We start from the raw sequence: 57,671 nt of genomic DNA on the forward strand, positions 1-57,671 counted from the left end.
CGGCAATCTGTCCGGCTCGCGCTGGGGCCTGAAGGGCGTCGAGGACCTGGGCGGCGGAATGAAGGCGATCTTCGACGTGGAGAACGGCTTCAACATCAACGACGGCACGACGGCCCAATCGACGCGCGGCCTCGGCGCCAACGCGACGACGACCACGCGTCTCTTCGGCCGTCAGGCATGGGTCGGCCTCTTGTACAAGGGTCAACAGCTCACGCTCGGCCGCCAGAATGCGCTGATCTACGAACAGTCGGTGACGTTCGACCCGATGGGCGTGTCGTCCCGCTACTCGGCGCTGTCGCTCGACTATGCGCTGGCTGCGCGCATCGACAATTCGGCGAAGTACACCGGCAAGTTCGGCCCGGTGACGGCTCAGGCGATGTACAGCACGCGCTACGACACCGGCTACGGTTCCGAAGTGCCGGGCGCGCTCATCACCGGCCGGTTCTTCAGCGGCGCGCTCACGTATGCCAGCGGCCCGATTGCGGCAACCGCCGTCTACGAACAGCGCAACAGCAACACGCTGACCACGAACACGAGCACCGAACGCCGCGCGCTCGCCGCCGCGACGTACAACTTCGGTCCGGTGACGGCTTATGCGGGCTACCGCTATCTGCGCGCATCGAATGCATTCTTGCCGACGAATCCCATCGCCGTGGCGAACGGGTCCGAAGCGAATGCAGCGAACCTGTACTGGCTCGGCGCGCAGTATCTGATCGCGCCGTCGCTCCAGCTGACTGCCGTCGGCTATTACCACGACGTTCATTCGACCGGTGCGGACCCGTGGCTTGCCGTCGTCAGCGCGGACTACTTCCTGTCGAAGCGGACCGACCTGTACGCGACCGTCGGTTACGCGCACAACAAGGACAACTCGGCGCTCGGCGTGAACGGCTACGGCACGGTGGCGGCCGGCCATAACCAGACGGGCGTGAACATCGGCTTGCGCCAGAAGTTCTGACGAGGAAACCGCCGTGCAGATCGTCCATGCGCCTCATTTGCCCGTCCGCGAAGAATGGCTCGCGCTGCGTCAGGAGCCGATTCTTGCGCCTGATCTGCCTATCGTCGATGCGCATCATCATCTGTGGGATCGGCAAAGCGGGCGCTATCTGACGGACGAGTTCGCGAAGGACGTCGGCAGCGGGCATCGCATCGTATCGAGCGTGTATGTGCAATGCCGCTCGATGCTGCGTCAGCACGGTCCGGCCGCGATGAAGCCGGTCGGCGAAGCGGAGTTCGCCAACGGCATCGCCGCGATGTTCGCAAGCGGGGCGTATGGGCCGACGAAAGCCTGCGATGCGATCGTCGGCGGCGCGGATCTCGCGCTGGGCGATTCGGTTGCGCCCGTGCTCGAAGCGATGCTTCAGGTCACGGGCGGGCGCTTGCGCGGCATCCGCAATCCGCTCGCGTGGCATTCGAGCGCGGACGTGAGTTCGAGCCCGGTGACGCCGCCGCGCGATCTCATGCCGAACGCGGGCTTCCGGCAAGGCGTGAAGACGCTGGCGCGCTACGGGCTGTCGCTGGACGCGTGGGTCTATCACACGCAACTGGCGGAGCTTTACGAACTGGCGAGCGCCGCGCCGGATGTCACCGTGGTCATCGATCACTTCGGCGGTCCGCTCGGCGTCGGACCGCACGCGAACAGCCGCGAGCAGGTCGCGGCCGAATGGCGGCGCGGTCTCGCGCGCCTGGCGAGCCTGCCCAACACGCGCATGAAGCTCGGCGGCGCGGGTTTGACCGTGTTCGGCTTCGGCTTCGCATCGCGCGAAACGCCGCCTTCCTCGGAGGAACTCGCCGCTGCATGGCGTCCTTACTTCGAGACGTGCATCGAACTTTTCGGCGTGAAGCGCTGCATGTTCGAGAGCAACTTCCCCGTGGACAAGGGGATGTTCAGCTACGGCGTCCTGTGGAACGCCTTCAAACGGCTGGCGCATTCACTGTCCTCGGATGAAAAAGCCGCGTTGTTCAGCAGCACCGCTGCGGCGACATATCGCTTGCGGCTACCAGGAGACGAGTCATGAAAACGAGCGCGAGCCTTGCATCGGGCGCAATCGAGAGAGAAGCCGAAGGGAAGCGTTACAAGGACATCACGCGTGCCGAGTGGCGCTCGCTGTCGCTGGCGGGACTGGGCTGGACTTTCGAAAGCTATGACTCGTTCCTGCTGTCCCTTCTGTTGCCGACGCTCGCGCTGCAATTCGGCTTGACGAAAGCGCAGCTCGGGCTTTTCACGAGCATCACGGCGGCAGGGCAGATTCTGGGCGGCATCGTGTTCGGCTACGTGTCGGACCGGCTGGGCCGCGTTCGCACCGCGATGCTCTGCATCGGCATCTATTCGCTGTTCTCGGGGCTGCTCGCGTTCGCGCCGAACGAGCACTGGTTCGCGACGATCCGCTTCTTCGGCGCGCTCGGCATGGGCGGCACGTGGACGGCGGGCGCGGCGCTCATCGCTGAAACGTGGCACGCGAGCCGCCGAGGGAAGGGCGGCGCGCTGATGCAGATGGGACTGCCTATCGGCGCGATCCTCGCCATCACGATCTCGGGCATCGTCAGCGGCGTCAACGACGGTCTCGCGGGTCACGGATGGCGCGTCCTCTTTCTGATCGGCGCGCTGCCGTTCTTCATTCTGTTCTTCGTCGCGCGCAAGACGCCGGAATCGCCCATCTGGCTCGAACGCAAGCAGGCAAAAGCGCAAGCAAGGACGGTTTCCGCCGATGCCAAGCTCAACGTTCGCGGTCTCCTCACCGCGTTCACGTTCATCTTCTTTCTGCAATACCTCTATTGGGGCGTGTTCACGTGGACGCCGACGTTCCTCGTCACGGTGAAGCACCTCGATTTCGTGCATAGCCTCAAGTTCGTGCTCGCATTGCAGTTCGGCGCCATCTCGGGCTTCCTGCTGTTCTCGGCGTTCGTCGATCGCCTCGGACGCCGGCCGATGTTCATGGCGTATCTGCTCGTGGGCGCGGCGGCGGTGTTCGGCTACATCCTCTCGTCGAATGCGTTCGTGCTGATGGTCGCCATCTTCTTCACGGGCTTCAGCGTGAACGGCATCTTCGCGGGCGCGGGACCGTTCCTCGCCGAAATCATCGGCAATACGGCGTCGCGCGGCTTTCTCATGGGCCTCGCCTACAACGGCGGACGGCTCGGCGGATTCATCGCGCCGCTCGTCATCGGGACACTGGCCTCGACGGCGGGCGGATTCGTGCTCGGCTTGTCGACCACCATCGTCGCGTTCATCGCCGCTGCGATTGTCGTGTTCTTCGCGCCCGAAACGCGCGGCAAGACGCTCGCATGACGACGGCCCCCAATCAGCCGGGATGGATCGGCAGGCTCTTTCCCGCCCTCAACGAAGCGTCGCTGCGGCGCTATCTGAGCGGACAGGTGGCGTCGGTGCTGGGAAGCTGGACGCAGAACGTGACGCTGAATCTGCTCGTGTATCACCTGTCGGGTTCAGCGGCAATACTCGCGCTGCTCAACTTTTTGTTGTACGGGCCGCAACTGGTCGTCGCGCCCGTCGCCGGATCGCGCATACGCGCCGAAAATGCTCGCCGCGTGACGCTCTGCGTGCTCACGGCGTCGCTCGTATTGACGGGCAGTCTCATCACGCTGTCCGCATTGAACCTGCTGAACGTGCCGCTGATTCTCGCGCACGCGCTGGCCATCGGCATTTCGAGCGCGATCGAAGTGCCCGCGCGTCAGGTGTTGCTGCTGACGAGCCTGCGCGATACGAGCCTGACATCGAACGCGGTCGCGATGAACACGATGGTCTATAACGTCGGCCGCATGGTCGGCCCGACGATTGCGGGATTCGTTTATCCGACGCTCGGTCCGCGCGCATCGTTCGCGATCTACGCGCTCGCGCTCTGCTTCATGGCGACATGCGTGCGTTCGATTCGACTGTCCGCGGACGCACGCGCCTCGCGCACGGAAAGCAGCTTGCGCGACGCCGTCGGCTACGTGATGTCGGACGCTTTTTCCGCGCGCTATCTGCCGATTCTCGCGTGCATCGGCCTGTTCGCGGCGAGCTACCAGACGCTCGTGCCGCTTCTCGCGGACCGCGCGTTCCACGACGCCGCGCGTTTCACCGGCGTGTTCTTCGCCTGCGCGGGCGCGGGTTCGCTGAGTTCGGCCGTGCTGCTGTCGTCGGCGCTCGGTCCGCGCGCGTCGGCGCGATTCATCGCGTGGGCGCCGTGGACCGCTATCGTCGCGCTCCTGGTGCTCGCCACGACGAGCGCGGTGGGCGCATCGATGCCCGCGTTCTACGTGCTCGGCTTCAGCCTCACGTTCGCGGCGACATCGACGAACGCAACCATCCAGCGCCGATGCCCGGAGCACGTTCGCGGCGGACTCGTCGGCATGTACGGCATGGCCTACAACGGGACGATGCCGTTCGGCTATCTGCTCGTCGGCACGATATCCGAGGCGCTCGGCGTGCGTCACACATTCGCGGCGATGGCGGCGGTGCTCGCAGTGGGCATCCTGTCCATCGTCGCGTGGCAAAGGTTCAAACTACAGCGCGAAGGCGCATAAAGTCGGAGACGAACATGTCAATTGGAAGCACCACCACGCTCGAGCGACAGACGATGCGAAAGGTCATCTGGCGGCTGCTGCCGTTCCTGATGATCTGCTATCTGATGGCGTTCATCGATCGGGGCAACGTCGGCATGGCGTCGCTCCAGATGAATCACGACATCGGCATGTCCGCGAAAGTGTTCGGGCTGGGCGCGAGTCTCTTTTTTGTGTCGTACTTCATCTGCGAAGTGCCGAGCAACATCGCGCTCGAAAAGTACGGCGCGCGCGTGTGGATCGCGCGGATCATGATCACGTGGGGCATCGTCTCGGCAGCGACCGCGCTCGTGCATAACGCCACGACGTTCTACATCCTGCGATTCCTGCTCGGCGCGGCCGAAGCCGGTTTCGCACCGGGCGTGCTGCTCTATCTGTCGTACTGGGTGCCGAAGGCGTATCGCGCACGCGTGGTCGCCACGTTCATGGTGTCGATTCCGGCGGCGAGCTTCATCGGGTCGCCCATTTCCGCGCTGCTGCTGCAGATGGACGGCCTCGCGGGCCTGCGCGGCTGGCACTGGCTCTTCATCCTCGAAGGCGTGCCGACGGTGCTGCTCGGCATCGCGTGTCTCTTCATGCTGACCGACACGCCTGCCAAGGCAACATGGCTGAATGAAGACGAGCGCACGTGGCTGCTCGGCGCGCTCGCCGCGGAAAGCGCTCAGCCGAAGAAGGTCGCCGCGATGCCGCTGACCAAGCTCTTTCGCAATCGCTACGTGCTGTGCCTCGCGCTCGTCGATACGTGTGCGTCCGCTGCGGGCAGCACGCTGTCGGTGTGGCAGCCGCAATTGTTGAAGTCGTATGGATTGACCGTGCTTCAGACGGGCATGCTGAACGCCGTGCCGTACGCGCTGGCGTCGGTCCTGATGATCTTCTGGGGCCGTCATTCGGACCGCACGAAGGAGCATCGCTGGCATACCGTGGTGCCGATGCTGCTGATCGGCGGCGGTCTCTTCGCCACGTCGCTCAGCGGTTCGCTGCTGCCCACGGTGTGCATGCTGTGCTGCGTGCTCGTCGGCGCCTACGCGTTCAAGGGACCGTTCTGGGCGCTGGCGTCCGACATGCTCTCGAACAGCACGATCGCGGCCGGGTTGGCCACCGTTAATGCCATTGCGAATCTGCTGGGCGGCGGCCTCATGGTGAACGTCTACGGCTGGGTCAAGGCGGCGACGGGCAGCTACTCGCTCGCGCTCATGCCGCTCGGCATCCTGACGCTGGTCAGCGTCGCGACGCTGCTGCTCCTGACGCGCAAGGGTCAGCCCGGGCACATGGTCGGCAAGACGGAGGCGGCGTGAGCATGAAGGGTCTCTCGCGACGCGGATTTCTCGAACTGGCTTGCGCTTCGGTGGCGACGGCCGCGCTGCCCAGAGCGGCGGCGGCCAGCGAAACATGGTCGAGCGGCTCGGAGCGGCCGTCGTTCGCGTTGCCGGAGCATGCCGTCGATTGCCACATGCATATCTATGACGATCGTTTTCCGGTGGCGCCCGGCACGAAGCTGCGGCCGCCCAATGCGACGGTCGAGCAGTATCGGCAATTGCAGACGCGGCTCGGGATACGGCGCAATGTCGTCGTGACGCCGTCGACATACGGCACCGACAACCGATGCACCGTGGAAGCGTTGAAGCGCTTCGGCAACGACGCCCGCGGCATTGCGGTCGTCGATACATCGGTGACGGATGAGGCGCTTCACGCGTTGAACGCCGCCGGCGTGCGCGGCATTCGATTCAACCTGAGCTATCCCGGCGCGACGACGCTCGAGATGCTCGCGCCGCTGGCGAAGCGCATCGCTCCTTTGGGATGGCACATCGAACTGGTCGTGCAGGGCGAGCGGCTTCCGCAACTGGAGCGGCACCTCGCGGCGCTGCCTTGCCCGCTCGTCATCGACCATATCGCGCATGTGCCGCAGCCCGGCGGGGCGGCGAGCGATGCGTTGCGCACGGCACGGCGTCTTGTCGAAAAGGGCAACACGTGGATCACGTTGTCGGGGCCGTACGTGGACAGCAAGACGGGCGCGCCGGGTTATGAGGACGTGGCGCCGGTCGCCAGGGCATTCATCGCCCTGGCGCCCGAGCGCATGCTGTGGGGCACGGACTGGCCGCATCCGACGCAGACGTCGGGCAAGCCGGACGACGCCAGCCTTGTCGATGCCGTCGCGAACTGGATCGGGAAGCCGGAGTGGCAGCAGATGATCTTCGTCACCAACCCCACGAAGCTCTATGGGTTCGAGGCTGCGTAGAACATCGCCAAACCCCGCCTTTCAAGCGATCCACGAAACAATTACACGCGCCTGTCAAACGCATTTCACATTCATTTCCTAGAGTAGCGCGTCAACCGGCACGTTCAGATTGCAACGGTCTGAAGAAAGACTCGCACAGCCGGTACATAACCCGCAATCAAGGACTTGAAACCACATGGCGCTGCCCCTCGACCTTTCCCGCCGCAAGGCCCTCAAGCTTCTTGCCGGCGCGCCGATGCTGCCGCTCGGCGGATCGGCCGCCGCTTCGCTGCTCGCCACCGCATGCGGCGGCAGCGACAGCAACGCGGCCCCCGCCGTATCCGCGCCTGCGTCGACGGCGGCCTTCACCACGGCCACGTTCAGCAGCATGGCCGCGCCCACGCTCGCCGAACCCGCCGCGATGGCCACGACCTCCGTCGCCTCGACGATGACGGTCAACTTCAGCGACGGCAGCAACCGCGCCTACAAGCTCGCGTATCAGCCGTTCTTCGTGACGGGCGATGTCGTGCCGAACACGGCTGGCGGCACCATCGTCGCGGGCGGGTATTTCGATATCGACAATCAGCCGATCATCGACCGCTCGGTGGCGGGCAAGGAGCGCCAGTTCTTCTCGGACTGCCCGGACGGCACCTCGCTCATCAAGCTCGACAAGCCGGCCGTCAAGGGCGTGAAGGGCAACGCCGTGTTCGCGGTCGTGCAGTTCGAATACACCACGCGCGATCAGAACGCCGCCAGCATGTATGGTCGCCTGCCATCGCCGATCGCCGTGCTGACGCTCGATCAGGACCCCGCCACCGGCAAGCTCTCGCTCGTGAGCTACGCGAACGTCGATACGTCGAAGGCAAACGGCCTGTGGATCACCTGCGGCGCGAGCCTTTCGCCGTGGAACACGCATCTGTCGAGCGAAGAGTACGAGCCGGATGCGGCGCTCGGCGCGAAGGACGCGCAGTTCCTCGCATACAGCAAGAACCTCTATGGCGACGAAACGAAGGCGCGTCCCTATCACTACGGCCACGTGCCCGAAGTCACCGTGAATCCGGACGGCACCGGCAGCATCAGGAAACATTACTGCCTCGGCCGCATCTCGCACGAACTCATTCAGGTCATGCCCGACAAGCGCACCGTGATGATGGGCGACGACGCCACGAACGGCGGCGTCTTCATGTTCGTCGCGGACAAGGAAGCGGATCTTTCGGCGGGCACGCTGTACGTCGCGAAGTGCGCGATGACATCATCGGCGGGCGCGGGCGCGGCCAACCTCACGTGGATGAACCTGGGCCACGCAACGAGCGATGAGATCGAGAGCCTCGCCAACACGCTGACGATTGCCGACATCATGGACGTCGTCAGCGATGCGACGGTCGGTGCCACGCTCGATGCCAGCTACACGCGCATCAACTACAACGGCGCGTTCAACTGGATTCGCATCAAGCCGGGCATGGAGAAAGCGGCGGCGTTCCTGGAGACGCATCGCTACGCGGCATTGCGCGGCGCGAGCATGTGCTTCACGAAGCTCGAAGGCACGACGGTCAACGCGAAGGACAAGATCGTGTATTCGGCGATGTCGCAGATCGTCAAGTCGATGGTCAAGGGCGACGCGCACACCGCCGAATTCGCGGTCGACAAGACTATCAATTCAGGCGCGGTGTACGCGTTCAATCTGAAGGGCGGTCAGCGCGATCTGACCGGCGCGGCGATCGACAGCGAATGGGTGCCGGTCGACATGGCCGCGCCCGCCGCGCTCGTGGGGGAGGACATTTCGGCGGACGCGCTCGGCAACATCGGCAATCCGGATCGCGTCGCGAATCCCGATAACCTCAAGTTCTCCGAGAAGCTGCGCACGCTGTTCATCGGCGAGGACAGCGGCCGGCACGTCAACAACTTCCTGTGGGCGTACAACGTCGATACGAAGACACTGTCACGCATTCTGTCGGCGCCGTCGGGCGCGGAATCGACGGGCCTGCACGCGGTCGACGAGATCAACGGCTGGACTTACATCATGAGCAATTTCCAGCACGCGGGCGACTGGGAAGCGCCGCTGCATGCGAAGGTTCAGGCGACGCTCGATCCGCTCATCCGCGCGAACTATAAGGATCGCTACGGTGCAGCGGTGGGTTATCTCACCGCCGATCCGGCTTCGATCAAACTGAGCTGACGATGTGATGCGACGAGAGCGAAGCATCGCGCTTCGCTTTCGTTAATGAGCTTTAAAGAGAGGCTGCGCGTCGAGTGCTTTGTTGGAAATGACCGAACTACATCGGTTCGGTTAAGTGATTTCCCGTCTTAGGCGTTCGCCAAAAACAGTAAGAAATAAACGAAGCGTTAAGTCTGCGCTCAAGCGTTTTAATGAAGCTTTATTCGTTCGTTTAAAAGGCGAGAAGCTTTCATCCGAAATGCGAGGCGTTTCGGTTCTTGCGCAAACTCTACGAGCGCGGCGCAGTTAGACAGCGCGTACAAAAGGCAATTGGCGTCAGTTGTCAGATACAGCTTGACTTAAGTATTCCTTATTGTAAGTTTACTTTGAAAGCCAACCGTCGATCCTCGCTCCGTCTTCATGGCGGAGCGAGTTCACTTCTACTTCTGAAATAGAAGAATACTTGCGATTCCGAACGGCTTCTTTTTCAAGCAAAAGCCGTCGTTTCCCCGTTGGGGATCTTGTTCGCCGGATTTCCTTTTCCCGGCGGCGGATTGATATCGCCCGCCCCGTGCCATATGCGGGGTCCTCAATCGTATATGTGCGTGCGAAACGCTGGCCATTCAGCGAGGCTTCCTGCACGCAAATCAGATCGGATTAAAGACAAGGCGTCGGCGCGCGAATCGATCGTTTCATCGTGTCCAAGGCAAAGCGGATTACCCAGGCGAGAGCCTAATGGTTTCAGGAAGCGTTGTCTTCCAGTCATTTCTCGTTAGACCTTATTCCGGAGGCAAACATGAAGAATCTAGCCTTAGCGACATTGCTTGCTGCGTTAGCTGCGTCCCCGGCTTTGGCCGAGACCACTGCGTCCAATGGGCCGAGCGGAGCGCATTACGCGAACGGCTCCGCAGAACCGGTATGCACCGTCGACCCAGCCACTCGGGACGTATCCTGTACCGGGACCACGATAGGCGGAGTCGGCCATACGAATGCGGTGGCGACGCTGTCAGCGACTTACTCGGCCACTGTCCAGTGCCGCAATCATGGCGGCCAGATCGTGAACGTGAAGACGCAGACCGTGGCATCTTCGTCATCGGGCCAGCTAACACCTTCCAGGAACGGGCAACTGATTGTGCCGTCGCTCAGTACGACTGCGCCAACCACGCAGGAATTAGTCGCTATGGCCACCTGCCCGAACGGCAATTGGACCAAGGAGTTGCTCGGTGGGGCGACACTGACGAGCTTTACCTACACGCTCGTCTTCAAGGGCTTTAGTCAGCCGTATATCAGTATCGTGGGCGCTTGATCGACCAGTGCATTCTTCCGAGGGAGGAACGTGCCAGCACGCGCTGGCACGTCTGCGCTGCGGCTGATGAGGTCATTCCGTGTATGCCAGATTGAATGATCGGATGCTTGATCGTGAAATCGAACGTTGATGTCAATTACCGCCGCTTTCTCGCGGTCGGTTATATCCTCTTCTCGGGCGTGCTGGTCTATGGATGCGGCGGCGGACAGTCCGCGCCTGCATCGGTGTCCGCATCGCAGCAGGATGCGTCCGAACAGGGCCGATCGAACTCGGAAGTTGCGTCGCAAGGATGGAAGCAATCCGCGCCGTCGATGGCGGCGGATGAGAACGTGCCGTCGGCGGCATCGCCCGGAATGAAGCAACTGAGCGCGTTACCGCAAATGTCATCGCTTTCCGAGCCTGAAAAAGCGGGGTTGCTGATGCTGCTTCCGTCCAAGTCGCCGTCGCAACGAATGGAATTGATCAACATGTATCCGGAACTGGCCAGATTGACCGAGCAGCAGAAAGAGATTCTGCTCGACAAGTTGGACAAGATCGTTCCGGTCGCGGTCACTCAGCGATAACGACGCAGACGGCACGCGCCGCCGCGCTGAAACAGGCGCAGCGGGCGGCCGATTCGCTTCACATCAAAGCGGCGTCTTCTTTCCCGGCGTCACAGTGCCGAGGTCGTCGGCGTCCGCCACGCCGCGCGTCCCCGCGACGCCGCCCACGCCTTCCGTGCCGGCGGTTCTCTCGATCTCTACTTCAGTGCCGCGCACGGTGTCATGGACGGTTTCCGTGCGGTTCGATGCTTCCTTGCCGACCACGACTTCCTCGACGACACGCGCCGTCTTCGCCACTACAGGCTGCTCGGCGGTCTCTCTGATTTCGACGAAGCCTTCCTTTAGATCTGCCGCCGTCGCGGGACGGTCCACCGGCCTGCGCTCGATGCTCGCATGCTCTTCACGCAGATTCACCGATTCGCTCACCGGCGTTTCCGTCACGCGCGAATAGACGCGCACGCCGCCCGTCTGCACTTCGCGCTTGCCGACATCGAGCGATTCCTGCACCACCGGGAACGCCTGCCGTTCAGCGGCGATTTCATCTGCCGTATAAGCGGGCGCGTTGCTGTCATAGCCGGTATAGCCGCTGTTGCGCCATTGCGCGACACGCGTATCGATGTCGATGGCGCCGGCCGCATAGAGCGCATCGCGGACGCGTTCGACCGACACGTCATCGGTCACATCCACCGACAGCAGCGCGCCGCCGCGACGTACCGCTTCCTGATAATGGCCGATTTCCTCAGGGCGATCGTGGTCGCCGAACAGGTTCTTGAAGAAATGCTCGATGCGCCCCATCGCGCCTTCATGCGGTTCGCCAACGGGGCGGTCCGCGACGGCGTCACGGGTGGTGAGATCGTCGGTCATCGACGTCGTTCCTGCATCGTTGGCGTGCACGTTCATGTCTGTGCGGGCGATGCCTTCTGCTTCCAGGCGAGTCCGGGCGACTTCTGCATCCTGAAGGGTATTGAATACACCGATGATGGTCTGAGTCATTGCAGCATCTCCGTAAGAAATTAGGCATACGCAAGCCGGGATTGAAACGCGTGCGGTCATAGTCGCAACGGTCGTTCCCGCGCTGCGCGCTTGAATGAATTCAACCGGCGTCAGCGTCCGGTTTCCACTCGCCGCTCGTGCCGTCGCGGCGCTCGACCACCAATTCTTCGGAGTTCAAAAGAACATGGTGGACGACGTCCTGCTGCTGCTCGCGCGTCGTCACATACACCTCTTCCTTCAACGTGAGCTGCATGCGAACGACAGGCACGTATTCGTACACAGGAATGACGAGCGTGTCGCCTTCGCGCCGCGGTTCGGCGCGCTCTTCCACTGGACGATTCACCGCCACGCGCCTGACGTCGACTTCCTGGCTGCGCAGTCGCATGGAAACGGGATGCATCTCTTCATGCACCACCTTGCGAACGCGCACGGCGCCTGTCTCGGTCGTCGTCACGCCGACGGACAGTTCTTCCTGCACGGCGGAAAGACGTACCTCGTCAGGCGTGCGCGGCGGGGTTGCGGGCTTGTCATCGGTGCTCATCGGTTTCTCCGTTGGTACAGACGATCATCGAAAGACGCCTCTAAAGTCGATTGCGGCGTTGATGCCCGCGCGATGAATGCGCAAACGCCGTGCCGAAGACGCGACGCGGCATGGATGTCCAAATGAGAATCAGTTTGAAACAGCGATGACAGCAGAGGGAGTCGCTGTCAGCCGCGACGCGTCAATATGCGAGACGCGGTGGAATGTATGCGCCGTAATAGGGGCCCACGCCGCCGCCTACCGATGCGACCTTATAGCCGGCGATGAAGTGCCCAACGATGTACTTGTCGCTGGCGCCGTTCGCGCTGTCGATATGAAAAGCTGCAAAGGCGACGATCGGATGCGCGTCACTGGTCGCTGCATCCACAACGGGCACGAGCACATCGACGTTCCACGGGACGGATGAATAGATCGTGTTCTTGATGCCGGATTGAATCCAGATCGAGTCGCCTATCCGCAAGCTCGTGTCGTTGCCGTTCGCAATCAGCCCGCGGACCGTGGGAACGTCGTTGTTATTGGTCTGAAAAGACGTCCACTGACCGGCTTCGCAACCGCCGTAGGTCAGGCTGTTGCCGATCTCGACCTGCGGAGGCTTTCCGGTTGAATCGACCACCGGCGTACCGGTTTGCGCGTTCCAGTACTGGTTGTAAATGCACCGTCCGATGGCCACCGGAAACAGGGCGCCCGGTGCGACGTATCCCGGCGCTGCCACGATCGCGACGGCGCTCGCGCTGGCCGCGCCGCTGTTGATGCCAAGAACGCGAGCGAGAAAGAAGTTGATGGGACCACCGTTGCTGCCCTTTGCGCGTGCGACGGTGCTCTGGACGGCGGGCGCGTCATTGATGCCGGGCGTGATGCTTTGACTCTGCAAGCCCAAGAGGGTACGCGCGAGATTCCAATAGCCTGTCGCGATGGCCGCGTCTTTCAGCCGGATGCCATCGGATGAATTCAGCGTGACGGCCTGCGCGGCTGCATCATGCGCGCCGCTCCAGTTCGGGCCGCTTCCGAGTGTCAGAAGATACGCGGCGCCCGAGAGCGCAGAAGCGTCGGCGTCTGTTTGCAGTTCGGTCCTGGCGAGAATCAGATGGCCGATATCGACGGCAAGCGCGCCGACCGCAAGCGTCATGCATAGCGCGAACAGCATGGCAACCGCCATCGAACCGCGCTGCCGGCGAACAGAGGGTGCGCGGCGGCCGCGACGGAATGACCTGGACGATGAAGTTTCCCGTCTCGGCGGGAGTGGCCGGTTCTTCATTACGACGTTATTCACTCGTAGTTCATCACGGCGGTCGCGGAAAGCGATATCGGACCGGTGAGCGTAGTGAACGCGGAACCTACGAATAGTCCCTGATAAGGGTACGAGACGGTAACTGAGAGCGGGCTGCCCGTCGCCGTGCCGTTCGGCTGATTCACGGTTACCGTGGGAACGTTGCTCGATCTGCCACTGAGAAGAACGCCGCTCAGTGCGGCCGTTGCCGTTGCCGAAATCTGGCTTTTCGTCAGCGGCGGAACGCTCACGCAGGTTCCCGCGCGCGCCGCGACGCGCGCAGCGTTCGTAATCGCGGCCTTGTCGTAAAGCATGAGCGTGACGTCGATAATTCCGACAAGAACGAGCAACAGAAAGGGCAGAACGATGACGAACTCGATTGCCACGCTGCCGTTTTCCTTGACGCTGGCGCGTCTTCCCCGCGACTTGCCAGCGTTGCTTCGATGGAGCAGCGAGGGATGGCGTGCATCCGGCTTCATGCGATTCCTTCGAAAGACTTTGCTTATGCGTGTAGTGGACGAGAGGTCGAGTTTTGCGGGCTTCCGTGAGGCGGGAATGGTCTATGGTGCCTGCTCTTCGTGCGCCGCCAGGGCATTGCTCTAGCGACGCCGGGCAGACTCGATTCTTCTGAAGAAGCCGACGGCGTGTGATCGTAGATGGGCTTTGCTTAAGGTTTGCTTAAGGGAATTGGCGATCCCACCGTTTTAAGGCGCGAGCCACCCTCGACGGATCGGCCACGAGAAAGTTTTTCTGTAAAGCGCGACGAGCAAGCGCACGAATGAATCGCCTGCGCGCGCCCACAATGGTGCAAGGAGCGCATACGCCACGCACGAGACGCCGACCGCGCCCACCATATCGAGCGGAAAATGCACGCCGATGCACACGCGCGCCCAGGCGACCGCCGCGCCCGCGAGCGTTAGAAGCAGTCCGGTGCGGACGAGTCCGGCGAGAAGCAAGGTCAGCGCGATGCTCGCGAAAGCAGTGACGTGATCGCTAGGGAACGAGGAATCCGGCGCGTGTTCGATAAACGTATGGCCGAGGCCGATCATGAACGGCCGTGGATGCATCCACACCAGACCGATCAGCTGATTGAAACCGAGCGCGAGAAAGCTGACGCAAAAGCCGCGCACGGCGGCATCGCGTTGACGGAGATCGCCGAACAGCCACATGAAAGCCAGCACGGCGGGAATCAGATAAACGAGGTCGTTCGCGATGGTGAGCGCAATGTCGATCTGCCATTGCGGTGAATCGGCGCGTGCGTTGATCAGAAGGAACAACGCGCGGTTGAGCGCTTCAAGTCGGGTCATGCGGCGGTCCTCGAACTGGAGTAACGCGACATGCTAGTTCGCGGACGCTTATGGAAGGCTTAGCGAGCCTCAACCCGCGATTGCTCATGTTCACGCTGAAGGTGAATTCACTCGTGTTACTCTCTCGGTTCTTCGCTGGGGAGTAGCCGGCTTTCCGTCTCGCGGAAAGCGCTCACGTCAACACACTCGGTCCATCAGGCCGTGGCGTGAGCAGCCATAACGGGTTGGCAAGACCATCGATGGAACGCGCCTGAAGGTCGGGAGGCGCCTTCCGTCGCATCTTCTTGCCCGACCAGAGCGCTACTCAATGAATCTCGCATCGACCATTTTTCTCGCCTTCGCCATGTCGACGGACGCTTTCGCGGCAGCCGTCGGAAAGGGCGCGAGCCTGCACAAGTCCCGCATCGCCGAAGCGCTCAGGACCGGCGTCATCTTCGGCATCATCGAGGCCATTACGCCGCTCGTCGGCTGGGCAGTCGGACGGTCGGCGGCGCAGTATGTCACCGCGTGGGATCACTGGATCGCGTTCGGCCTGCTCTTTTTGCTGGGCGCGCGCATGATACGAGAAGGCTTCGGCCAGCCCGAGCACGGCCACGAGAAGCCCGACTCGCATTCGTTCTGGGTGCTCGCGGCCACCGGCTTCGCCACCAGCATCGACGCGATGGCGGTCGGCGCGGGCCTTGCGTTCATCGATGTCGATATCTTTTCGACCGCGGCCACCATCGGCATTGCGACCATGCTCATGGTGACCATCGGCGTGATGGTCGGGCGGCTTGTCGGAGCGACTATCGGCAAGCGCGCGGAGATTATCGGCGGAGTCGTTCTGATCGGCGTCGGCAGCGCCATTCTCGTGGAGCATCTCGGCTTCATGCGCTGAATCGGGCACGCAGAACACGGCTCATCGCGTTTCGGCAGGTCCGTCTGATGGAGACCGATCATGACAGCGTTGCGACCGATGAGCCGTCTTGCCTGTGTCATTGCAGCAGCGTTGCTCGCGTTGCCTCACGACGTATCCGCAACGGAGCAGAGCGATGCGAAGCCTCTTGCGCTACAGCACATCGCGGACATTCCCATGCCGGGACGCACGTCTCGTTTCGACTACGAGAGCGGCGATCCCGCGCGTCATCTTCTGATGATCGCGCATCTGGGCGATAGCGAAATCGTCGCGTTCGATACGCGCGATGAACGGGTTATCGGCACGATAAAGAACGTCTCGTCCGTACACGGCGTGCTCGTGATTCCGGAGTTGTCGCGTGTGTTTGCGTCGGCGACGGGAACGAACGAAGTCGTCGCTATCGACGAGAACACGTTGAAGGTCATCGCCCGCATGCCGGGAGGCGTGTATCCAGACGGCATGGCCTACGCGCCCGGCGAACACAAGCTCTACGTTTCCGATGAAACAGGCAAGACCGAGACCGTCATCGACGTGGCAACGAACCGCCGCCTGAAAACCATCGCGCTGGACGGTGAAGCCGGCAACACGCAATACGATCCCGTCTCGCGGCATATCTTCGTCAACGTTCAGACGCGTCGCCAGTTGATTGAGATCGATCCGTCCACGGATGCGATCGTCGCGCGCATCGACGTGGCCGGCGCGAACGGAAATCACGGCTTGCTCATCGTGCCGCAATGGAGGCTCGCGTTCATCGCGTGCGAAGGGAACAACAAACTGCTCGTCCTCGACATGCGCACGATGCGCGTGACGCAATCGTTCGACGTGGGACGCGGCCCGGACGTGCTGGCGTTCGACCCTTCCGCGAACACGCTGTATGTGGCGGGCGAGGCGGGCGTCGTCTCGATGTTCCGCCACGACGGGACGCGCCTGACAAAAGTGGGCGAAGGTTTTTTGGGGACGAACGCCCACGTCGTCTATGTGGATGACGCGACGCATCGCTCGTATTTTCCCCTCAAGAATGTCGATGGACACCCGGTCCTGTGCATCATGGCGCCGCTGCGGTTGCCCTAGGGTTTACACAGATTTTCAATTTTCCCGCTCTTCCTACAATGACAATCAATTCACGTATAGCAAGCGAAGTTGCTATAAATAAATTGAAGCTGTCAGGAGACGCGGCATGCAGACCGACTATCAGAAGTTGCGGTTCGATTACTCGCGCGCGCCCGAGCACGATGCGCCGTCAGGCACGGTGCATCCGGTAGTCGTCGTCGGAGCCGGGCCGGTCGGCCTTGCCACCGCCGTCGATCTGGCGCAGCAGGGCGTGAAAGTCGTGCTCGTCGATAACGACGACACGCTTTCCTCCGGCTCGCGCGCCATCTGCTTCGCCAAGCGCACGCTGGAGATTTTCGATCGCCTCGGCTGCGGCGATCGCATGGTCGAGAAGGGCGTGAGCTGGAACGTCGGCAAGGTCTTTCTTCAGGACGAACTCATCTATACGTTCAACCTGCTGCCGGAAACGGGCCATGCGCGGCCTGCGTTCATCAACCTTCAGCAGTACTACGTGGAAGGCTATCTGGCCGACCGCGCGATGCAGCTCGACAACCTCCAGATGCGCTGGAAAAGCAGCGTCGCCGGCCTGACGCAGCACGACGATCACGTCGAATTGCAGATCGAAACGCCCGACGGCGCGTATCCGCTGCGCGCGCGATACGTCGTCGCCGCCGATGGCGCACGCAGCGCCATGCGCGGCCTGCTCGGTCTCGATAGCCGGGGCCGCACGTTCAAGGACCGCTTTCTGATCGCGGACGTGAAGATGAAGGCGTCGTTTCCGACCGAGCGCTGGTTCTGGTTCGATCCGCCGTTTCACCGCAATCAGTCCGTGCTGCTGCATCGCCAGCCGGACAACGTATGGCGTATCGACTTCCAGCTCGGCTGGGACGCCGATCCCGTCGCGGAGAAAGCGCCCGAGCGCGTCATTCCGCGCGTGAAGGCGCTGCTCGGCGAGGACGTCGAATTCGAACTGGAATGGGTCAGCGTCTATACGTTCTCGTGCCTGCGGATGGATTCGTTCCGTCACGGCCGCGTGCTCTTCGCGGGCGATTCGGCGCACGGCGTGTCGCCGTTCGGGGCGCGCGGTGCGAACAGCGGCGTGCAGGATGCCGACAACCTCGCGTGGAAGCTGCGGCTCGTCGTGAATGGCGACGCACCGTCCGCGCTGCTCGACACCTACGCGTCCGAGCGCGAGTTCGCGGCGGACGAAAACATTCTCAACTCAACGCGCGCGACGGATTTCATCACGCCGAAGAGCGCGGTGTCGCGCCTGTTTCGCGACGCGACGCTCAAGCTGGCGAAGGACTGCGCGTTCGCGCGGCGCATCGTCAATAGCGGGCGATTGTCGGTGCCGGCGGTGCTGCGCGATTCGCCGCTGAATACGCCCGACGATCCCGCCGATTCATTCTCCTGCGCGATGGTGCCCGGCTCCGTCTGCACCGATGCGCCCGTCGTCGCCGATGGCAAGGACGCGTGGTTCCTGCATCAGGTTTCCGGCAGCGCGTTCACGGGCGTCTACTTTTGCGGCCTTCACGACGACATCGGCGAGACGGCTGCGCAACTCGCGGCGCTCGCGCGTCTGCCGGTGGCGGTACGTCCGCTGATCGTCGCGCCGCGCGGCGTGAAGGTGCCGCCGATGGCCGGCGTGAACGTGGTGGAAGACGGCGAGGGCATCGTCACGCATCGCTTCGACGCGCGCCCCGGCACGTTCTATCTCGTGCGCCCGGATCAGCACGTGTGCGCACGCTGGCGCGCGCTCGACGCCGCCGCGATTTCCGCCGCCGTGGACCGCGCCACGTGCAACGCCAACCCGAACGGATGAACGGATCATGAGCCACCTGAATCTAGAACCCAACATCGCGGACATGGACGCTTTCTACGAGCGTCTGATCGACACCCACAACGGCCTTTCCGATGCCGACAGCCAGATGGTCAACGCGAAGCTCGTGCTGCTGCTGGCGAACCATATCGGCGATATGGACGTGCTCGCGGAGGCGTTCGCGAAGGCGCGCTCGGGTGTGATCGCCGCCGCGCCGGATTGCACGGGCGCCTGAGCGTTCAGACGCCGATCGCGCCGAATCGCCAGGACAAGCGCTGCGCCGCCGCGAGCAGCGCACGCGCGACGGGGCCGTCGTCATCGCGCTCAATGTCGCGCGACGAGCCGATCACCGCGATCACCAGCCGGATGCTGCCCGTATGATCGAAGATCGGCGCGGCGAACGTGCCGATGCCGGGAACCGGCGCATCGAATGCATCGTCGATGCCGCGCTCGCGAATGCCGCTCAGACGCTCGCGATACGCGCGGTCGAGCGGCGGCTTTTCCGCGACGCCAGCGAGCCGTATCGGCTCCTGCGCGAGCAATCCTTCCAGCACGTCCTCCGACATATGCGCGGCGAACACGCGCCCGATCGCCGTATTCACGAACGACATCACCGTGCCGACGCGCAAGCTGATGTGCTGCGGCCGCCCGGATTCCTCCAGCCGGATGATGGTCGGACCGAGCGGGCCGAGCGTGGCGGCGGCGACGCTCAATTGCGTCTTCGCGGCCAGCGCGACGATTTCGGGTTCGGCATCGCGCGTGGGCGAAAGGCGTTGCAGCGCGATCAGGCCCAGCTCGAAGCCGAGCGGTCCGGCGGAAAAGCAGCCGTCGTCGTCGCGCGAAATGAGGCCGATCTTTTGCAAGCTGACGAGATGCGGGAACGCCTTGGCGGCGGGCATGCCCGCGGCGGCGGCGAGATCGCGCAGGTTCATCGGCTGACTGGCGGATGCGAGTGCGTTCAGCAGGTCGCCCGTGCTCTCGAGCGCGTTGATGCCGCGCTGCGCCTTCGCTTCGGAAGCGGCGGCGTCGTTCGGGTTCGGGGAAAAATCAGAGGGCATGAATGGATGACGGTTGAGTCAGCGCTTCCGTGATGCGCCGCGCGACGTCGCGCAGTTCGCGTGCAATGTCGCCTGTCCAGGCGACGTCCATCGCGCCCGATGGCCCGATGACCGTCAGCGCGAGCTGCAAACGGCCGTCGGCGTCGAGCACGGGCACGCTCAGGCTGCTGATGCCGGGACTCGGCATATCGACGCTGCGCGCCATGCCGCGCTCTCGCGTGTCTTCTATATTCGCCTGCCAGACGGCGTGATCGGGCGCGTCGGATTCGTCCGTGCCGATGCGCGGCCGGTCGATGCCCTGGCCTTGCATCATCGCAGAGAGTTGTGCGGGATCGAGGAACGCGCTGAACACGCGACCGGTGGACGTGGTTTGCAGCGACATCACCGTGCCGACGCGCAGGTTCACGTGCAGCGGATAGCCGCCGCGTTCGTATCGCACGATAGTCGGCCCCTGCGCGCCCGCCACGCACACCGCCACGCTGTACCCGACGCGCTCGGCCAGCCCCGCCGCATGCGACGCGGCCACGCGATACGCCTCCTGCTGCTCGACGAACATCAGCCCGAGACGCAGCGAGAGCGGGCCGGGCTCGTAGTAGCCGGTGAGCGCATCGCGCTTGACGAGGCCGAGCCGCGTCAGGCTGACGAGATACGTGTGCGCCTGCGCCGTCGAAAGCGCGGCGGCGCTGGCCAGTTCGCTCAACGCCACCGGCTCGCGGCGGCTGGCGAGCGCTTCGAGAATGCGCCCGGCCACTTCCACGCTCTGAATGCCGCGTTGCGGCTTGTCTGTCACTTCTTTCAAGGGTGCTTCGCTCCTGCGCGCAATCCGATCGGTCGATGCTAGCGCATCCGGCCGCCCCGTCCTAGAACCGGGGTTTTCCCGAAGTTCAACTATAGCAAGGCGCTTTGCTATTGACAAATATTGACCGTGACGCGACCATGCATCATCCACTGCCGACCGAACGGAGACAGACATGGCAAAGGCATTCGCATCCCAGGCCGATCTCGAAGAGAAGAAGGTCACCTTCACGCAGCTTTCCGAGAACGCCTGGGCTTACACGGCCGAGGGCGATCCGAACTCGGGCGTGATCATCGGCGACGACGGCGTGCTGATCGTCGATACCACCGCGACGCCCGCGATGGCGCAGGACCTCATCGCGAAGATTCGCAGCGTGACGGACAAGCCCATCAAGTACGTCGTGCTGTCGCACTATCACGCGGTGCGCGTGCTGGGTGCATCGGCGTATTTCGAGGAAGGCGCGCAGCAGGTGATCGCGAGCCGCGGCACCTATGAAATGATCGTCGAGCGCGGCGAGCAGGACATGAAGTCGGAGATCGAGCGCTTTCCGCGTCTGTTCGCGGGCGTGGAAACCGTGCCGGGCCTCACGTGGCCGACGCTCGTGTTCGAGAAGGAAATCACGCTGTGGCTCGGCAAGCTGGAAGTGAAGATCGCGCACCTCGGCGCGGGTCACACCAAGGGCGATACCGTCGTGTGGCTGCCTTCGCAGAAGGTGCTGTTCTCGGGCGATCTCGTGGAATACGACGCGGCCTGCTATTGCGGCGATGCGCAACTCGAAGAATGGCCCGCGACGCTCGAAGCACTGCGCAAGCTGGAGCCGCACAAGCTCGTGCCGGGACGTGGCCCCGCGCTGCTGACTCCGGCGGACGTGGACAAGGGTATCGACTATACGAAGGACTTCGTGACGACGCTTCTCCAAGCGGGCCGCGAAGCCGTCGCACAGAAGCTGGACCTCAAGGGCGCGATGGCGCTCACCCGCAAGTCGATGGACCCGAAGTTCGCTCAGGTGTTCATCTACGAACACTGCCTGCCGTTCGATGTCTCGCGCGCATACGACGAAGCGAGCGGCATCAGGCATCCGCGCATCTGGACGGCCGAGCGCGACAAGGAAATGTGGACCGCGCTGCAGGACTGAGCGAATACGCGGGGGCCCTGTCGGGGCCCTTTTCCCGAATCGCTTCAAGAACCGGGCACGCGTTCATAGAAGGCGCGGCCGCCGTGGAGAGAGACAATGCACAATTCCGTCGATATGAAATCGTCAGGACTCACGAATAATATTGCCGACGATGACCGCATCGTGGCGAAAGTCGCATGGCGCATCATTCCGTTTCTGTTTCTTTGTTATGTCGTGTCGTTTCTGGACCGCATCAACATCGGATTCGCGCAGTTGCAGATGAAGCACGACCTCGGTTTCTCCGACGCCATGTACGGACTCGGCGCGGCTGTGTTCTATATCGGCTACGTGCTGTGCGAAGTGCCCAGCAACATGCTGCTCGCGAAGTACGGCGCGCGGCGTACTTTCACGCGCATCATGCTGCTGTGGGGCATTGCATCGGTGGGCATGATGTTTGTGAGCAAGCCGTCGCATTTCTACGTGCTTCGCTTCATGCTCGGCGTGTTCGAAGCGGGCTTCTTTCCCGGCATCGTGCTGTATCTGACGTACTGGTTTCCGGCGAATCGCCGCGCGGCGGTAATGTCGGTGTTCTTCGCGGGCGTGGCCATTGCAGGCGTGCTCGGCGGACTCATCTCCGGCTGGATCATGCGCGACATGAGCGGCGTGCTCGGCCTTTACGGCTGGCAATGGATGTTCGCCATCGAAGGCGCGCCCGCCGTGCTGCTCGCGTTCGTCGCGCTGTTTTATCTGGTCGACAAGCCCGAGCACGCGCACTGGCTTTCCGATGCGGACAAGTCGCGCTTGATCGCACTCTGCGCGCAGGATCGCAACGAGAAGAAGGGTCACGATGCCCGCAGCTTCGCAGCCGCGCTTCTCAATCCGCGCGTGTATCTCTTTGCGTTCATCTATTTTTCACTGACGTGCGCGTCGCTCACGCTGAACTTCTGGATGCCGCTGATGATCCGCGACTTCGGCATCAAGGACGTCGTGCAAGTGAGTCTCTATACCGTGATACCGAATGCGATCGGCGCGGTCGGACTCATCCTCATTGCACGCCGGTCGGACCGCATGGGCGAGCGGCGCAGGCACTTCGCGTTTTGCACTATCGGCGGCGGCCTTGCGCTCGCGGCGCTGACGCTGCATCTCGATAGCTTCCCCGCCATGCTCGCCATTCTTTCGGCCGCTGCGGTGCTCATCTTCGCGGCGCTGCCGATCTTCTGGGCCGTGCCGCCGAGCTATCTGTCGGGCAATGCGGCGGCGGGAGGCATCGCGTTGATCAGCAGTATCGGCATCACGAGCGGGATCGTGAGTCCGTGGGTCATCGGCATGATTCGCACGAGTACGGGGAGCATGGATCTCGCGGTGTATCTGCTGGCGGCATTGCTCATGATGAGCGGCATCGCGCTAATGGCGGGCGTGCGCGCGAATCACGAATAGAACGATGGCTTCGGCACGCGTCCATTCAGCGCCCAGTCGCCGAGTTCGCGCACTTTATAGTCGATGGGATCGTGCAGCGTATGCACGCGCACATTGCGCCAGAAGCGATCCAGGCGCAGCGCGGCTGTGGTCGAACGCGCGCCGGTCACGTCGAACATGCGGTTCGCGACTTCCAGCCCGGCGCGCGCCGCAGCGACCTTCGACGTGGCGACCGCGACCGCCACTTCGCCACGTTCGCTTTCGGTCAGCGCGAGGCCGCGTCGCCATGCGGCATCGAATAATTGCATCGCGCGTTCGCAGAGCAGACGCGCGCCTTCGAGCGCGACATAAAAATCGCCGTAATGCGCGATCACATACGGATCTTCCGATGGCCGCTCCGCCTGCGATGCAATCCACGGACGCGTCTGCGCAAGCGTCGCATCGCGCGCGGCCTGTAACGCACCTTCGCCGATGCCGATATATATGTGGCTCAGAATCACTTGCGCGAGTAGCGGCCTCAGGCACGCGAACGGGCTGGATAGCGGGCCGGGATCATTCAGCAATTCATCCGGCGCAATGCGGACGCGCTCGAAGATGACCGTGCCGCTATCCGTCTGACGCTGACCCATGTTGTCCCAGTCGTCGAGCACGGTGATGCCTTCGCGGTTCGTCGGCGTGATGGCGATGAGCAGCTTGCCCTCGCTATCGAAAGCGGAGGCGAGCAATTGATCGGAATCGCGCGCGCCGGAACAGAAGCTCTTGCGGCCATCGAAGAGATAGCCGTTGTTGGCATCATCGGGAAGCACGCGCGTGCTCTTGTCGAGCGGATTCAGCGCGTTGCCCCAGAACCAGCCTTGCTTGACCGTCTCGCTTAGGCAATGCCGAATCTGCGTGTCGCGGCCGAAGAGGCGGATGGTCGCGAGTTGCAGATGATGGAACGCGAAGAGATGCGCAAGCGAGCTGTCGACCTGCGCCATGCGTCGAACGATATCGAGCGTGGTTGACCACGGAGCGCCATCGCCGCCGTATTCCGTGGGTATCGACAGACGGAGCAGGCCGCTTCTGCGCAGCAAAGCGCGCTCGTGAAAGGCGGTCCCGCCGGCTTTGTCGCGTGCGGCGGCGGTTTGGGCCCATTCGCGCAGGACCGCATCGAGTGGCTCGGTCCACGGGGCATTACTCATTTGACTCATTGCAGTGCCTCCTGACGTTGATCGTTTCGCTTTTCTGTCACCCGTTGGACACGCGGCGTGACTGCAAGCGTACAACGACTATTTTTTCAGCGGAAGGAGGAGCAACTCGCGACCGGAGACTGGACGCGCGATCAAGCGTATGAGAGCGCGACTCCGGCCCGTTCCAGCAAATGCAGATTCCGCGCCGACAGATTCGCGAATTTCAGATGCTTGCCCGCTTTTTGATAGCGCTCCTTGAGCGTCTCGAACGCAGCGATCGCCGAATGGTCTGCAACATGCAGATGCCGGCAATCCACGGTGACATATTGCGGGTCGCTTAGCGGCTTGAAAAGGTCCTGAAAATTAGCGGTCGATGCAAAAAACAGCGTGCCATGCAGCGTATAAGTCGACGAGCCGTCAGTGCCGCTTTCGACGTCAGCGCGAATTTCGCGCGCATGCTGCCACGCGAAGTTCAACGCCGCAATCACGATGCCGCACAGCACCGCAATGGCCAGATCGGTGAAGACCGTGATGACCGTCACGAGCACGATGACCAGCGCGTCGTGACGCGGCACTTTCCCGAGCACACGAAGCGATCCCCAGGCAAACGTCTGTTGCGCAACGACGAACATCACGCCGACAAGCGCCGCGAGCGGAATACGCTCGATGAGCGGCGAAAGAAAGAGAATGAACAGCAGGATCATGATTCCACTGGTCGCGCCGGAAACGCGACTGCGCCCGCCCGAACTCAGGTTGATCATGGTTTGACCGATCATCGCGCAACCGCCCATTCCGCCGAACAAACCGGACACGACATTCGCGAGTCCGAGTGCAAGGCATTCCCGATTGGGCTGACCGAGCGTTTCAGTGATTTCGTCAGTGAGATTGAAGGTCAAGAGTGTTTCCAGCAAGCCGACGATTGCCATCAGCAAAGCATAGGGAAACACGATCTTGAATGTCGCGATATCGAAGGGAATAGCCGGGATATGAAACGCTGGCAATGCCCCTGCTATATGCGCCATGTCGCCCAGCGTGCGCGTAGGCAAGTGAAAGAACTGACCGATCAGCCCGACGCCCACGATTGCAACGAGCGCCGGCGGCACGGCCTTGGTGATGCGCGGAAGCACATAGACGATAAGCATCGTCACGCCGACCAAGCCGCACATGATGAGTAGCGGCGTGCCATGAAGCCAGGCTTCGCCGTGCGGTGTTGCTTCCTTGAAGTGGCTCAGTTGCGCCATTGCAATGACGATAGCGAGACCGTTCACGAAGCCGATCATCACCGGATGCGGCACCATCCGAATGAGCTTGCCGAGCCGCATGAGACCGAAAAGCATCATGAGTATGCCGCTCAGAACGACGGTTGCCAGGAGGTATTGCGCGCCGTGTTGCACGACCAGCGCGACGATGACCACGGCCATCGAGCCTGCCGCACCCGAAATCATGCCGGGCCTTCCACCAAGAATCGCGGCCAGTGCACAGATGATGAAGGCGCCGTATAGGCCCATCAATGGGTTGAGGTGTGCAACGAGCGCAAAGGCAATGCACTCGGGAACGAGCGCAAAAGACGATGTGAGGCCAGCAAGGAAATTGCCGGGCATGTTCGAGAGCCACTGCTCTCGAGTCGTCGGAATCTTCATTGAAGTCGGTTTCGCGGTGGAAGATACAGGTCACGCCGTTTCAAGTAACGGTCAGTTGCGTGACGTCGCGGCAGGCAGTTCGGATAGCCGGTGACAGGAGGCGTGTCGGCGCAAGCGGCCGAGCGTGCTCGAGAAGCTACATCGGCAAGCGGCGGGGCAACCTGCCGACGAAAGAGGGTCGTAGTTTACCCTAAGGCACACCATCGCGTTTGCGAGTCGAAGCTAGACACAAAGCCGCTCGATTCGGGCGCAGCGATTGCTCGTCACGAGCGCATTCGGGAAAGACATCACTCGCATGAACGCCGTGAACCGATACGCACGATTCGCGGTTCCTATCGCAGGCGCCGCTGCATGCGCGCTCGCAGGCTGGACCGCCTACAAATGGATGCGCCTCAAGCGTACCCCCGCATTGAGCGATGAAAGCGCACGCGCGGGCATCACGGTTCGCTATACGCAGGCCGGGCCGTATCGCATGTTCTCGCGTCATGCCTCGCGCGCGAGCGCCAATACCAAGCGATTGCCCGTCGTGCTCGTGCATGGCCTCGTGATATCGAGCCGTTACATGGAGCCGCTCGCGCTTGCGTTGCGAGACGACTTCGACGTTCACGCGCCCGATCTTCCGGGCTTCGGCGAAAGCACGATGCGAAGCGGCACGCTTTCCTTGCGCGAACTCGCCGATGCATTGGCCCTGTGGCTCGCCGCGCGCGGCATCCGCAAGGCAATGTTCATCGGCAATTCGTTCGGCTGTCAGATACTCGCGGAGTTTGCCTTGCGTTATCCGGATAGCGTCGATCGGCTTGTGCTGCAAGGACCGACCGTCGATCGTCACGCGCGTCATCTGCCCGTTCAGGCATGGCGCGACCGGCAGAACGGCAAGCTCGAAAGGGCGCGTTCTCCGGCTGGCATCGGACGCATCGATTATGCGAAGGCGGGCATCATCCGCGCATGGGCGACGATGCGTGTGCTCATACGCGACCGCATCGAAAGAAAGCTCTCGCGCATTGTCGCGCCGACCCTCGTCGTGAGCGGCACGCGCGATCCGGTTGCGCCGCTCGCGTGGGCGAGAGAAGTCGCGGCGCTGATTCCCAACGGCAGGTTCATGGCGATCGATGGCGGCACGCATACGCTCAACTACGTGCACCCGCATAGCCTTGCGCTCGCCATTCGTCCGTTCCTGCTGCAAGGCGATGAGGCGCGAAGCGTATGAGCATTCCACCACGCGGCATCGCGCGTTTCGATTCGGCCGCGGGCATGGCGCAGGCGCTGGCAGCGTGCCTGCACGGCGAGCGCTTCAGCAGCCCGAGTCAGTCACCGTTGCTGGATAGCCTGATGCCGCCCATCAATCTGCTTCCGAAGCGTCAGCGCGAGTGGGTCTATACGGTCGGCGGCATGTCCGAAGGCATCCGCGAACGCGATGCGCAAGCGCTCGATGTGGAGGGCATCAGCGAATGGATTGCGGGGCTTTATCCGCAGCGCCGTTATGAAGCCGCGTTCATCGGATCGTCGAATGGCGCGTTGATGCACATGGCGGCGGCGCTTCGTCTGCCGTGGCTGCCGCAGACCTTTTTGACGCCCGTGCGCGCGCCCTTCAGCGATCCCGACGATGCGCAACGCGGCTTTCACGATGGCCTTCGCATCACCGATGCCATGCTGCGCGCCGATCCGCGCATTGCCGTGCATCACATGCAGGACCCGAATCAGGATCGGCTGATGTTGTCGGCGATGAGTTACTTCCGGCTGAAGCATCGGGCGTTGCCGCTTGCGTATCGCGAGTTTCTGCTGCGCAGTCTCGCGCCGAACGCAACGATCTATATCAACGCATGCATGCGCGACTGGCCGGTCACGCGTACCGGCGATCGTTCGTTCTATCAGTTCGGCGCAGTGGGCGGCGCGACGGAAGACGAATACTTTAGCGGCAGCCCGCGCGTGGCCGAGTACTTGCGGCGCTATGGATCGAAACGTTCGCACTGGTCCCCGCCCGCGCCCACGCAACGCGCTCCCGAAGCCGAATGGGGCTATGACGAAGCGCTCACCGCTTCCATTCTCGATCTCGCGAGAGAGAAAAACTGGCGCGTGGTGGAGATGCGCTTCGAAGATCCCGAGTCGTTCAGCTTCGTGACAGCGGCCATCTATCGCGACTGGTATCGAAGCATGGGAATGGAATCGTCGGCGCGACTCGTCGTCGATTCATTCATTCTGATGGACCCGTACATGACGATGCGCTTGCGCGCCGTTCCGTTCTGGCTCGTCTTCTGCACGGAGCCATCGGCGGAAACGTTTCGCCGCTTTCTCGATGATGAAGCGTCCTTCGATGAAATCGACATGATGCTGTTCTCGCACGGCACCGAAGGCGTCGGTGTGACGAGCATCGCGCAATGGCAGGCGTTGCTCGATAAGGCGCACAAGAACTGCCGTTTTCTTGGCGTCGATAAGCGGCGTTATCCACGCGATTTCGCGACCTTCGTGCGCTTCGACCGCGCGCTTTCACGACTTCGGCCCCAATACGAATTGCCGCCGCCGATGCCGCTCGCGCAGTTCGAAGCCGGACTGCTAACGCATGGTCCGAAGCATGGCGTGAACGTGAGAGCGCTTTGATCGTGAGCCGTGCGCGACTGTCGATCGATGAAGGTCAGGGCGCAACCACTGCGCCCTGACATCGTCGATTACGCCGGCACCGCCTCTGCCTTCTGCGCACGCGACCAGACGCGATGCTTGCTCATCGCTTCGACGAAGCTCGTCATCACGGCTGCGGCGTCGCTTCCCACTGCGATGCCTTCTTCGCCCGCCGTCAGTTGCACTGCATCGAGCAAGGTCTTGCCGTCGCCGATCGCAGCGATCGCCTTCAGATGCTTGTACGCTTCGAGCACGAAATGACGCGCGTCGCCCGAATCGGCGAGCATCTTCGCACTGGCCGCGCCGCCCGCGACGATCACGCCGTCGAACATGATGGACGGCATGCCGAGCAGCGTGGCATCGGCCTCGACGCCTGCTGCGGGCGAGCCGAGTGTCGGCGAGATGACCTTGGCGTGCGCGCCTTCTTTCGCGAGCGCGTCCTTCACTGCCTGAATGCTCGCGGCGTCCGCGCCCTTCGCAGCGAGAATGGCCACCTTGCGCGTCTTGACCGAAGGCACGGCCTTCGCGACGATGGACAGCGCGGGAGAGTCCTGCACCGACGACTTGCCGAGTTCTTCCGAGCTCGCGTTCTTTTTCGGCGCCGGAAGGCCGAGATTTTCCGCCACGCGCGCAGCCAATGTTTCATCGATGTTGGCGAGAATGCCCAACTGACGTTCGCGGATATGCTTGCGTTCGACCTTCGACAGCTCGAACGAATAAGCGCCGACGATGTGATCTTTCTCGGGCTCCGTCATGCTGTTCCAGAAGAGCGTCGCTTGCGAATAGTGGTCGGCGAAAGACGGACTGCGCTTGCGAATCTTCGAGCCTTCCACACGCTCCGTGTAGCTTTCGAATCCGCCACCCGCTGCGGCAGGCGCGGTTTCCTTGGGCCATCCGTTGTCGATCGAATTGGGTTCGTAAGATGCCTGGCCCTTATCGATCGTCTGCCGATGCATCGCATCGCGCTGGCCGTTATGCAGCGGTGCGAGCGGTCGATTGATCGGAATCTCGTGGAAGTTCGGGCCGCCGAGACGGCTGATCTGCGTGTCCGTGTACGAGAACAAACGGCCTTGCAGAAGCGGATCGTTCGTGAAGTCGATGCCCGGCACGATATGCCCCGGACAAAACGCGACCTGCTCGGTCTCCGCAAAGAAATTGTCCGGATTGCGGTTGAGCGTGAGCTTGCCGATCATCTTGAGCGGCACCAGCTCTTCGGGAACGATCTTGGTCGGATCGAGCAGGTCGAAGTCGAACTTGTGTTCATCCTCTTCCTCGATGATCTGCACGCCCAGTTCCCACTCGGGATAGTCGCCCATATCGATCGCGTCCCACAGGTCCCGCCGATGAAAGTCCGAGTCCTTTCCGGCGAGCTTCTGCGCTTCGTCCCACAGGAGCGACGCCGAGCCGATGGTCGGACGCCAGTGGAACTTCACGAAGCGCGCCTTGCCCTGTGCATTGATGAAGCGGAACGTGTGAATGCCGAAGCCTTCCATCGTGCGCAGACTCCTGGGAATCGCGCGATCGGACATGGTCCACAACACCATATGCGCCGACTCGGGCACGAGGGAAACGAAGTCCCAGAACGTGTCGTGCGCCGATGCGCCTTGCGGCATTTCGTTGTGCGGCTCGGGCTTGACCGCGTGAACGAAGTCCGGAAACTTGATTGCGTCCTGTATGAAGAACACCGGCATGTTGTTGCCGACGAGATCGAAATTACCTTCGTCCGTGTAGAACTTGACCGCGAAGCCGCGCACGTCGCGCACGGTGTCAGCCGAACCGCGCGAGCCTTGCACGGTCGAGAAGCGCACATAGACGGGCGTTTCCTTCGACGGATCCTGCAAGAACGACGCCTTCGTCAGATCGGCTTGCGACTCATAGACCTTGAACACGCCGTGAGCCGCCGAGCCGCGCGCATGGACAATGCGTTCGGGAATGCGCTCGTGATCGAAGTGCGTGATCTTCTCGCGCATGATGAAGTCTTCGAGCAGCGACGGCCCGCGCTCGCCGGCGCTCAGGGTGTTCTGGTTGTCGGCGATCTTCACGCCCTGGTTGGTCGTGAGCGCCTGACCGGTTGCATCGCTTTTCGACGCTTCGAGTGCGTCGACTTTTGCGTTGGTGTTGCTTTGCGAAGGCGTGCGAGCGACTTCGCTCGACGAAGAATCGGTGGGCATGGAAGCTCCTCCTGTGAGCGGTGTAATCTGCTGCGCAGTTGCAAAGTCCGTACCCGCAGGCGCTTCGCGTCGCGAATTCACGAATTCGAATTTCACGAATGCGCTTCGGCGGCCGAGCGTTCGCACGATTTTTTCGGAACGCCTATCGTGGCAGTCACCGGCTCGCACCGGGCCTTCATCTTCCAGGAGTCGACATGAGCATTCTCGTTACGGGCAGCACGGGCATCATCGGCACGCAGGTTCTTGACCATCTCAAGGACAGCGGTGCGGGGTTGCGTGCGCTGACGCGTTCGCCCGCGCGCGCGCATTTTCCGGCAGGCGTGACGCCGGTGCAGGGCGAACTTGCAGATGTCGATGGACTGCGCCGCGCGATGCAAGGCGTGAGCACGCTGTTCCTGCTTGCGCCCGTCGCCGCCGATGAGTTCACGCAATCGCTGCAGGCGTTGAGCATCGCGCGCGAGGCAGGCGTGCGCGGCATCGTTTATTTGTCGGTGTTCAAGGGCGACGAATACGTCGACGTTCCGCACTTCAGTTGCAAGCGCACTGCTGAACGCATGATCGAGGCGTTCGACATGCCCGCGACGATTCTCCGTCCCGCGTACTTCATGCAGAACGACGTGCGCCAGAAGGAGCCGATGCAGCAGCAGGGCATCTTCGGCATGCCCATTGGAAGCAAGGGCATCTCGATGGTCGATGTGCGTGATATCGGCGACGCGGCCGCGCGCGAGCTTCTGCGCCGCGAGCGATCGGACGTGCCGCTGCCATCGGAGACTTACGCGCTCGTCGGGCCGGACGCGATCACGTCGGCAAGCGTCGCGGCGATCTGGTCGGAAGCGCTGGGCCGCGAAGTGCAATACGGCGGCGATGATCTGGACCGGTTCGAATCGTATATGAAGACGATGACGACGCCGTGGCTCGCGTATGACATGCGGCTGATGCTGCAGCGTTATCAGCAGGATGGGGCGGTGGCATCCGCTGCCGAGATCGAAAGGTTTAGTCAATTGCTCGGGCGTGCGCCGCGCAATTACCGCGAGTTCGCGCGCGCCACGGCAAGCGAGTGGCGCGGCAAATAAAACTCCGAACGCTGCCGCTTCAGTGACCTTTCCTCACGCGGCGATGCAGGTCGACGTGACAGGCACGCTTGGAATACTCACGCGCCCGACGGCGTTGCTGGCGTCGCCCGAAACGACATCGCAGAACGACAGCCGCTCGCGCTTGTTCTGAACGCCGAAGAAGAGGCTGCGGCCATCGCCCGTGCAGAAAGGTGCTGCGGCAACGAGGCGAGGCCAAGTAACGAAGCGCTTGCTGCTGATGGCGGGCGAACGCGCTTGCCTTCGCCGCTTTGCCCGTTGCATCGCCGAGCTGGCCGGGACGGCCTCCTTGATGCCTGCGCGCAGTTTGCCTATAACCGGCTTGAAGGGACCTTGCCGGCACATTACGTCTTGCGCCACATCGCTGTCCGTTTTTCACCCTGTCATGAACGCATCGAGGACCGAGTCAGCCGGCTTTTTCGTCGGCCGCGACGACGAGATGCGGCTGGCCGAAGCGTCGCTCGCCAAGGCCGCCGCCGGGCGCGGTCATGTCGTGCTGATCGCGGGTTCCGCCGGCATCGGCAAGACGAGGCTCGCGCAGCGACTCGCGGAAAAGGCTATCGCGGGCGGGTTCGCCGCGCACTGGGCGCGATGCCCCGAGGAACCGGGCGCGCCCGCCTACTGGCCGTGGCGGCAGCTCTTCCGCTCGCATCTCGACAGCACCGGCGCAGACCTTCTCGATGCGATCGGCGAAGCGGACCGCTCCGTCATCGGCGCGGCCATACCGGAAGTGCTCGCGCATCGGACAGCGACCGGGCGATCGCCCGCGTTGCTGGATACGGCCCAGGCGCGCTTCGAATTGTTCGATGCGATCACGCGATTCTGGCAACACGCCGCGCGGCGACAGCCCGTCTTCCTGATCTTCGACGACCTCCATTGCGCCGATCCGACGTCGGTGCGGCTGCTCGCGTTCTTCGCGGGGCAACTGGCGGACGCGCCGCTGATGCTCGTCGCCACGTATCGCGACACCGATGTCTTCGCCGATCATCCGCTCAACGACGCGTTCGCGGACCTCGTGCGCACGCCCGGCTTTCGCCGTCTTACTCTGCGGGGGCTGGATCGCCAGGAATCCGGACAGTTCTTCTGCGCGGCAAGCGGCGCTGTCGCCGATGCATCGCTCGTGGAGGCGCTGCACGATCGTACGGAAGGCAATCCGCTGTTTCTGCAGGAGACCGTGCGGCTCTTGATCGAGCACCGGGACCGTACGGGGTCGCGGGCGCACGAGCAGCAGGTGCTCACGACGATTCCCGAAGGCGTGCGCAACGTGATCGCCAAGCGTGTGCGGCATCTCGAGGAAGGCGCGAGGCGCGTTCTCGCGACCGCTGCGTGCATCGGCCGAACGTTCGACACCGAATTGCTGATCTGGCTCGTCGCCGACGAGGAACTGGTGCTCACGAGTCTCGAAGCGGCGCTGCGTGCGCGCCTGATCGAACCGACGAAGCAGGAAGGCGAACTTACGTTCAGCCATGTGCTGATTCGCGACATGCTTTACGACGACCTGCTCGCCGCGCGGCGTCAACGGCTGCACGGCGCGATCGGCGAATGGCTGGAGGCGCCGGAACGCGGCAATCGCGCGTCGCGTCTCGCGCAGCTCGCGCATCATTTCGCGCAGGCCGGCTCTCATGGCGACGCGGCCAAGGCGCTCGCCTACGCGCGCGACGCCGCCGCCGAAGCCGCGCGCTCGTTCGCTTACGAGGAGGCGTCGCGGCTGTATCGTCTGGCGCTTTCGCTGCAACGCGAGCACGCCGCCGACGATGTCGCGCTGCGCTGCGATCTGCTTCTGACGCTCGGACGCGCGGAGGCCGACGTCGGCGCGGTGGAGCCGAGCCGCACCGCGTTTCTCGAAGCGGCGGAACTGGCGCGGAGGCACGGCCTCGGCGACAAGTTCGAACGCGCGTCGATCGGATTCGAGCAAGCGAACTTTCGTAGCGCACGCTCGGGCGAGGCGTCCGTTTCGCTGCTCGTCGATGCGATCAAGGCTCACGAGCGCAAGGACGCCGCGCGCGCCGAACTGCTCGCGTGCCTGTGCCGCGCGTATGTGTACTGCAATCTGCCCGACGAGGCGCAGCGCACGTGGCGTGCGTGCGTCACACTGGCGCGCGAGCTTGGCGACCCGCGCAGCCTGTATCTCGCGCTGACCGCGATTACCTCCGCCGGTTACTGGCCGTGGCTGCTGCACGAGCGCCTCGCTGCGGGGAACGAAGCGTGGTCGATCGCGCAGGCGTCGAGCGAACTTGAATGGACGCTTGCCGATCTGATGGCGTACCGGCTGTGCGATCTTTTACGCATCGGCGACATCGCCGCGCTGCGTGCCGCGCTGAATGCCGATCGCCGCGTCTCGATCGATCTCAACTCGCTCTACCATCAGGCGGTCGTGCTTTGCTTCGAGACGCTTCTTTCGATCAACGAAGGCGCGTTCGACCGCGCCGAGCAGCAGGCGGAAGGCGCGCTCGCCATCGGGCAACGCGTCGCGCGCGACGTGGCATCGACGGCATACGGCATGCAGATGTTCTGCATCCGGCGGGAGCAAGGGCGCCTGGGCGAAGTGCTGCCCGCCATGCAACTGATGGTGCGCAACAGTCCGACGGCATCGCTGTGGCGGCCGGGCATCGCGCTGATTTATGCGGAACTCGATATGCGCGATGCGGCGCGCAAGGAGTTCGACGCGCTGCGCATAGCGCAGGCGCAAGCCGTACCTGAGAACGCCGATGCGCTCACGCGTGCGTGCTTCGCGGCGGAAGTGTGCGCGTATCTGGACGATGCGGCCAGCGCGGCGACGCTGTATTGCATGCTGCATCCGTACGCGGGCGCGACGTTGCTGCTGGATATCGGCGGGCCTTGCCTCGGGGCGGCGGATCGCCTGCTCGGCATGTTGTCGGCGGTCCAGAAGCATTGGGACGCGGCGCAGAAGCATTTCATCGCCGCGATGGATATCGACGCATGCACGGGCGCGCGCGTTTGGCTCGCGCATGATCGTCACGAATACGCGGCCATGCTGCACGCGCGCGGCCTTGGCGATGACCGGCCGCTCGCGCGTTCACTGCTCGATGCCGCGCTCGCCGATGCGAAATCCTTCGGCATGGCGACGCTCGTCGCGCGCATCGAGACGCTCGCTGCACGCATCGAGGCGTGCTCCGCGGAACTCGCGTATCCATGCGGCTTGACGCGGCGAGAGGTCGAAGTACTGCGTCTTCTTGCAATCGGGCGCAACAATCGCGAGATCGGGCGCGTGCTCGAAATCAGTCCGAATACGGTCGCCAATCATATACGAAGCATTCTCGAGAAGACTTACACGGCGAATCGCACGGAAGCGGCCGCGTTCGCGAACCACGCGGGGCTGCTCGACGCATGACGCGCGATCAGTGCTGCGCGGAAAGAAAGGCGAGCAAGGCGGTATCGAAGGCCTTCGGCATTTCGACGGGCGCGAGATGCCGCCCATCCTGAATGAGTACGAGACGCGATCCGCCGATGCAACGATTCGCGGTATCGGCGGCAATGCGGAAAAACGGGCGCGTCGCGGTGCCGCGAACAATGGCGACGGGCACGGCTATCTTGCCCAGCTCCGCGCACGTGATGGCGGGCGGCGGGGGCGCGTTCAGCTGCAGCGGAATCGTCCGTGCGTTCTCCGACAACACCGCGCGCACGCGCTCGGGCAACAGGTCGTAAGTGCCCGGTGCGCCGTTGACGCCATCGACGAACGGACGCAGCGCCGCCTGCTGGTCGCCGCGCTTCGAGACCATGACGGCGGGGCCGAAAGCCTGTTGCTGATCGCTCGAAATGGCCTGGCGATCAGCGGCATTCGTGACGAAGGTCGTGAGCGATGGCTCGAACGCGAAGACGCTTTTCACGAGGTCCGGATGCTGCACGGCCACGACGAGCGCGATATCCGAGCCGTAGGACCAGCCGACGAGATGCACGCGTCCCGCATCGAGCGTGCGAATGAACGCAGCGAGGTCGTCGGCGTGCGTCTGCATCGAGAATTTCGCGCCGTCGTCGGGCCACGGGGCGTCGCCGAAGTATCGGTTCGATGGCGCGATCAGCCGATACTGCTGCGCGATCGCATCGCGCGTCAGATCCCATGCCCGGTAGTCCGCGATCGCGCCGTGAACGAGTACGACCGTTTCACCGTCGCCTTCCTGCTCATAGCTCAACGCAACGCCGTTCACGCTCGTCTGATGGATTTGCGGCTGACCTGCATCGAGCTTCGACGTTTCGCATGAGAGGAGCATCGGCAAGCTGAGCGACAGGCAAAGAAGCGCGCGCCAGATCATGTCGGTCTCCGAATGAGCGTTCGATGTGATGTTTATAAGCGACGGGCGCGGGCTGCGGAATAGTTAATACTGATCATGCCGTCAGGTCGCGGCGAGCAGCCATTCCGGCCTGTGCTCCGTGACTTCGATGATTTCGTCCGCAGGAATGCTCGCGCGTCGCGCCGCTTCGCGAATCGCCTCCATGTTGTTGGCCTCGTAAAGGCAGTAAGTTTTGCGCTTGTCGGCGGTGAGGAATGAGACGAGCCATTTGACGCCGACTTCATTGTTTATTTCAGTCACTTCGGTCGCGCCCTCGACGGTGAAGTCGAGTTGCTCCGCGAAATTACGCTCGATCATGAAGAGAGTCATAAGGGCCTCCGTTTTCGTGAAACTGCAAACCTTCAGAAAGTCTAGTCACGATGGTCAATCCTTGCCATATACGAATCGCTTCGCACGACCTACAAATGAGTCGACGGCAGCCGATGCATGCGTCGGGTTGTCGAATCGCTCGGAGACACGGTCATGAAGCCAGGCCTCATTCCCGGAATCATCGTTGCAGTCGCGCTGCGTGCGCCGGTCTCGCCGCTGTCGGATGGACGGCTGCCCGTCGACGCGGCAAAGCCGCGCGAAGCATGGCCGGCGCTCGAGCAGGTGCATTTTCCCGGCGTCCCGCTGGGCGGTTACATCACGCTGAAGTCGATTCGTCTTTACGACGACAGCTTGGCTTTTCGCGCAACGGCGCGCGATAGCTTTAACGATTCGGGAGGTGAATGATGAGAAACAAAGCTATGCTAACCACGTTCGTCGTCGTATCGGCGGCATTTCTTAACGATGCGCACGCTTATTCGCAAGAGGAAGTGAATGCGTTCGATGGTGTCGAGCGCACGAGCGTTTCGTCGGACGCTGGACGTGCGAAGTCCGATGCCGTCGCTGATACGCAAGCGAAAACGAGTCGCGCAACGTCGGCTTCGTCGGACGAATGGCGCGCTTCCATCCAGACGTTCAAGCATCATTGAACGGAGTGATACGAACGTTCGGCGCAAGCATGACACCGGTTGCCCGGGAGATATGCTCTATCCTCTGCTATAGGGCTTGCCGCGCGCGAATCCGATCGCGTCTGAAAAACGGAGGTGAGTATGGCCTACCTTCAGCATGGCGCGAACGGAACGCTGCGCACTGTGAGGGATCTTCCATGCCCGCCCGGTCTGCCTCTCCTTGGCAATCTATTCCAGTTGACACCGGCAAAGCTGCATCTGACGCTGGAGCATTGGGCCGAGCGTCTGGGATCGCCTTATCGGGTGCAATTGGGGACCATTCCAATTACCGTGTGGACGCAAGCCGATCTCTTTCAGACCGTGATGCGCGAGCGTCCGCATATCTACAGACGCATCGAGCCGATGGAATCCGTGATGTCGGAACTCGGCGGAAACGGCTTGTTTTCGGCGGAAGGCGAGGCATGGGCGCCGCAGCGCCGGTTGGTGATGCATGCGTTGTCTCCATCCAACATCAAGTCGTTCTTTCCGACGCTCGCGGCTATCACCGAACGCTTTCGCGTCCGTTTGCAGGACGCTGCGGCCGCTCACAGAACGCTCGAAATGACTGACGAGCTCAAGCGCTTCACAGTGGATGTAACGAGCACGCTCGCGTTCGGCGAAGATCCGCACACGCTGGAACAGGAGCGGGGCGTCATACAGGAACAACTCGCGCTCATTCCGCCCGCGCTGATGCGGCGCGTCTCGGCGCTCTTTCCGTACTGGCGTTATGTCAGGCTTCCGCAGGACAGGCGGTTCGAACGCGCGATGGTGCGAATCCATGAGTACATCGAACGAATGATAATGCGCGCACGAACACGCCTGTCCGATTCTCCGGATGCGCCTCCCGGCAACTTACTCGAAGCGATGCTATTGGCGCATGACGAGTACGCATCGAAAGTCACTGACGAGCTCATCGCGGCGAACGTGCTGACGTTGCTTGTGGCGGGCGAAGATACGACAGCGAACGCCATCGCGTGGGCGCTCATGTACATCGCAACGGATGCGTCCCTGCAAAAGCGCTTGTTCGACGAATCGCTTACGACGATGGGGCATCGAAACGTATGTCCCGACTTCGAAGCGCTGAAGGGCCTCGATCTTTGCGAAGCGGTGTGCAGCGAGGCTCTGCGCCTGCGCCCGGTCGCCGCGATCCAGACGTTCGAGCCGCTAACCGAAGTGAACGTCGGCGGAGTGCTGATACCGGCCGGCACACGCATGTTCTACCTCACGCGTCCCGCCATGCTCGACCCGACGCACTTCAGTCAGCCGCAAGCGTTCTTGCCCGAGCGCTGGCTGCAGCCGCGAACCGCGGGTAACGGACCGCATGAACAGAAGGCTTATCTGGCGTTCGGCGCGGGGCCGCGCGTGTGTCCGGGACGCTATCTGGCGGCGGTGGAAATGCGGCTCGTCATATCGATGATGGTCAGGCGATTCGAGATCGAGCTGGATGCCGATCCGCAAAGCATCGAAGAAGTATCGGCGTTCACCATGGTGCCGAACCGCATGCCCATCACGCTCACCATGCGAAGCTGATCCCGTTCGACGCGAAGCACCGCGATCATGTACAGTGGCCGTCACATTGGAAACGCGGCCTGGCTCATGCCGATGGTCGCAGCAACGGATCGGGCTCATGCGGGACGAAAGACTTCTGGAGATGCGCGTATTCAAGACCGTGGTGGAAGCCGGCGGCTTTACCGCTGCCGCGAATCTCCTCAACGTGAGCCAGCCGTTCGTCAGCCAGAGCGTCAATAGCCTCGAGCGGCGGCTGGGCGTGAAGTTGCTGCATCGCTCCACGCGCACGCAGCGGCTTACCAGCGAGGGCGAACGCTTTCTTCAGTCCTGCAACGATATTCTCGATAGTCTCGAAGAAGCCGAAGCACAAGTCCGTTCAAGTGAGCCGACCGGCAATCTGCGTATCAGCGCGCCTCACGCATTCGGCATGGATCAGCTCGTGCCGGCAATACCTCGCTTTCTCGCCGCTTACCCCCAGCTATGCGTGCATTTTTCGTTGTCGGATTCGAATGTGAATCTCATCGAAGATAACTTCGATATTGCCGTGCGCATGGGCCGTCTGCAGGATTCCTCGCTGCGCAGCCGAAAGCTATGTGATTTGCAGCGCATCGTCGTGGCATCGCCCGCTTATCTTGAGGCGCACGGACAGCCCGTGACGCCGCACGGCCTCGTCAAGCATGCGTGCCTGACCTGGGAATCGCCGCGCGAGCATCTGAATCAATGGCCGTTCATGATCAACGGCCGACTCGAACGCGTGGCGGTTCGCGGCAGCTTTCGCAGCACCGACGGCACCACGCTGTTCCAGTTGTGCGTGGCGGGCGTGGGCATCATGCGGCTGGCCGAACACCTGGCTTTGCCCGCCATCCGTAGAGGCGATCTGGTGCGGATCTTGTCCGACTATGAAGCAAAGGACGATACCGCGATCCACGTCGTCTATCTTCCCGAGCGGCAACTGGTGCCGCGCATCCGCGCGTTCATCGATTATTTCGTCGACGCTTTTCGCCAGCCGCCCTGGCATCAGGGCTGACCGGCCGATTCATCACCCGGCGTAATAAGTGCTATTGTCCGGCGCCCGTAGATCGGCCATGCCTGTTTCCTTATCTTAGCGGCAGTAACCCACTGCCCAGAAGGAAGACATCATGAGCACAGGCGCCGAAGATCTCCGCAGCTCCGCTTCGCAAAACGAACTGCGTCGCACCATTTCGCATCCATCGAACAATTCCATTTATCGGCCGAAGCAGACGGGGCTCAAATTTCCCGATCTGCCCGATTTCAAGTCTTTCGCGGAAGAGCGGCAGCATCGCAAGGAACGGCTCGTGGCCGCGTGCCGCGCGTTCGCCCTGCATAACCTCGATTATGGTTTCGCGGGCCATTTGACCGTGCGCGATCCCGAGTTTCCGGAGCTGTACTGGACCAACCCGATGGCCGTGCATTTCTCGCAAGTGAAGCTCTCGAACCTCATTCTTGCGAACCATGTCGGCAAGGTCGTGGAGGGCGAATATGCGGTGAATCGCGCGGGTTTCGTGTTGCACGCTGCCGTTCATGAAGCCAATCCGGACATCGTTGCAATGTGCCATGCGCACACGGTCTATGGCACGGCGTTCGCGGCGCTCGGTCGTCCGCTCGATCCGATCACGCAAGACGCCGCTGCGTTTTTCGAAGACCATGTCGTGATCAAGGACGAGGCCGGTGCGGTCGCCGTGGAAGAGAAAGCAGGTTTGTCGGTCGCGGACTACTTCAAGAACGTCAAGGCAGCCATTCACCAGAATCACGGCCTGCTGACCGTGAGCCGTCATAGCATCGAAGCTGCCGCGTTCTGGTTCATCGCGCTCGAGCGATGCTGCCAGCAGCAATTGCTCGTGGAAGCCACCGGCATCAAGCCGATCATGGTGCCGGAGCATAGCTCGCGTTATAGCCGCGACAATGTCGGCAGCGAATACATCGGCTGGCTGCATTTTCAGCCCATCTATGAGCAGCTCGTGCAAACGAGCCCGGACATGTTCGACTAAGCGCCGAAAGACGGCGTCGCATATAAAGCCAGGCTGGCGCGACAACGAGCGCGCCACCGATGATTGCAGGAGACAAGCATGTCCAAAACCGCTTACGGCGATGTCGTCGCGCAAACCAGCGCCGAAGACGCCACTTATGCCAAAGTGACCTGGCGACTCATTCCCTTTCTATTTCTTTGCTACGTCTTTGCGTATCTGGATCGCGTGAACGTCGGGTTCGCCAAGCTGCAGATGCTGGCCGACCTCAAGTTCAGCGAAACCATTTATGGGCTCGGTGCGGGCATATTCTTTATCGGATACTTCATCTTCGAAGTGCCGAGTAATATCGCGTTGCATCGCTTCGGCGCGCGCAAATGGATTGCTCGCATCATGCTGAGCTGGGGCGTGCTGTCCGGCATGATGATCTTCGTGAAGACGCCCACTGCGTTCTACGTGCTGCGCTTTCTGCTCGGCGTGGCCGAGGCGGGTTTCTTCCCGGGCATCATTCTCTATCTGACCTATTGGTATCCGTCTTCGCGGCGCGCCAAGATCACGGCGATGTTCATGACCGGCATTCCCATTGCCGGCGTCATCGGCGGTCCGCTGTCGGGCTGGATATTGAACAGCTTCACCGGTGTCGGCGGCATGGCGGGATGGCGCTGGCTGTTTCTGCTGGAGGCGCTGCCTTCGATCATCGGCGGCATCGTGGTTCTGATGTATCTCGACGACAACATCCGTGGGGCGAAATGGCTGAGCGCGGACGAGAAAGACCTGCTGCACAAAGGGCTTGCGAACGAGTCCGAGCATATCGAGGTGCATAGCGCGAAGGGCGCATTCAGCAATCGTCGAGTATGGGTGCTGTGTCTTTGCTACTTTGGCATCATCATGGGCCTCTACGGGATCGGCTTCTGGCTGCCGACGCTCATCAAGGCAACGGGCGTAGCCGATGCATTCAACGTCGGTCTCTTGACGACGATTCCGTATGGCGCCGCAGCGGTCGCGATGGTGCTGCTGGGACGCAGCTCGGACCGCAGCAAGGAACGGCGCTGGCATGTGGCGTTGCCGGCCATCGTCGGCGCAGCGGGTCTCGTGGCGAGCACGCTCGTGCCGCATAACGTCGCGCTGGCAGTGGGTTCGCTCACGTTCGCCACCATCGGCATACTCGGCGCACTGTGTCAGTTCTGGGCGATTCCGCCCGCGTTTCTCGGCGGCGTCGCGGCGGCGGCGGGCATCGCGCTGATTAACTCGGTCGGCAATCTGGCGGGTTTCGTGAGTCCGTATCTCGTCGGATGGATCAAGGATGTGACGCATAGCACCGACATGGGACTGTATTGCGTCGCGATCTCTTTGGTCGTGGCGGCGGGCGTTGTCTTGACGATGCCGAAAAAGGTAGTGAATCGATAGAGCGCGCACCAGACGTCGCTCGCAAAAGAGGAACGCATGACATGCATGCGTTCCTCTTTGTCATTTAGCGCATGGAGAGACGCGGCGCCGACAGCGGCCGCAACTTGCCCGGATGCACGGCCCGGCACAACGCTTCGACGAAAAAGAAATCGCCGAACATCGTCGCACCGTCCACGCCAATGTTATGCGGCTTCGAATAGCATGAGTTATGCAGCAACCCGTGCTGCCCCTCCTTCGTGAACTCGTCGCGGCACAGCGCTTCGAGCATCGCGAGACCGTGACGTCCCCACTTCTGCGCGGCTTGCGCATCCGGATGCACGCGCGCCATCTCGATCAATGCCGACGCCACCACCGCCGCCGCAGCCGTGTCCTTGATCTCCGCGTCGCGCCCCGTTGCATCGAAATCCCATGGTGGGATCTGACGCCCATCAAGGCGATGCAGATAGTATTCGGCGAGCCGCTCCGCGAGATCCAGATACGAACGCTTGCCCGTCTCGCGCGCGGAATTCACGTAGCCGTAGATGGCCCATGCCTGCCCCCGGCTCCACGCGGATTCGTCGAATGCGCCCTGAAACGTGTAACCGCGTTTCCGCTCGCCGCTTTCGAGGTCGTATTCGACGGCGTGATACGTCGATTCATCGGCGCGCACGAAGGCCCGCGCGGTCATCTCGGCATGCGCGTCGGCTGCATGACGATAACTGCCATCGTCGGCATAATCGGCGGCCCAGTAAAGCAGCGAGAGATTCGCCATGGTATCGATTGCGGATGCGCTGCGGCCGCGCGGGTCCGACAGCGGTCCCCATGACGCGATATACGCGCCGCCACGCGTCGTCACGAGTCGCGCGCGCAGCTTGTCGGCTGCCTCAAGCGCGATCTTCGCGAACCATTCGTCGCCGGTGATGTGATAGCCCGGCACCGCGCTGCTGTCGAAAATGAAGCCGATATCGTGCGTATTCGGATCGTGCGCGCGCTGCTCGACGAGACGCATGCGCGCGCGTGCCCATTCGAGAAAGCGCGCGTCGCCGGTATGCAGATGCGATGTCAGCAACAGGCCGACCCAGAAGCCGCAGAACCAGTTGCCGTGACTCCATGCATCGCCGTCATAGCCCGCCGAAAGCGATGCAGGCAGACGCACCCATTGACCATCCGGACCGGTGACTTGCGGAAACTCCACGCCAAATGTGAATTCGTCCGCCGCGACTTTTTGGGCAGTGCGATCGAGAATGCGATTGAAAAGCTGCTTCTGTTCATCGGTGATCAACAACGATTCGGACACGATGTCTCCTTGATAGGTCGTCGGATGCGTGAGCATGCATGGCGGCGGCGTCGAAACGAATCGCCGTCAGATATGCAGTTTTTCGAGGCTGCGCCGGTAATCGATCGGCGAGCGCCCCGTATGTTTGCGAAAACAGCGGCTGAAATAAGCGGGATCGTCGAATGACAGCATCGCGGCTATCTCGGCGATGTTCACCTCCGAATGCAGAAGCAGGCGCTTCGCTTCCAGCATCACGCGCTCGCGGATGAGCTTCGCCGCCGTACTGCCGAGCGCCTGGCGAGTGGCTTCGTTGAGCGCGCGTTCGGTCACGTTGAGCAGGCGCGCGTAATCGGCTGCTTCGTTTACCGAACGAAAGTGCTTTTCCAGAAGACTTCTGAAACGGCGCGACAGCAGCACGCTGCGCGACGCGCCCGCGTCGCGCATGGCGGCTGCATCGCACATGCGTGCGACCTTGATCAGAAAGACGTGCAGATACGCCCAGATGGCATCGGTGTAGCCGACTGCTTCTTCCTGATACTCCTGGCGAATGCCGTCCATCACGCGCGTGAGCTCGCGCACTTGCGCATCGCTCAAATGAAGGCACGCATTGAGCTTCTCGAAGTCGTACACGGGCACGTCCGTCTCCGAGTGCCGGTTCTGCACGCGAAACGCAAAGAACTCGGACGAGAAGCTGAGCGAATAGCCGAGCGTGTCCGCTGAAAGATCGAGATCGTGAATCGATCCCGGCGACATGAAATACAGCGTATGCGGCCGCACGTCGTAACGCACCGAATCGATCACGTGCGAGCCAGTGCCCGCGATGACCCACATCATGTGATAGAAGTCATGCCGATGCGGATAAGGCAGCGTCGACTTCAATGCTTCGATTGGCGCAAGATGAAAGTCGGGCGATTTGACGTGCGCCCCATATTCGTAATCCTCGATCCTGATGACAGGAACGTGGCAGCAACATGCGGTATCCACCTGTCTCCTCCGGTCCAGCGGCGCCGCGTTTTCGTCGTAGTGTGCGCGCCCCGGCACCATAGGCATCCGCACGAGTGTATCGGTGCGTGCGCCCATGACGTAAGTGGCGATAACACTATGCATCGCGTTGTGCGCGGGTTCATGCGACGGCGGTACGCGCCACGTTCGCATCGACGAATCTCAGCTCCTTCAGCGCGGAAAGGCCGCTCAGCACGACATGTCCATGCTGATTCCGCACCGTGGTGTCCATGACGAGCACGCGTTTGGCGGGCTTCTTCTCGACGACGCAAACGTTGATCGTCACCGTGTCGCCGATATACACCGGCCCCGTGAAGCGCAACTCCTGACCGACATAAGCGAAGCCCGGCCCCGTCAGCTCCGTGTGAGCCGCTGAGACAAGAGCTGCCGTGAGCAGCCCATGCACGACGCGCCGGCCGAATGGCGAGCGGCTCGCGAATGCATCGTCCATGTGCAGCGGATTCAAGTCGCCCGAAAGCTTTCCAAAGGCCTCGACTTCGGCCTCCGTCACGGTGTGATCGATCACCTGCGCGCGGCCGATTTCCACATCGTCGAAACGAAGCAATGCCGGCAGGTTAGGTGTGTTTGCGTTCATGCGGTTCTCCTCGAAGTCAATGCGATGCCGCGCTCGACATAGTCGTCGATCTCGTTCGGCGTATATCCCAGTTCCGCGAGCACCTCGCGGGTATGTTGTCCGTGACGCGGCGGATGCCGGCGCAACGGCGGCGCGGCCCCGTCATAGCGCACCGGATGCGCGAGCAGGCGCACCGGTCCCGCCTCTTCGTGTTCGAAACTCATGATCATCTGGTTGTGCTCGACTTGCGGATCGCGTTCGACCTGCTCGTAGTCGTTCACCGGCGCGAACCAGATGTCGTGTTCCTCGAAGACGCGCATCCATTCTTCGGTGGTGCGCGTCCTGAGCGTGTCATAGACGAGGCGGTTGATCTCGTCGCGGCGCCGCACGTTGTCCTTCGGATGCGTGAAGTCGGCAAGCGCGGGACATGACAGCGCGCCCGCGAGCTTTTGCGTCGGCGTGAGCGACATCGCGATATAGCCGTCTTTCGTGCGATATACGCCATAGGGCGCGGGATGAAAGCGGCTTCCCGTCGGCGGTTGCGTGCGCTTCCACAGCGGCCCCTTGTTCATGTAGTACGTGAACGGTTCGATCTGCAAATCCAGTGCGGCGTTGAGCAGATTGCTCTCGACACGCGTGCCGACGCCCGTGCGCTCGCGCGCCTGCAACGCGGCGACCACGCCGAACGCAGCGAGCACGGCCGCATGCTGATCGACGATCGCGGAACCGACGGGCGTGGGCGGCGAGTCGGCTTCGCCGGAGAGCATCGTCATGCCGCTCATCGCCTGCAGCAAGAGGTCCTGACCGGGACGCTTCAAATAGGGCCCCGATGATCCATATCCGGTGCACGAGCAATAGACGAGACGCGGATTGACCTCGTGAACCTGCGCGTAGCCGAATCCCATCTTGTCGAGCACGCCGGGGCGATAGTTTTCGATCAGCACGTCGGCTTCCTTGATCAGACGCCAGACGATCTCGCGCGCCGCTTCATCGCGCAAATCGAGCGATATGCTGCGCTGGTTGCGGTTGCCCAGCAGAAAGAACACGCTCACGCCTTCGACGAACGCATCGGCGCCTGTCCAACCGCGCTCGAATGCGCCGCCCGGCGGCTCGATCTTGATGACATCGGCGCCGACATCGGCAAGCATCTGCACGGCCGCCGGGCCTTGCAGGAAATGCGTGAAACTCAGGACCTTGATTCCTTCCAGCATGAAACCCCCTTTGTGTCAGCGCGCGTTCATGCCAGCAGCGAACGCGCGATGATCATGCGCTGTATCTCGGATGTGCCTTCGACGATCTCGAGCACCTTCGCATCGCCGAACGCGCGTGCGACCGGGAACTCTGCCATCACGCCGTATCCGCCGTGAATCTGCAGTGCCTGATGCGCAGCCTGCATCGCCATCTCGGAAGCAAAGAGCTTGGCTTGCGAGGCTTGCGTATCGAAGGGCGCGCCGGCGTCTTTGCAGGCGGCTGCGTCGTAGAGCATCAGACGCGCGGCGTGCGCATGCGTGGCCATGTCGGCGATCTTGAACTGCAGCCCCTGAAACTCTGCGATCGCGCGGCCAAATGCACGGCGTGCCTTCATGTATTCGATCGAGCGATCCAGCGAGCCCTGCAGAATGCCCAGCGCAAGCGCGCCGATCAGAATGCGGCCCGTGTTGATTTGCGCGAGCGTCTGGCGCAGGCCCGCGCCGCGTTCGCCGAGCAGATGATCGGCGGGAATCGCGCAATGCTCGAAGAACAACTCATGCGTGATGGACGCGCGCCAGCCGATCTTGCGCAGCTTGCGGCCCGTCTGAAAGCCGGGCGTGCCCGAAGGGACGATGAAGTTGGATATCTCCTTGCGGCCATCCGCGCGCGTGCCCGTCACCGCGGCGATCACCACAGGGCCGCCTATCTCCGTGCCCGAATTGCTGATGAAGGTTTTGGCTCCGTCGATGATCCATCGCTCTCCATCGAATACCGCACGTGTGCCGATGTTCGCCGCATCGGACCCGGCATCCGGTTCTGAAAGTCCGATCGAGCCGATTTGCGTGCCGTTCATGATCGGCCGCAAGAAGCGGTCTTTTTGCTCGGGCGTGCCATAGTTCGAGAGCAGGCTCGCAACCGTGGAGTTCGCCATCAATGCGTTGGCCACTGCGCAGTCCACGCGCGCAAGTTCCTCCAGCACGATGACGAACGAAAGCCAGTCGCCGCCTCCGCCGCCCCATTGCTCGGGATAGGGCAGGCCGGTGAAGCCGAGCTTGCCGGCTTGCGCCCAGATGTCGTAGGGAAAGGCCTCGTGCTCCCAGAGCCGCTCGGAAATGGGCGCGATTTCCTTTTCCGCGAAGCGTCGCACGGCATCGCGAATCATCGCGTGTTGCTCGCCTAGCCAGTGAGGCAACGTCGAAAGAGTCGTCATGACGAAACCTGTTCAGTGCGTTGGTCGGATGCGTCTTCGCTCGCGCGCTTCGCGGGCCGACGCGCCATGAATTGCCGCAAGCCGGCGCGCGCGCCCTCGCTCGAGAAATTCACCGCGTATTGCGCGGCTTCGAAGTCGAGCCCTGCGGACAAGGGCAATTCGCTTGCGCGATTCAGCGCGCGCTTGCTCATCTCGGCTGCAAAGGGATCGAATGCCGCGAGCGTCGTCGCAAGGGAACGGACTGCGTCGAACAGGTCCTCGTGCGCGACGATGTCATGAATGAAGCCGAACGTCTCGCACTCGCTCGCCGAGAATCGACGGCCTGTCATGACGAAACGCTTCGCGCACGCAAGACCGAGCTTCGCGACGGCCAGTTGCGTGCCGCCCCAGCCAGGCATCGTGTTGAGCGTGATTTCGGGGAACGCGAAACTGGCGTTCCCGGACGCAACGATGAAGTCGCACGCGAGCGCGAGTTCGAAGCCTCCGCCGAGCGCGTAGCCATTGACCATGGCGATGGTCGGCTTCGCACATTCGTGCAGGCGCAGCATCGTGCGCTGGCCGGCCAGCATGTCGCGATACGCGGCCACGCCGTCGAGCGATGAAAGCCGCTCGATGTCGTTGCCCGCGGCAAACGCCTTCGGCCCGCTGCCGGTAATGGCGATGACGCGCGTGGCTTCGTCGGCGAGTGCATCATCGAGTTCCGCTTCGAGCATGGCGAGCATCTCGGGCGTGAACGCATTGAGCTTGTCCGCGCGATTCAGCGTCAGCAGGCGCAGCGGTCCGTGTTGCGCGGAGAGTACGGGAGTCGTGTCCGTCAGCATGGCATCACAGCACTTTGAGGTACGTCTTGCCCGACGCGACGACGACACCGTCCTGACGCGTCACATCGGCGGCGAACACGCACACGTTGCGTTCCTCGTCCTTTTCCTCGAGCGTGAGGCGCGCAGTGACGGTATCGCCGATGAAGACGGGTGCATTGAACGTGATGTCATAGCGATACGACACCGCGCCCGGACTCGGCGCTTTCGCAGCCATGTAACCCATGACCGTGGAGAGAAAGCCCACCGACAGACACCCTTGCGCAATGCGCTTTTCGAAGCGTGTCTGCTTCGCATACTCCTCGTTCAGATGCACCGCATAGAAATCGCCGACGATGCCGGCAAAACCATAGATGTCGTATTCGGAAACGGTCTTGGCGAAGTCGGCGGTGTCGCCGACTGCATAGCAATCCATATGGGGACGTTTGGCCATGTCGAATAGAGGTGAATGGTTGGGTCAAAGCGCTGCGCGGTCAGCGTGCGCTGCTGTGTCAGTGTGGAAGCCACTTTAAAGAGCGGCCTCATTGAACCGGTAGGACGGTTCCAGCGATCTCTTGGACTTTCTTGCAGGAATGTCGTGGCTGCGTTTGCCGGGCGTTAAAAAGTCCAAGAATTTCGAAGCGTGGTCCTAACGCACCATCGCGCCGATCACAAATACTTGCGTCAACCCGCCGGACCTCGCACGACTCGATTCGCGAGGCATACGAGAGGCGGTTTCCCTGTCGCAAAGGAGACAAAATGAATTCGCTCTTCAAGGCGCAACACATGCTGCGCGTCGCAATGGGCGCGGCCGTGACCGCGATGTGCGTGGCTGCATCCACGAGTGCGTTCGCGGACGAGATCGTCATGAAGCTCGGCCACACGCTCGCACCGGACAATCACTACCAGCTCACCGCGCAAGTGTTCGCGAAGGAAGTGGCGCAGCGCACGCATGGTCACGTGAAGATCGAGTTGTTCCCGCAGTCCCAGTTGGGCGGCGAAGTGCAGATGACGCAGGCGTTGCGCACCGGCACGCAAGACCTCATGATTTCCGCGCAGGCGCCGATCGACAACACGATCAAGCAGTGGCAGATCTTCGACATGCCGTATCTGTTTTCGAGCATGGACGAAGCGAACGGCGTGCTGCAAGGTCCCGTCGGCCGCAAGTATCTCGACATGATGCAGCCCGTGAACATGATCGGTCTCACGTGGCTCGCGGTGGGCGAGCGCAATCTCTTCACGAGCAAGCGGCCGGTAACTTCGCTCGCGGACATGAAGGATCTGAAAGTGCGCGTGATGCAGAGCCCCGGTTATATCGCCGGTTATAAGGCGCTCGGTGCGAATCCCACGCCGCTCGCTTATAACCAGTTGTTTCTCGCGCTTTCGCAAGGTCTCGTCGACGGCGCGGATACATCGCCCGAGCAGTTCGTGCAGGACAAGTTCTCCGACGTCGCCAAGCATTTCTATGTGACGCACGTGAACTATCTGCCGGTCGTGCTCGCGATGAGCAAGGCATCGTGGAGCAAGCTCTCGCCCGCCGATCAGAAGGCATTCCAGGAATCCGCCGCGATCGCCGCGCAATTCGATCTCAAGGAATACAAGCGCGAATACGATGCAGCCATCGCGACCATGAAGCAAAAGGGCATTCAGGTCACCGTCGTCGATACGACGTCGTGGGCGCAGGCGACGAAGGCAGCACGCGATGAACTCGTCGCGAAGATCCCCGATGGCGCGGCGCTGTATCAGGAGATCAACGCGGCGAAGCAGTCGTCGGCGGTTGCATCGAAATGATGGAAGGGGCAGACGGACAGGGCATAACGCAGGGGACGGAGGTGACCCGTATGGAAAAGATCGCGCGCGGCTTGATGTTCGCCGACGATATCGTGCTCAAGATCAATCTCTTCGTGTGCAGCTGTCTGCTGCTCGCGGCGGTGATGGTGGCGGGGCTCGGTGTCGTCTATCGCTTCGTGCTGCACGATTCGCTTTCATGGTCCGACGAGGTCGCGGCTTATCTCTTCGTCTGGCTCACGTGTCTGGGCGCGGCGGCCGGCGTGAAGCTGCGCGCGCATCCCGAAGTGCGCGTGCTGGCGGACCGCGTGCCGGCCGCAATCGCGCCCTTGCTCAAGGACTTCTCGGATTGCGCGATCCTCGCGCTAGGCGCGGTGTTCCTGATGTGGGGCTCGGACATGCTGGCGCTGATGGGTACCGAGACGGCCGCGTCGGTTCCGATCTCGATGGTCTACCCGTATCTTTCCATTCCCGTGTGCGGTGGACTGCTCGTGTTTCATTCGCTCGTGCGTATCGTGGTTTCGCATCTCGCACCGCAGGCGCAGGCGAATGCCGCGATGGTCGAAGGCGTCTCCGAACACCTCTAGGATAAACATCATGTGGGCAATCGCTTTGGGAGCAGGGCTGCTCGGCCTGGGCGTGCCGGTGGCCATTTGCATCGGCATCGCGGCGACGATCGCGCTGTCGGTCAACGGCACGCCGCTGCTCGTCATTCCGCAGCAACTCTTCTCCAACCTCAATAACGTGGGACTGCTCGCCATTCCGTTTTTCATGCTGACGGGCGCGATCATGGATTCGGGCGGCGTGTCGAAGCGCATCATCGAGTTCTCGCAGGCGCTGGTGGGCTTCATGCGCGGCGGCATCGGGCAGGTCACGATCGTCGCGAGCATGTTCTTCGCGGATCTCTCCGGCTCCGCTACCGCCGATACCGCCGCAATCGGCTCCGTGATGATTCCCGGCATGGTCAAGAAGGGCTATAACCGGGCGTTCGCAGTGGCCTTGCAATCGGCGGCGGGTTCGCTCGGCCTGTTGTCACCGGTGTCGATGAGCATGCTGGTCTATGCGTACACAGCGAACGTTTCGGTGGGCACAATGTTCATTGCGGGCATCATTCCCATGCTGCTCGTCGTTGCGTCGTTCATGATCGTCAACTACGTGACTGCCGTGCGTCATGACTACAGCGCGGTCGAACCGTTCGATGCACGCAAGCTGTGGAAGACCTTCCGCGAAGCGTTCTGGGCGCTGCTCACGCCGGTGATCATCCTGGGCGGCATTCTCGGCGGCATCTTCACGCCGGTCGAAGCAGGCGTGGTCGCGGCCGTGTACGTGACGCTCGTCAGCGCGTTCATCTTCCGCACGCTCAAGCTTTCGCACTTCAAGGACATTCTCGTGCGCACGTCGGTGAACACGACGCGCGTGTCGTGCCTGTTGGGCCTCGCTTTCGTGCTGGGACGCTATCTGATCGAAGCGCAGATTCCGCTGCATGTCGCGAACAGCTTTCTTGCGATCACGACGAGCGCCATCGTGCTGCTCATCCTGATCAATCTGTTCCTGATCGCAGCGCATACCGTGCTCGAAACCATCTCGAGCATCGCGGTGGTGATTCCCGTGTTCCTGCCGCTCATCGTGCAGATGCACATCGATCCGATCGTGTTCGGCGTGATCGTGCTGATCAACTCGGCCATCGGCATCAATCTGCCGCCGATCGGTTTCTGTCTGTTCACGGCGGCGTCCATTGGCGGTGTGTCGGTGGAGAAAGCGACGCGTGCGATTCTTCCGTTCATCCTCGCGCTCGTGATCGACCTCATGCTGATCATTTTCTTTCCGCACATTCCTCAATTCCTGCCGCATCTTCTGGCCGGCCGGTGAACGCTCACCGAGGTATCGCCGCGAGTGCCCTATTCGCGGCGATACTTACGACTGTCAGACCGCCCCGCATTCATGACATTTCGGCATGACCGTCTTTTATCGTAACTACTGATTTAGCGCGCGACACGCGAGTGTTACTGTTTGTCGGCAGATCCTTAATTGCTGAACGTGATGTGTCTGGCTGGCGTCGCTCCACGATGGACTACAAAGAGGAGACGGATGATGTCAAAGGGCAGGACGTGGCGGGGGATGAGTACGGTTATCGCAACCGGTACGGCAATGGCTGGGCTGAGTCTATCGGGCACGGCGCACGCGGCAGGAGAGCCGATCAAGATCGGCGTCATCAGCGAGGAGTCCGCGGTTGCGGGCGCTTCCATCAGCAAGGCCGCGCAGCTCGCGGCGGAAGAGATCAACGCGAAGGGCGGCGTCGACGGCCGGCAAATACAAATCATCGCGTATGACGATCATTCATCGGCGTCCGACGGCGTGCGCGCGTTCCAGCGCGCGGCGAGCCAGGACAAGGTGGTCGCCATCATCGGCAGCTATATCAGCGAAGTCGCGCTTGCGATGGAGCCGTGGTCCGCGCGACTGAAAATGCCGTTCATCACGCCGGGCGCGGCGAGCAACGAAATCTCCAAGCGCGTTCACGACGACTACAACAACTACAAATACACGTTCCACGGCTGGATGACATCGGCATTCATCGCGCAGTCCATCTGCGATTTCTCGCATGACGTGCTCGTCGGCGAGTTCAAGATGAAGACGACCGTCGTGATGAGCGAGGACGCCGCGTGGACCAAGCCGCTCGACGAACGCTACCTCGAATGCCTGCCGAAAGCCGGCCTCAAGGTGCTGGACCATATCCGCTTCAATCCGGATACGTCGGACTTCACGCCGATCTTCAACCAGATCGAAGCGAAGCATCCGGACACGATCACCACGGGTATCAGTCACGTGGGCGTGCAGCCGACCGTGCAATGGCACGATCAGCAAGTGCCTATTCCGATGACCGGGCAAAGCTCGCAAGCCACGACGACGAGCTTCTGGAAAGACACCAACGGCGCGACCGAGGGCGTCATCACCGCATCGGCGGCGGCGCCGGGCGTCGCGGTGACGCCGAAGACCGTGCCTTTCATCGATTCGTATCAGAAGCACTTCGCCGGGGTATCGCCCGCCTATGACGGCTTCACGAGCTATGACCTCGTGTACATCATCGCGGATGCGATTCATCGCAACCAGGGCTCGACCGATCCCGACAAGATGGTCGATGCACTGGAGAAGAGCGACTATGTCGGCACGATAGGGCGCTGGCAGTTCTATGGCAAGAACGATCAGTTCACGCATGCGCTGAAGTACGGTGAAGGCTATATCACCGGCATCAACCTGCAATGGCAGAACGGCAAGCAAGTGGCGATCTGGCCCAAGTCGGTGGCGAATGCGAAGGTGAAGTTTCCGGCCTTCGTGAAGGTGCAGTCCGCCGCGAACTGAGCGCATCGAAGCGGCGAGCGCATGCGTCCCGCTGCGCTCGCTCCTTCGCGCGAGCGGCGGGGATCGTTTCCCTTTGCATCGTCATCGACACATGAAGGGCCGTTATGTTGCCACTGCAAATACTGATCGACGGCTTCGCGATCAGCTCGCTCTATGCGCTCGGCGCGATCGGTTTCACGCTGATCTTCGGCGTGTCCGGCGTGCTCAATCTCGCGCACGGGGGCGTCATGCTGGTTGCGGCGCTGCTTGGCTGGGCGCTCGCGGGCGAAGCGGGACTGGGTACGTATCTGGGCACGCTGCTCGGCATCATCTGCGGAATGATCGCCGCGTTCATCACCTATTTCATGGTGGTGCGGCCCATTCAGCGTTCGGCTGCCATCCCGCGTGAAGAGAAAGAGATCTTCGTGCTGACGGGCACGCTGCTGTGGGGCATCATGATCCAGCAGGGCATGGCCTACCTTTTCTCCGACAACCCGATCACGATGCGCCCGCTCATTCCCGGCGTGTTGAGCATCGCGGGCGTGCGCGTGCCTTACAACGAGATCATGATCGCGCTCGTATGCTGGGTGGTGATCGGCTTGTTGTGGCTCTTCGTGAACCGCACGAAAGCGGGCAAGGCGCTGCTCGCGGCGTCGATGAATCCGCGCGGTCTCACGCTGCTCGGCTTCGAGCTTTCGCGCATCTATCTGCTTGCGTGGACGCTTTATGGCGTGCTGGCCGGCGTCGCGGGCGTGCTGCTCGCGTCCTTCCTCGGCGTGAGCACGAACAACACCGGGCAACTCACGGCGAGCGCATTTTCCATCGTCGTGCTGGGCGGATTGGGAAGCGTATCCGGCTCGTTGATGGCCGCTTACGTCGTCGGCTATCTCGAGACCGTTACCGCGTATCTCATCGCGCCGACGCTGCGGCCGCTGCCCGCGCTGCTGCTGCTCGTGCTCGTCGTGTATGTGCGGCCGCAAGGCTTTCTCGGACGGCGCTAATCATGAAAGACATCGTTCGTTCGCGTCTGACATGGGCAGCCGTGCTGCTCGCGATCGTCGCCATGACGTTGCCGTGGTGGCTCACCGGATACATCCTCGGTGTGCTCACCGTGGCGTATTACTTCGGCGTCTTCGCGATGTCCTGGGACTTGCTCTTCGGCTTCGCGGGTGAAGTCAATTTCGGGCCGACGTTTCTGATCGGCTTAGGCGCTTACTCCGCGGCGATACTCAACGCGCACGCCGCCGCGCCGATACCCGTGTGCGTGATCGCGGGCGGACTCGTGGCGCTCGTCGGCGGCCTGCTGCTCGCGGTGCCAGCGTTGCGATTACGCGGACCGTACTTCGGTCTCGTCACGCTCGTCGCGGTCCTGTTGTTGCAGAACGCGATCGTGATCTTCGCGGGCATCACGGGCGGCGAGATCGGCATGATGGTGCCCGATGTCATGTCCGTCGATGCAAGCGTCAACTACTGGATCGCGCTCGTGTTCCTGATTGTCTGCGCGATCCTTCTGTTCGGCCTGTCGCGCTCGGCGATCGGTCTCATCTTGCAGGCGAGCGGTCAGGATACGGTCGGCGCGCAGGCGCTCGGCTTCAACATCGTGAAGCACAAGCTCGCGGCGTTCTGCATCAGCGCATTGTTCTCGGGCGTCGCCGGCGCGATGCTCGTGTTCTATCAGGGCACGGCGTCGGTGAGCACGGTGGTCGATATCGGCATCGGCGTGCAGATCATCATCGCGGCGGTGCTCGGCGGAAGACGCACGATACTCGGCGCGGTGCTCGGCTCGATCTTCCTGATCGTCGCGGGCGAGTTCCTGCGGCCGCTCGGACAGATCAACACCTTCGTGGTCGCGGCCGTCGCGCTCGCGGTCATCCTGTTCTTTCCGGATGGATTGCTCGGCAACCTTCTGCGCGTGAGGGAGCGTGAATGAACGATAGGGCTCTGCTCTCGGTGCGTGGCCTCACGAAGCGTTTCGGCGGCCTCGTCGCGGTGAAGGACATCGGCTTCGATATACGGGCCGGCGAGATACTCGGTCTCATCGGTCCGAACGGTTCGGGCAAATCCACGGTGATGAAGCTCATCATGGGTATCGAGCGGCCCAACGCGGGATCGGTCAAGGTCGATGGCGTCGAGATGGCCGGCTGGCTGCCGCATCGCATCGCGCGTGCGGGCGTGGGCATCGTGTTTCAGCATTCGCGGCCGCTGCATCGGCAAACGGTGCTCGAGCATATCAAGCTCGCGTTGCTGCCCGATTCGCTCATCAAGCTCGCCGCCGATCCTCACGTGAATCGACGCGCGCGGGAGATCGCGGAGCGCGTGGGCCTTGCCCGCGTGATGCATCGTCATCCCGCGACGCTGCCCTTCGCCGATCTGCGCCGCATGGAGATGGCCAAGGCCATTGCACGCGATCCGCGCGTCGTGCTCGTCGATGAACCGTTCGCGGGCTTGACCGCTGCGGAGTCCGAAGTATTTGCCGACCTCATTCGCGGCTTTCGCGCGGAAGGCCGTGCGGTGCTGCTCGTCGATCACAATGTGAAGAGCCTGGCGGCGCTCGCGGATCGCGTGCTCGCGATGTATCTCGGCGAGCATGTCGCCGAAGGCACGGCGGAAGAGGTGATGCGCAACGAGACCGTGCGGCGCGTGTATCTCGGCGGCAAGATCGAGGCGCGAGAGCGTGGCGCGGAGATTGCGAGCAACAGGCCGCCTATTCTGCAGGTCGATAACGTCGGCGTGCTCTACGGCAAGGCGCGCGCGCTCGATAACGTCAGCATGCATGTGCGCGAAGGCGAGTTCGTGTCGGTCGTCGGCCTGAACGGCGCAGGCAAGACGACGCTCTTCAACGCCATCTCCGGGCTCGTGCCGTATGAAGGCACCATTCGCTATGGATCGCAGGAACTGAAGGGCATGAGCGGCGCGGCGATCGCGCGCGCGGGAATCGTGCAATGCCCGGAAACACGCGAGCTTTTCGGCGACATGACCGTGCGCGAGAACCTCGATCTCGGCGGCTATCATCTCGCCGACAAGGTCCGCGCCGATCAGCTCAAGTGGCTCTTCGAACTCTTTCCGATACTCCAATCGCGTGAGAAACAGACCGCGCGCACCTTATCGGGCGGCGAACAGCAGATGCTCGCCATCGCGCGTGCGCTGATGATGCAGCCGAAGCTGCTGATTCTCGACGAACCCACGCTCGGCCTTGCGCCGGTGATTCTCGAGCAATTGTCGAAGGCGATGGAACTCATGCAGAAGACCACGCCGATCACCGTGCTGCTCGGCGAGCAGAACGTGACCTTCGCGCTTCCCCATGCGGATCGCGTGTATGTGCTGGAGCATGCGCGCATCGTGTGGGAAGGAAGCCCTTCGCGCTTCGAGAAGGAGATGGGGCGCGGCTTTCTCGAAGCGGCGCCGACGGAGTCCGCGCTGGCGTCACGCGCGAAGGCGTAGCGCCGCTCGCATCATCGAAATCCTTGGCGTGATACGCTGGCCTCTGGAATTCACGAGGCTGAGGCATGAAGGTCGCATCGCAATTCGTCGCGTTGCTGCTGCTTATCGCGTGCAGCATGCGCGCGCACGGCCAGGACACGCGTCTCACGGATGCGCAAATGGTCGGCGTCGTCATCGTCGCGAATCAGGCCGACATGGCAGCGGGCGAACTTGCCTTGCGCCGATCGCAATCGCGCAGCGTTCAGAGCTACGCGCGCAGGCTCATTGCCGAGCATGACGACGTGAATCGTCAGGTGGCCGCCATGCTCGATCGGCTCGATGAGCAGGCGCGTCCCAGCGCCATGAGTGAAGCGCTCACGAAACAGACACGCGATGACCTGTCCGCGCTCGACGACGTGCAGAGCCGCGATTTCGACCTCGCGTATCTGCAGCATGAGATCGCGTGGCATCAGCAATGGATCGCGACGATCGAGCGTTTCATCCGCACGACGACGAGCGCCGACGTCAAGGCGCTGCTGGCTGCGTCGCGGCCCGCTTGCATATTGCATCTCGATCAGGCGCAAAGGCTCGAATGGGCGTTGCGCCGATAAGAAGCGGCACGCCGTTACGCCGCGCGCTGTTCGGCAAGGCGTGCGAGGCGAATGACCACGCGCGCATGCGTGGCGTCGAAGTATCCGTCGAGTTGCGCGTCGTGTCCCTTGATGATGGCATTGGCAATATAAAGCCCCAGTCCCAGTCCGCCGCGATTGTTCGTGTTGTCGAGCGAGCCGCTCTTGAACGGATCGAGCAGCCGCTGAAAGCTCGTGCCGGGACGCTCGCGTAGCCGGTTGCTGATTTCGACGACTTGTATCGAACCTTCGGCGCGCGCCTTCAACTCGATGGGATGCGAAATGTCGCCATGCTGGCGCGCATTGCTGATGAGGTTTGTGAGCGCCTGACCGAAGCGGTCTTCATCGATATACGCGTCGCCGATGTCATCCGTCACATGCGCGCGGATGGTCACGCCCGGATGCGCGAGCCGATTCTGTTCGACCGTGCTCTCGATCACATCCTTCAAGCCGACGACTTGCCGGCTCAGACCCAGGCCCAGACCCGAACGAATGCGGCTCACATCGAGTATGTAGTTGATGAGCGACTGCATACGCCGCGTCGAACCCTCCACGCGCTTCGCGGTGTC

54 protein-coding genes and 1 riboswitch (2 of these 55 cut by a window edge) are annotated in these 57,671 nt (G+C 62.3%); of the genes, 34 read left to right on the forward strand and 20 right to left on the reverse strand.

Annotated features, from left to right (window positions below; translation table 11 throughout):
- The 9 genes from AWB72_RS22765 to AWB72_RS29545 form a co-directional block, all read left to right on the forward strand.
- Positions 1-955 carry the 3' portion of a porin gene (locus AWB72_RS22765; RefSeq protein ID WP_040053626.1) on the forward strand. The gene continues 197 nt to the left of window position 1, outside the view, so 955 of the gene's 1,152 nt are visible here — the last part of the coding sequence; its start codon lies beyond the left edge, outside the window; it ends in the stop codon at positions 953-955.
- A gap of 13 nt (positions 956-968) precedes the next feature.
- Positions 969-2,015, forward strand: a complete 1,047-nt coding sequence (locus tag AWB72_RS22770) for an amidohydrolase family protein (protein WP_040053627.1) — start codon at positions 969-971, stop codon at positions 2,013-2,015.
- Positions 2,012-3,286, forward strand: coding sequence for an MFS transporter (locus tag AWB72_RS22775; protein WP_040053628.1), 1,275 nt, complete (start codon positions 2,012-2,014; stop codon positions 3,284-3,286). The genes AWB72_RS22770 and AWB72_RS22775 overlap by 4 nt, the downstream gene beginning before the upstream one ends.
- Entirely contained in the window at positions 3,283-4,521 is a 1,239-nt protein-coding gene (locus AWB72_RS22780; protein ID WP_040053629.1) for an MFS transporter, read from the forward strand. The genes AWB72_RS22775 and AWB72_RS22780 overlap by 4 nt, the downstream gene beginning before the upstream one ends.
- A gap of 14 nt (positions 4,522-4,535) precedes the next feature.
- Positions 4,536-5,852, forward strand: a complete 1,317-nt coding sequence (locus AWB72_RS22785) for an MFS transporter (protein WP_087128725.1) — start codon at positions 4,536-4,538, stop codon at positions 5,850-5,852.
- Between the two features lie 2 nt (positions 5,853-5,854).
- On the forward strand, positions 5,855-6,793 hold the full coding sequence (locus AWB72_RS22790) for an amidohydrolase family protein (RefSeq protein ID WP_040053631.1): 939 nt from the start codon (positions 5,855-5,857) through the stop codon (positions 6,791-6,793).
- 175 nt (positions 6,794-6,968) lie between these two features.
- Positions 6,969-8,948: a PhoX family protein gene (locus AWB72_RS22795; protein WP_040053632.1), complete on the forward strand. Its 1,980-nt coding sequence runs from the start codon at positions 6,969-6,971 to the stop codon at positions 8,946-8,948.
- A 775-nt stretch (positions 8,949-9,723) separates the two neighbouring features.
- Positions 9,724-10,233, forward strand: coding sequence for a hypothetical protein (locus AWB72_RS22800; RefSeq protein ID WP_087128727.1), 510 nt, complete (start codon positions 9,724-9,726; stop codon positions 10,231-10,233).
- A 113-nt stretch (positions 10,234-10,346) separates the two neighbouring features.
- The gene (locus AWB72_RS29545) at positions 10,347-10,796 is read left to right on the forward strand and encodes a hypothetical protein (RefSeq protein WP_244285713.1); all 450 of its coding nucleotides are present in this window, start codon (positions 10,347-10,349) and stop codon (positions 10,794-10,796) included.
- A 63-nt stretch (positions 10,797-10,859) separates the two neighbouring features.
- Here the strand turns inward: AWB72_RS29545 and AWB72_RS22810 are convergent, their stop codons facing one another.
- The 5 genes from AWB72_RS22810 to AWB72_RS22830 all read right to left on the reverse strand — a co-directional run bounded on the left by AWB72_RS22810 (position 10,860) and on the right by AWB72_RS22830 (position 14,883).
- Positions 10,860-11,768, reverse strand: coding sequence for a YsnF/AvaK domain-containing protein (locus AWB72_RS22810; protein WP_040053634.1), 909 nt, complete (start codon positions 11,766-11,768; stop codon positions 10,860-10,862).
- Between the two features lie 100 nt (positions 11,769-11,868).
- Positions 11,869-12,309, reverse strand: a complete 441-nt coding sequence (locus AWB72_RS22815) for a YsnF/AvaK domain-containing protein (protein WP_040053635.1) — start codon at positions 12,307-12,309, stop codon at positions 11,869-11,871.
- A gap of 181 nt (positions 12,310-12,490) precedes the next feature.
- Positions 12,491-13,465, reverse strand: coding sequence for a TadG family pilus assembly protein (locus tag AWB72_RS22820; RefSeq protein WP_087128728.1), 975 nt, complete (start codon positions 13,463-13,465; stop codon positions 12,491-12,493).
- Between the two features lie 110 nt (positions 13,466-13,575).
- Complete coding sequence (locus AWB72_RS22825; protein ID WP_084593150.1) at positions 13,576-14,055, reverse strand: TadE/TadG family type IV pilus assembly protein; 480 nt, start codon at positions 14,053-14,055, stop codon at positions 13,576-13,578.
- Positions 14,056-14,280: 225 nt separating this feature from the next.
- The gene (locus AWB72_RS22830) at positions 14,281-14,883 is read right to left on the reverse strand and encodes a phosphatase PAP2 family protein (protein ID WP_040053637.1); all 603 of its coding nucleotides are present in this window, start codon (positions 14,881-14,883) and stop codon (positions 14,281-14,283) included.
- A 130-nt stretch (positions 14,884-15,013) separates the two neighbouring features.
- Positions 15,014-15,185: riboswitch (yybP-ykoY riboswitch) on the forward strand.
- Positions 15,186-15,190: 5 nt separating this feature from the next.
- On the opposite strand from AWB72_RS22830, the gene mntP reads away from it, so the two are divergent.
- From mntP to AWB72_RS22850, 4 genes are all read left to right on the forward strand, one after another.
- Complete coding sequence (mntP, locus tag AWB72_RS22835; RefSeq protein WP_040053638.1) at positions 15,191-15,760, forward strand: manganese efflux pump MntP; 570 nt, start codon at positions 15,191-15,193, stop codon at positions 15,758-15,760.
- A 60-nt stretch (positions 15,761-15,820) separates the two neighbouring features.
- Positions 15,821-16,849, forward strand: coding sequence for a YncE family protein (locus AWB72_RS22840; protein ID WP_040053639.1), 1,029 nt, complete (start codon positions 15,821-15,823; stop codon positions 16,847-16,849).
- Positions 16,850-16,955: 106 nt separating this feature from the next.
- Complete coding sequence (locus tag AWB72_RS22845; RefSeq protein WP_040053640.1) at positions 16,956-18,650, forward strand: FAD-dependent oxidoreductase; 1,695 nt, start codon at positions 16,956-16,958, stop codon at positions 18,648-18,650.
- Between the two features lie 7 nt (positions 18,651-18,657).
- Entirely contained in the window at positions 18,658-18,882 is a 225-nt protein-coding gene (locus AWB72_RS22850; RefSeq protein ID WP_040053641.1) for a DUF2783 domain-containing protein, read from the forward strand.
- A gap of 4 nt (positions 18,883-18,886) precedes the next feature.
- Here AWB72_RS22850 and AWB72_RS29810 read toward each other — a convergent pair whose 3' ends face one another.
- Both AWB72_RS29810 and AWB72_RS29815 read right to left on the reverse strand, forming a co-directional pair.
- On the reverse strand, positions 18,887-19,705 hold the full coding sequence (locus AWB72_RS29810; RefSeq protein ID WP_040053642.1) for an IclR family transcriptional regulator: 819 nt from the start codon (positions 19,703-19,705) through the stop codon (positions 18,887-18,889).
- A complete protein-coding gene (locus AWB72_RS29815; RefSeq protein ID WP_040053643.1) occupies positions 19,695-20,504 on the reverse strand; it encodes an IclR family transcriptional regulator in 810 nt (269 codons plus the stop codon). The genes AWB72_RS29810 and AWB72_RS29815 overlap by 11 nt, the downstream gene beginning before the upstream one ends.
- A 172-nt stretch (positions 20,505-20,676) precedes the next feature.
- Between AWB72_RS29815 and AWB72_RS22860 the strand changes: the two genes are divergently transcribed.
- A complete protein-coding gene (locus tag AWB72_RS22860) occupies positions 20,677-21,636 on the forward strand; it encodes an MBL fold metallo-hydrolase (protein WP_040053644.1) in 960 nt (319 codons plus the stop codon).
- A gap of 114 nt (positions 21,637-21,750) precedes the next feature.
- Positions 21,751-23,052 carry an MFS transporter gene (locus AWB72_RS22865; protein ID WP_244285723.1) on the forward strand — a complete coding sequence of 434 codons (1,302 nt, stop codon included), beginning with the start codon at positions 21,751-21,753 and terminating at the stop codon, positions 23,050-23,052.
- Here AWB72_RS22865 and AWB72_RS22870 read toward each other — a convergent pair.
- A complete protein-coding gene (locus AWB72_RS22870) occupies positions 23,043-24,221 on the reverse strand; it encodes an acyl-CoA dehydrogenase family protein (RefSeq protein ID WP_040053646.1) in 1,179 nt (392 codons plus the stop codon). The genes AWB72_RS22865 and AWB72_RS22870 overlap by 10 nt on opposite strands.
- Before the next feature lie 131 nt (positions 24,222-24,352).
- Complete coding sequence (locus AWB72_RS22875; protein ID WP_040053647.1) at positions 24,353-25,840, reverse strand: SulP family inorganic anion transporter; 1,488 nt, start codon at positions 25,838-25,840, stop codon at positions 24,353-24,355.
- Between the two features lie 295 nt (positions 25,841-26,135).
- Between AWB72_RS22875 and AWB72_RS22880 the strand changes: the two genes are divergently transcribed.
- Both AWB72_RS22880 and AWB72_RS22885 read left to right on the forward strand, forming a co-directional pair.
- Positions 26,136-27,047 (forward strand): alpha/beta fold hydrolase, encoded by a 912-nt coding sequence (locus tag AWB72_RS22880; RefSeq protein WP_052450191.1) that lies wholly within the window; start codon positions 26,136-26,138, stop codon positions 27,045-27,047.
- Positions 27,044-28,435, forward strand: a complete 1,392-nt coding sequence (locus AWB72_RS22885) for a hypothetical protein (protein ID WP_040053648.1) — start codon at positions 27,044-27,046, stop codon at positions 28,433-28,435. The genes AWB72_RS22880 and AWB72_RS22885 overlap by 4 nt, the downstream gene beginning before the upstream one ends.
- 68 nt (positions 28,436-28,503) lie before the next feature.
- Here the strand turns inward: AWB72_RS22885 and katE are convergent, their stop codons facing one another.
- Entirely contained in the window at positions 28,504-30,624 is a 2,121-nt protein-coding gene (katE, locus tag AWB72_RS22890; protein ID WP_040053649.1) for a catalase HPII, read from the reverse strand.
- Positions 30,625-30,818: 194 nt separating this feature from the next.
- On the opposite strand from katE, the gene AWB72_RS22895 reads away from it, so the two are divergent.
- From AWB72_RS22895 to AWB72_RS22900, 3 genes are all read left to right on the forward strand, one after another.
- Positions 30,819-31,697, forward strand: a complete 879-nt coding sequence (locus AWB72_RS22895; RefSeq protein WP_040053650.1) for an NmrA/HSCARG family protein — start codon at positions 30,819-30,821, stop codon at positions 31,695-31,697.
- A gap of 22 nt (positions 31,698-31,719) precedes the next feature.
- Positions 31,720-31,848: a hypothetical protein gene (locus tag AWB72_RS29705; protein ID WP_280174596.1), complete on the forward strand. Its 129-nt coding sequence runs from the start codon at positions 31,720-31,722 to the stop codon at positions 31,846-31,848.
- A gap of 252 nt (positions 31,849-32,100) precedes the next feature.
- Positions 32,101-35,067 carry a helix-turn-helix transcriptional regulator gene (locus tag AWB72_RS22900; RefSeq protein WP_159459398.1) on the forward strand — a complete coding sequence of 989 codons (2,967 nt, stop codon included), beginning with the start codon at positions 32,101-32,103 and terminating at the stop codon, positions 35,065-35,067.
- Positions 35,068-35,074: 7 nt separating this feature from the next.
- On the opposite strand, the gene AWB72_RS22905 is transcribed toward AWB72_RS22900, so the two are convergent.
- Positions 35,075-35,986 carry an alpha/beta fold hydrolase gene (locus tag AWB72_RS22905; protein WP_052450177.1) on the reverse strand — a complete coding sequence of 304 codons (912 nt, stop codon included), beginning with the start codon at positions 35,984-35,986 and terminating at the stop codon, positions 35,075-35,077.
- An 81-nt stretch (positions 35,987-36,067) separates the two neighbouring features.
- Positions 36,068-36,334, reverse strand: a complete 267-nt coding sequence (locus AWB72_RS22910; protein ID WP_040053654.1) for a DUF4242 domain-containing protein — start codon at positions 36,332-36,334, stop codon at positions 36,068-36,070.
- Between the two features lie 153 nt (positions 36,335-36,487).
- Here AWB72_RS22910 and AWB72_RS22915 point away from each other — a divergent pair, with 153 nt between their 5' ends.
- From AWB72_RS22915 to AWB72_RS22940, 6 genes are all read left to right on the forward strand, one after another.
- The gene (locus AWB72_RS22915) at positions 36,488-36,739 is read left to right on the forward strand and encodes a hypothetical protein (RefSeq protein ID WP_143754671.1); all 252 of its coding nucleotides are present in this window, start codon (positions 36,488-36,490) and stop codon (positions 36,737-36,739) included.
- A gap of 14 nt (positions 36,740-36,753) precedes the next feature.
- Positions 36,754-36,981 carry a hypothetical protein gene (locus AWB72_RS22920; protein WP_040053656.1) on the forward strand — a complete coding sequence of 76 codons (228 nt, stop codon included), beginning with the start codon at positions 36,754-36,756 and terminating at the stop codon, positions 36,979-36,981.
- 120 nt (positions 36,982-37,101) lie between these two features.
- Positions 37,102-38,529: a cytochrome P450 gene (locus tag AWB72_RS22925; protein WP_087128733.1), complete on the forward strand. Its 1,428-nt coding sequence runs from the start codon at positions 37,102-37,104 to the stop codon at positions 38,527-38,529.
- A gap of 97 nt (positions 38,530-38,626) precedes the next feature.
- Positions 38,627-39,535 (forward strand): LysR family transcriptional regulator, encoded by a 909-nt coding sequence (locus AWB72_RS22930; protein WP_040053658.1) that lies wholly within the window; start codon positions 38,627-38,629, stop codon positions 39,533-39,535.
- Between the two features lie 112 nt (positions 39,536-39,647).
- Positions 39,648-40,517 carry a class II aldolase/adducin family protein gene (locus AWB72_RS22935; protein WP_040053659.1) on the forward strand — a complete coding sequence of 290 codons (870 nt, stop codon included), beginning with the start codon at positions 39,648-39,650 and terminating at the stop codon, positions 40,515-40,517.
- 78 nt (positions 40,518-40,595) lie between these two features.
- A complete protein-coding gene (locus AWB72_RS22940; RefSeq protein WP_040053660.1) occupies positions 40,596-41,900 on the forward strand; it encodes an MFS transporter in 1,305 nt (434 codons plus the stop codon).
- A gap of 64 nt (positions 41,901-41,964) precedes the next feature.
- Here AWB72_RS22940 and AWB72_RS22945 read toward each other — a convergent pair whose 3' ends face one another.
- The 7 genes from AWB72_RS22945 to AWB72_RS22975 form a co-directional block, all read right to left on the reverse strand.
- On the reverse strand, positions 41,965-43,176 hold the full coding sequence (locus AWB72_RS22945; RefSeq protein ID WP_244285714.1) for an AGE family epimerase/isomerase: 1,212 nt from the start codon (positions 43,174-43,176) through the stop codon (positions 41,965-41,967).
- A gap of 66 nt (positions 43,177-43,242) precedes the next feature.
- Entirely contained in the window at positions 43,243-44,262 is a 1,020-nt protein-coding gene (locus AWB72_RS22950) for a helix-turn-helix domain-containing protein (RefSeq protein ID WP_244285715.1), read from the reverse strand.
- A 16-nt stretch (positions 44,263-44,278) separates the two neighbouring features.
- Positions 44,279-44,752, reverse strand: coding sequence for a MaoC family dehydratase (locus AWB72_RS22955; protein WP_040053661.1), 474 nt, complete (start codon positions 44,750-44,752; stop codon positions 44,279-44,281).
- Positions 44,749-45,942: a CaiB/BaiF CoA transferase family protein gene (locus AWB72_RS22960; protein WP_040053662.1), complete on the reverse strand. Its 1,194-nt coding sequence runs from the start codon at positions 45,940-45,942 to the stop codon at positions 44,749-44,751. Before AWB72_RS22960 ends, AWB72_RS22955 begins: the two co-directional genes overlap by 4 nt.
- Positions 45,943-45,968: 26 nt before the next feature.
- The gene (locus tag AWB72_RS22965; RefSeq protein ID WP_040053663.1) at positions 45,969-47,132 is read right to left on the reverse strand and encodes an acyl-CoA dehydrogenase family protein; all 1,164 of its coding nucleotides are present in this window, start codon (positions 47,130-47,132) and stop codon (positions 45,969-45,971) included.
- Positions 47,129-47,953: an enoyl-CoA hydratase/isomerase family protein gene (locus tag AWB72_RS22970; protein ID WP_052450179.1), complete on the reverse strand. Its 825-nt coding sequence runs from the start codon at positions 47,951-47,953 to the stop codon at positions 47,129-47,131. The genes AWB72_RS22965 and AWB72_RS22970 overlap by 4 nt, the downstream gene beginning before the upstream one ends.
- A gap of 4 nt (positions 47,954-47,957) precedes the next feature.
- On the reverse strand, positions 47,958-48,383 hold the full coding sequence (locus tag AWB72_RS22975; protein ID WP_040053664.1) for a MaoC family dehydratase: 426 nt from the start codon (positions 48,381-48,383) through the stop codon (positions 47,958-47,960).
- 305 nt (positions 48,384-48,688) lie between these two features.
- Here AWB72_RS22975 and AWB72_RS22980 point away from each other — a divergent pair, with 305 nt between their 5' ends.
- From AWB72_RS22980 to AWB72_RS23015, 8 genes are all read left to right on the forward strand, one after another.
- Positions 48,689-49,720, forward strand: a complete 1,032-nt coding sequence (locus tag AWB72_RS22980) for a TRAP transporter substrate-binding protein (RefSeq protein WP_052450181.1) — start codon at positions 48,689-48,691, stop codon at positions 49,718-49,720.
- 50 nt (positions 49,721-49,770) lie between these two features.
- Complete coding sequence (locus tag AWB72_RS22985) at positions 49,771-50,304, forward strand: TRAP transporter small permease (protein ID WP_040053665.1); 534 nt, start codon at positions 49,771-49,773, stop codon at positions 50,302-50,304.
- 10 nt (positions 50,305-50,314) lie between these two features.
- Entirely contained in the window at positions 50,315-51,586 is a 1,272-nt protein-coding gene (locus AWB72_RS22990; protein ID WP_040053666.1) for a TRAP transporter large permease, read from the forward strand.
- Positions 51,587-51,835: 249 nt separating this feature from the next.
- Positions 51,836-53,074 (forward strand): ABC transporter substrate-binding protein, encoded by a 1,239-nt coding sequence (locus AWB72_RS22995; RefSeq protein ID WP_244285716.1) that lies wholly within the window; start codon positions 51,836-51,838, stop codon positions 53,072-53,074.
- A 104-nt stretch (positions 53,075-53,178) separates the two neighbouring features.
- Entirely contained in the window at positions 53,179-54,054 is an 876-nt protein-coding gene (locus AWB72_RS23000; RefSeq protein WP_087128734.1) for a branched-chain amino acid ABC transporter permease, read from the forward strand.
- Positions 54,055-54,056: 2 nt separating this feature from the next.
- The gene (locus AWB72_RS23005) at positions 54,057-54,983 is read left to right on the forward strand and encodes a branched-chain amino acid ABC transporter permease (RefSeq protein WP_040053668.1); all 927 of its coding nucleotides are present in this window, start codon (positions 54,057-54,059) and stop codon (positions 54,981-54,983) included.
- Positions 54,980-56,494, forward strand: coding sequence for an ATP-binding cassette domain-containing protein (locus tag AWB72_RS23010; RefSeq protein ID WP_040053669.1), 1,515 nt, complete (start codon positions 54,980-54,982; stop codon positions 56,492-56,494). The genes AWB72_RS23005 and AWB72_RS23010 overlap by 4 nt, the downstream gene beginning before the upstream one ends.
- 65 nt (positions 56,495-56,559) lie before the next feature.
- A complete protein-coding gene (locus tag AWB72_RS23015; protein ID WP_040053670.1) occupies positions 56,560-57,084 on the forward strand; it encodes a DUF4142 domain-containing protein in 525 nt (174 codons plus the stop codon).
- Positions 57,085-57,098: 14 nt separating this feature from the next.
- Here AWB72_RS23015 and AWB72_RS23020 read toward each other — a convergent pair whose 3' ends face one another.
- Positions 57,099-57,671 carry the 3' end of a GAF domain-containing protein gene (locus tag AWB72_RS23020; protein WP_052450182.1) on the reverse strand. 1,641 nt of this gene lie beyond the right edge of the window, so 573 of the gene's 2,214 nt are visible here — the last part of the coding sequence; its start codon lies beyond the right edge, outside the window; its stop codon occupies positions 57,099-57,101.

This window comes from Caballeronia concitans, assembly GCF_001544615.1.
GTDB lineage: Bacteria > Pseudomonadota > Gammaproteobacteria > Burkholderiales > Burkholderiaceae > Caballeronia > Caballeronia concitans.

Coding starts and splice junctions, on each gene's coding strand:
- AWB72_RS23000 (WP_087128734.1), top strand. CDS start 53,179: ATGTTGCCACTGCAAATACTGATCGACGGCTTCGCGATCAGCTCGCTC.
- AWB72_RS22790 (WP_040053631.1), top strand. CDS start 5,855: ATGAAGGGTCTCTCGCGACGCGGATTTCTCGAACTGGCTTGCGCTTCG.
- AWB72_RS22935 (WP_040053659.1), top strand. CDS start 39,648: ATGAGCACAGGCGCCGAAGATCTCCGCAGCTCCGCTTCGCAAAACGAA.
- AWB72_RS22860 (WP_040053644.1), top strand. CDS start 20,677: ATGGCAAAGGCATTCGCATCCCAGGCCGATCTCGAAGAGAAGAAGGTC.
- AWB72_RS22845 (WP_040053640.1), top strand. CDS start 16,956: ATGCAGACCGACTATCAGAAGTTGCGGTTCGATTACTCGCGCGCGCCC.
- AWB72_RS22985 (WP_040053665.1), top strand. CDS start 49,771: ATGGAAAAGATCGCGCGCGGCTTGATGTTCGCCGACGATATCGTGCTC.
- AWB72_RS22980 (WP_052450181.1), top strand. CDS start 48,689: ATGAATTCGCTCTTCAAGGCGCAACACATGCTGCGCGTCGCAATGGGC.
- AWB72_RS23010 (WP_040053669.1), top strand. CDS start 54,980: ATGAACGATAGGGCTCTGCTCTCGGTGCGTGGCCTCACGAAGCGTTTC.
- katE (WP_040053649.1), bottom strand. CDS start 30,624: ATGCCCACCGATTCTTCGTCGAGCGAAGTCGCTCGCACGCCTTCGCAA.
- AWB72_RS22785 (WP_087128725.1), top strand. CDS start 4,536: ATGTCAATTGGAAGCACCACCACGCTCGAGCGACAGACGATGCGAAAG.
- AWB72_RS29810 (WP_040053642.1), bottom strand. CDS start 19,705: ATGCCCTCTGATTTTTCCCCGAACCCGAACGACGCCGCCGCTTCCGAA.
- AWB72_RS22965 (WP_040053663.1), bottom strand. CDS start 47,132: ATGACGACTCTTTCGACGTTGCCTCACTGGCTAGGCGAGCAACACGCG.
- AWB72_RS22920 (WP_040053656.1), top strand. CDS start 36,754: ATGCTAACCACGTTCGTCGTCGTATCGGCGGCATTTCTTAACGATGCG.
- AWB72_RS22815 (WP_040053635.1), bottom strand. CDS start 12,309: ATGAGCACCGATGACAAGCCCGCAACCCCGCCGCGCACGCCTGACGAG.
- AWB72_RS22810 (WP_040053634.1), bottom strand. CDS start 11,768: ATGACTCAGACCATCATCGGTGTATTCAATACCCTTCAGGATGCAGAA.
- AWB72_RS22930 (WP_040053658.1), top strand. CDS start 38,627: ATGCGGGACGAAAGACTTCTGGAGATGCGCGTATTCAAGACCGTGGTG.
- AWB72_RS22850 (WP_040053641.1), top strand. CDS start 18,658: ATGAGCCACCTGAATCTAGAACCCAACATCGCGGACATGGACGCTTTC.
- AWB72_RS23005 (WP_040053668.1), top strand. CDS start 54,057: ATGAAAGACATCGTTCGTTCGCGTCTGACATGGGCAGCCGTGCTGCTC.
- AWB72_RS22780 (WP_040053629.1), top strand. CDS start 3,283: ATGACGACGGCCCCCAATCAGCCGGGATGGATCGGCAGGCTCTTTCCC.
- AWB72_RS22960 (WP_040053662.1), bottom strand. CDS start 45,942: ATGCTGGAAGGAATCAAGGTCCTGAGTTTCACGCATTTCCTGCAAGGC.
- AWB72_RS22995 (WP_244285716.1), top strand. CDS start 51,836: ATGAGTACGGTTATCGCAACCGGTACGGCAATGGCTGGGCTGAGTCTA.
- AWB72_RS22800 (WP_087128727.1), top strand. CDS start 9,724: ATGAAGAATCTAGCCTTAGCGACATTGCTTGCTGCGTTAGCTGCGTCC.
- AWB72_RS22915 (WP_143754671.1), top strand. CDS start 36,488: ATGAAGCCAGGCCTCATTCCCGGAATCATCGTTGCAGTCGCGCTGCGT.
- AWB72_RS22820 (WP_087128728.1), bottom strand. CDS start 13,465: ATGGCGGTTGCCATGCTGTTCGCGCTATGCATGACGCTTGCGGTCGGC.
- AWB72_RS22975 (WP_040053664.1), bottom strand. CDS start 48,383: ATGGCCAAACGTCCCCATATGGATTGCTATGCAGTCGGCGACACCGCC.
- AWB72_RS22895 (WP_040053650.1), top strand. CDS start 30,819: ATGAGCATTCTCGTTACGGGCAGCACGGGCATCATCGGCACGCAGGTT.
- AWB72_RS23015 (WP_040053670.1), top strand. CDS start 56,560: ATGAAGGTCGCATCGCAATTCGTCGCGTTGCTGCTGCTTATCGCGTGC.
- AWB72_RS22870 (WP_040053646.1), bottom strand. CDS start 24,221: ATGAGTCAAATGAGTAATGCCCCGTGGACCGAGCCACTCGATGCGGTC.
- AWB72_RS22900 (WP_159459398.1), top strand. CDS start 32,101: ATGAACGCATCGAGGACCGAGTCAGCCGGCTTTTTCGTCGGCCGCGAC.
- AWB72_RS22885 (WP_040053648.1), top strand. CDS start 27,044: ATGAGCATTCCACCACGCGGCATCGCGCGTTTCGATTCGGCCGCGGGC.
- mntP (WP_040053638.1), top strand. CDS start 15,191: ATGAATCTCGCATCGACCATTTTTCTCGCCTTCGCCATGTCGACGGAC.
- AWB72_RS22865 (WP_244285723.1), top strand. CDS start 21,751: ATGAAATCGTCAGGACTCACGAATAATATTGCCGACGATGACCGCATC.
- AWB72_RS22905 (WP_052450177.1), bottom strand. CDS start 35,986: ATGATCTGGCGCGCGCTTCTTTGCCTGTCGCTCAGCTTGCCGATGCTC.
- AWB72_RS22880 (WP_052450191.1), top strand. CDS start 26,136: ATGAACGCCGTGAACCGATACGCACGATTCGCGGTTCCTATCGCAGGC.
- AWB72_RS22940 (WP_040053660.1), top strand. CDS start 40,596: ATGTCCAAAACCGCTTACGGCGATGTCGTCGCGCAAACCAGCGCCGAA.
- AWB72_RS22840 (WP_040053639.1), top strand. CDS start 15,821: ATGACAGCGTTGCGACCGATGAGCCGTCTTGCCTGTGTCATTGCAGCA.
- AWB72_RS22830 (WP_040053637.1), bottom strand. CDS start 14,883: ATGACCCGACTTGAAGCGCTCAACCGCGCGTTGTTCCTTCTGATCAAC.
- AWB72_RS22875 (WP_040053647.1), bottom strand. CDS start 25,840: ATGAAGATTCCGACGACTCGAGAGCAGTGGCTCTCGAACATGCCCGGC.
- AWB72_RS22795 (WP_040053632.1), top strand. CDS start 6,969: ATGGCGCTGCCCCTCGACCTTTCCCGCCGCAAGGCCCTCAAGCTTCTT.
- AWB72_RS22990 (WP_040053666.1), top strand. CDS start 50,315: ATGTGGGCAATCGCTTTGGGAGCAGGGCTGCTCGGCCTGGGCGTGCCG.
- AWB72_RS22950 (WP_244285715.1), bottom strand. CDS start 44,262: ATGCATAGTGTTATCGCCACTTACGTCATGGGCGCACGCACCGATACA.
- AWB72_RS22955 (WP_040053661.1), bottom strand. CDS start 44,752: ATGAACGCAAACACACCTAACCTGCCGGCATTGCTTCGTTTCGACGAT.
- AWB72_RS22775 (WP_040053628.1), top strand. CDS start 2,012: ATGAAAACGAGCGCGAGCCTTGCATCGGGCGCAATCGAGAGAGAAGCC.
- AWB72_RS22825 (WP_084593150.1), bottom strand. CDS start 14,055: ATGAAGCCGGATGCACGCCATCCCTCGCTGCTCCATCGAAGCAACGCT.
- AWB72_RS22910 (WP_040053654.1), bottom strand. CDS start 36,334: ATGACTCTCTTCATGATCGAGCGTAATTTCGCGGAGCAACTCGACTTC.
- AWB72_RS22970 (WP_052450179.1), bottom strand. CDS start 47,953: ATGCTGACGGACACGACTCCCGTACTCTCCGCGCAACACGGACCGCTG.
- AWB72_RS22925 (WP_087128733.1), top strand. CDS start 37,102: ATGGCCTACCTTCAGCATGGCGCGAACGGAACGCTGCGCACTGTGAGG.